General features: G+C 68.9%; 49 protein-coding genes and 1 pseudogene (1 of these 50 only partly in view). 32 read left to right on the top strand and 18 right to left on the bottom strand.

The window, feature by feature from the left end; genetic code table 11:
- The 9 genes and pseudogenes from AC1DEL_RS00250 to AC1DEL_RS00210 all read left to right on the top strand — a co-directional run.
- Positions 1–371 carry the 3' end of a polysaccharide biosynthesis tyrosine autokinase gene (locus AC1DEL_RS00250; RefSeq protein WP_092294236.1) on the top strand. 1,936 nt of this gene lie to the left of the window's left edge, so the window shows 371 of its 2,307 coding nt (coding positions 1,937–2,307); its start codon lies beyond the left edge, outside the window; its stop codon occupies positions 369–371.
- Positions 372–426: 55 nt separating this feature from the next.
- Positions 427–1,863, top strand: a complete 1,437-nt coding sequence (locus tag AC1DEL_RS00245; protein ID WP_477105222.1) for an O-antigen ligase family protein — start codon at positions 427–429, stop codon at positions 1,861–1,863.
- A gap of 47 nt (positions 1,864–1,910) precedes the next feature.
- Complete coding sequence (locus tag AC1DEL_RS00240; protein ID WP_092294394.1) at positions 1,911–3,092, top strand: glycosyltransferase family 4 protein; 1,182 nt, start codon at positions 1,911–1,913, stop codon at positions 3,090–3,092.
- 152 nt (positions 3,093–3,244) lie between these two features.
- Positions 3,245–4,369 carry a glycosyltransferase family 4 protein gene (locus AC1DEL_RS00235; RefSeq protein WP_477125148.1) on the top strand — a complete coding sequence of 375 codons (1,125 nt, stop codon included), beginning with the start codon at positions 3,245–3,247 and terminating at the stop codon, positions 4,367–4,369.
- Positions 4,350–5,495: pseudogene (locus tag AC1DEL_RS00230) on the top strand (glycosyltransferase family 4 protein); the annotation flags it as partial. The gene AC1DEL_RS00235 and the pseudogene AC1DEL_RS00230, both read left to right, overlap by 20 nt.
- A 97-nt stretch (positions 5,496–5,592) precedes the next feature.
- Positions 5,593–7,911 carry an NHL repeat-containing protein gene (locus AC1DEL_RS00225; RefSeq protein ID WP_477125131.1) on the top strand — a complete coding sequence of 773 codons (2,319 nt, stop codon included), beginning with the start codon at positions 5,593–5,595 and terminating at the stop codon, positions 7,909–7,911.
- Entirely contained in the window at positions 7,908–9,428 is a 1,521-nt protein-coding gene (locus AC1DEL_RS00220) for an oligosaccharide flippase family protein (RefSeq protein ID WP_441591181.1), read from the top strand. The genes AC1DEL_RS00225 and AC1DEL_RS00220 overlap by 4 nt, the downstream gene beginning before the upstream one ends.
- Complete coding sequence (locus AC1DEL_RS00215) at positions 9,425–10,582, top strand: glycosyltransferase (protein WP_477125132.1); 1,158 nt, start codon at positions 9,425–9,427, stop codon at positions 10,580–10,582. The genes AC1DEL_RS00220 and AC1DEL_RS00215 overlap by 4 nt, the downstream gene beginning before the upstream one ends.
- 16 nt (positions 10,583–10,598) lie before the next feature.
- Positions 10,599–11,837 carry a glycosyltransferase family 4 protein gene (locus AC1DEL_RS00210; protein ID WP_441644630.1) on the top strand — a complete coding sequence of 413 codons (1,239 nt, stop codon included), beginning with the start codon at positions 10,599–10,601 and terminating at the stop codon, positions 11,835–11,837.
- Positions 11,838–11,862: 25 nt separating this feature from the next.
- Here AC1DEL_RS00210 and AC1DEL_RS00205 read toward each other — a convergent pair whose 3' ends face one another.
- From AC1DEL_RS00205 to AC1DEL_RS00195, 3 genes are all read right to left on the bottom strand, one after another.
- On the bottom strand, positions 11,863–12,831 hold the full coding sequence (locus AC1DEL_RS00205; protein WP_441644631.1) for a glycosyltransferase family 2 protein: 969 nt from the start codon (positions 12,829–12,831) through the stop codon (positions 11,863–11,865).
- Between the two features lie 167 nt (positions 12,832–12,998).
- Complete coding sequence (locus tag AC1DEL_RS00200; protein ID WP_092294254.1) at positions 12,999–13,889, bottom strand: helix-turn-helix transcriptional regulator; 891 nt, start codon at positions 13,887–13,889, stop codon at positions 12,999–13,001.
- A gap of 822 nt (positions 13,890–14,711) precedes the next feature.
- A complete protein-coding gene (locus AC1DEL_RS00195) occupies positions 14,712–15,017 on the bottom strand; it encodes a YXWGXW repeat-containing protein (RefSeq protein ID WP_092294256.1) in 306 nt (101 codons plus the stop codon).
- Positions 15,018–15,733: 716 nt separating this feature from the next.
- Between AC1DEL_RS00195 and AC1DEL_RS00190 the strand changes: the two genes are divergently transcribed.
- The 3 genes from AC1DEL_RS00190 to AC1DEL_RS00180 all read left to right on the top strand — a co-directional run bounded on the left by AC1DEL_RS00190 (position 15,734) and on the right by AC1DEL_RS00180 (position 17,173).
- Complete coding sequence (locus tag AC1DEL_RS00190) at positions 15,734–15,871, top strand: hypothetical protein (protein WP_177219904.1); 138 nt, start codon at positions 15,734–15,736, stop codon at positions 15,869–15,871.
- 51 nt (positions 15,872–15,922) lie between these two features.
- On the top strand, positions 15,923–16,366 hold the full coding sequence (gene cynS / locus AC1DEL_RS00185) for a cyanase (protein ID WP_477125133.1): 444 nt from the start codon (positions 15,923–15,925) through the stop codon (positions 16,364–16,366).
- Between the two features lie 123 nt (positions 16,367–16,489).
- Complete coding sequence (locus AC1DEL_RS00180; RefSeq protein WP_454757495.1) at positions 16,490–17,173, top strand: class I SAM-dependent methyltransferase; 684 nt, start codon at positions 16,490–16,492, stop codon at positions 17,171–17,173.
- Positions 17,174–17,190: 17 nt separating this feature from the next.
- Here the strand turns inward: AC1DEL_RS00180 and AC1DEL_RS00175 are convergent, their stop codons facing one another.
- Positions 17,191–17,355 (bottom strand): hypothetical protein, encoded by a 165-nt coding sequence (locus AC1DEL_RS00175; RefSeq protein WP_177219905.1) that lies wholly within the window; start codon positions 17,353–17,355, stop codon positions 17,191–17,193.
- Positions 17,356–17,672: 317 nt separating this feature from the next.
- On the opposite strand from AC1DEL_RS00175, the gene AC1DEL_RS00170 reads away from it, so the two are divergent.
- Entirely contained in the window at positions 17,673–18,419 is a 747-nt protein-coding gene (locus tag AC1DEL_RS00170) for a phosphoribosyltransferase (RefSeq protein WP_092294259.1), read from the top strand.
- Here AC1DEL_RS00170 and AC1DEL_RS00165 read toward each other — a convergent pair.
- From AC1DEL_RS00165 to AC1DEL_RS00150, 4 genes are all read right to left on the bottom strand, one after another.
- Positions 18,354–18,878: a LeuD/DmdB family oxidoreductase small subunit gene (locus AC1DEL_RS00165; RefSeq protein WP_092294261.1), complete on the bottom strand. Its 525-nt coding sequence runs from the start codon at positions 18,876–18,878 to the stop codon at positions 18,354–18,356. The genes AC1DEL_RS00170 and AC1DEL_RS00165 overlap by 66 nt on opposite strands.
- 65 nt (positions 18,879–18,943) lie before the next feature.
- A complete protein-coding gene (locus AC1DEL_RS00160; protein WP_477125134.1) occupies positions 18,944–20,266 on the bottom strand; it encodes a 3-isopropylmalate dehydratase large subunit in 1,323 nt (440 codons plus the stop codon).
- Complete coding sequence (locus AC1DEL_RS00155; protein WP_369823416.1) at positions 20,263–21,336, bottom strand: tripartite tricarboxylate transporter substrate binding protein; 1,074 nt, start codon at positions 21,334–21,336, stop codon at positions 20,263–20,265. The genes AC1DEL_RS00160 and AC1DEL_RS00155 overlap by 4 nt, the downstream gene beginning before the upstream one ends.
- Positions 21,337–21,418: 82 nt before the next feature.
- Complete coding sequence (locus AC1DEL_RS00150) at positions 21,419–22,198, bottom strand: GntR family transcriptional regulator (RefSeq protein WP_092294266.1); 780 nt, start codon at positions 22,196–22,198, stop codon at positions 21,419–21,421.
- Between the two features lie 694 nt (positions 22,199–22,892).
- On the opposite strand from AC1DEL_RS00150, the gene AC1DEL_RS00145 reads away from it, so the two are divergent.
- The 8 genes from AC1DEL_RS00145 to AC1DEL_RS00110 all read left to right on the top strand — a co-directional run bounded on the left by AC1DEL_RS00145 (position 22,893) and on the right by AC1DEL_RS00110 (position 31,477).
- Entirely contained in the window at positions 22,893–24,440 is a 1,548-nt protein-coding gene (locus AC1DEL_RS00145) for a hypothetical protein (protein WP_092294267.1), read from the top strand.
- A gap of 170 nt (positions 24,441–24,610) precedes the next feature.
- Complete coding sequence (locus tag AC1DEL_RS00140) at positions 24,611–25,066, top strand: hypothetical protein (protein WP_092294269.1); 456 nt, start codon at positions 24,611–24,613, stop codon at positions 25,064–25,066.
- A complete protein-coding gene (locus AC1DEL_RS00135) occupies positions 25,063–25,761 on the top strand; it encodes a C39 family peptidase (protein ID WP_092294271.1) in 699 nt (232 codons plus the stop codon). The genes AC1DEL_RS00140 and AC1DEL_RS00135 overlap by 4 nt, the downstream gene beginning before the upstream one ends.
- A gap of 14 nt (positions 25,762–25,775) precedes the next feature.
- On the top strand, positions 25,776–26,936 hold the full coding sequence (locus AC1DEL_RS00130) for a hypothetical protein (RefSeq protein ID WP_092294273.1): 1,161 nt from the start codon (positions 25,776–25,778) through the stop codon (positions 26,934–26,936).
- Between the two features lie 78 nt (positions 26,937–27,014).
- Positions 27,015–28,466: an acetate kinase gene (locus AC1DEL_RS00125; protein ID WP_092294275.1), complete on the top strand. Its 1,452-nt coding sequence runs from the start codon at positions 27,015–27,017 to the stop codon at positions 28,464–28,466.
- A gap of 183 nt (positions 28,467–28,649) precedes the next feature.
- Positions 28,650–29,162 (top strand): DUF1269 domain-containing protein, encoded by a 513-nt coding sequence (locus tag AC1DEL_RS00120; protein ID WP_441644634.1) that lies wholly within the window; start codon positions 28,650–28,652, stop codon positions 29,160–29,162.
- Positions 29,163–29,473: 311 nt separating this feature from the next.
- On the top strand, positions 29,474–30,622 hold the full coding sequence (locus AC1DEL_RS00115) for an ABC transporter substrate-binding protein (protein WP_441593789.1): 1,149 nt from the start codon (positions 29,474–29,476) through the stop codon (positions 30,620–30,622).
- A gap of 69 nt (positions 30,623–30,691) precedes the next feature.
- A complete protein-coding gene (locus AC1DEL_RS00110) occupies positions 30,692–31,477 on the top strand; it encodes an SDR family oxidoreductase (protein WP_092294281.1) in 786 nt (261 codons plus the stop codon).
- Here the strand turns inward: AC1DEL_RS00110 and AC1DEL_RS00105 are convergent.
- Entirely contained in the window at positions 31,459–32,349 is an 891-nt protein-coding gene (locus AC1DEL_RS00105; protein ID WP_092294283.1) for a LysR family transcriptional regulator, read from the bottom strand. The genes AC1DEL_RS00110 and AC1DEL_RS00105 overlap by 19 nt on opposite strands.
- Before the next feature lie 113 nt (positions 32,350–32,462).
- Here AC1DEL_RS00105 and AC1DEL_RS00100 point away from each other — a divergent pair, with 113 nt between their 5' ends.
- From AC1DEL_RS00100 to AC1DEL_RS00090, 3 genes are read left to right on the top strand one after another with little or no spacing between them, the layout of a single operon-like run.
- Positions 32,463–33,824 carry an acyclic terpene utilization AtuA family protein gene (locus AC1DEL_RS00100; RefSeq protein ID WP_092294285.1) on the top strand — a complete coding sequence of 454 codons (1,362 nt, stop codon included), beginning with the start codon at positions 32,463–32,465 and terminating at the stop codon, positions 33,822–33,824.
- 12 nt (positions 33,825–33,836) lie between these two features.
- Positions 33,837–34,193, top strand: coding sequence for an AtuA-related protein (locus AC1DEL_RS00095; RefSeq protein WP_092294287.1), 357 nt, complete (start codon positions 33,837–33,839; stop codon positions 34,191–34,193).
- A 58-nt stretch (positions 34,194–34,251) separates the two neighbouring features.
- Positions 34,252–35,220, top strand: coding sequence for a Bug family tripartite tricarboxylate transporter substrate binding protein (locus tag AC1DEL_RS00090; protein ID WP_441593784.1), 969 nt, complete (start codon positions 34,252–34,254; stop codon positions 35,218–35,220).
- A 75-nt stretch (positions 35,221–35,295) separates the two neighbouring features.
- On the opposite strand, the gene AC1DEL_RS00085 is transcribed toward AC1DEL_RS00090, so the two are convergent.
- Positions 35,296–37,383 (bottom strand): ParB/Srx family N-terminal domain-containing protein, encoded by a 2,088-nt coding sequence (locus AC1DEL_RS00085; RefSeq protein ID WP_477125135.1) that lies wholly within the window; start codon positions 37,381–37,383, stop codon positions 35,296–35,298.
- Positions 37,384–37,588: 205 nt separating this feature from the next.
- Between AC1DEL_RS00085 and AC1DEL_RS00080 the strand changes: the two genes are divergently transcribed.
- Positions 37,589–38,260 (top strand): NADPH-dependent F420 reductase, encoded by a 672-nt coding sequence (locus AC1DEL_RS00080; protein ID WP_477125136.1) that lies wholly within the window; start codon positions 37,589–37,591, stop codon positions 38,258–38,260.
- Positions 38,261–38,301: 41 nt separating this feature from the next.
- Here AC1DEL_RS00080 and AC1DEL_RS00075 read toward each other — a convergent pair whose 3' ends face one another.
- Positions 38,302–38,691, bottom strand: coding sequence for a GNAT family N-acetyltransferase (locus AC1DEL_RS00075; RefSeq protein ID WP_092294295.1), 390 nt, complete (start codon positions 38,689–38,691; stop codon positions 38,302–38,304).
- A 223-nt stretch (positions 38,692–38,914) separates the two neighbouring features.
- Between AC1DEL_RS00075 and AC1DEL_RS00070 the strand changes: the two genes are divergently transcribed.
- Positions 38,915–40,405: an AMP nucleosidase gene (locus tag AC1DEL_RS00070; protein WP_092294397.1), complete on the top strand. Its 1,491-nt coding sequence runs from the start codon at positions 38,915–38,917 to the stop codon at positions 40,403–40,405.
- Between the two features lie 46 nt (positions 40,406–40,451).
- On the opposite strand, the gene AC1DEL_RS00065 is transcribed toward AC1DEL_RS00070, so the two are convergent.
- Together AC1DEL_RS00065 and leuA are read right to left on the bottom strand one after the other, a co-directional pair.
- Positions 40,452–41,096 carry an OmpW/AlkL family protein gene (locus AC1DEL_RS00065; RefSeq protein ID WP_092294399.1) on the bottom strand — a complete coding sequence of 215 codons (645 nt, stop codon included), beginning with the start codon at positions 41,094–41,096 and terminating at the stop codon, positions 40,452–40,454.
- A gap of 322 nt (positions 41,097–41,418) precedes the next feature.
- Positions 41,419–43,104 carry a 2-isopropylmalate synthase gene (gene leuA, locus AC1DEL_RS00060; protein ID WP_477159047.1) on the bottom strand — a complete coding sequence of 562 codons (1,686 nt, stop codon included), beginning with the start codon at positions 43,102–43,104 and terminating at the stop codon, positions 41,419–41,421.
- 459 nt (positions 43,105–43,563) lie between these two features.
- On the opposite strand from leuA, the gene AC1DEL_RS00055 reads away from it, so the two are divergent.
- Positions 43,564–44,961 (top strand): hypothetical protein, encoded by a 1,398-nt coding sequence (locus AC1DEL_RS00055; RefSeq protein ID WP_477125137.1) that lies wholly within the window; start codon positions 43,564–43,566, stop codon positions 44,959–44,961.
- A gap of 217 nt (positions 44,962–45,178) precedes the next feature.
- Here AC1DEL_RS00055 and AC1DEL_RS00050 read toward each other — a convergent pair whose 3' ends face one another.
- The 4 genes from AC1DEL_RS00050 to AC1DEL_RS00035 form a co-directional block, all read right to left on the bottom strand.
- Positions 45,179–45,499 (bottom strand): DUF6587 family protein, encoded by a 321-nt coding sequence (locus AC1DEL_RS00050; protein ID WP_092294303.1) that lies wholly within the window; start codon positions 45,497–45,499, stop codon positions 45,179–45,181.
- Between the two features lie 42 nt (positions 45,500–45,541).
- Positions 45,542–47,407, bottom strand: coding sequence for a ferrous iron transport protein B (gene feoB, locus AC1DEL_RS00045; RefSeq protein ID WP_477159046.1), 1,866 nt, complete (start codon positions 47,405–47,407; stop codon positions 45,542–45,544).
- 37 nt (positions 47,408–47,444) lie between these two features.
- Complete coding sequence (locus AC1DEL_RS00040; protein WP_092294307.1) at positions 47,445–47,747, bottom strand: FeoA family protein; 303 nt, start codon at positions 47,745–47,747, stop codon at positions 47,445–47,447.
- Positions 47,748–48,108: 361 nt separating this feature from the next.
- Positions 48,109–49,002, bottom strand: a complete 894-nt coding sequence (locus tag AC1DEL_RS00035) for a LysR family transcriptional regulator (RefSeq protein WP_092294309.1) — start codon at positions 49,000–49,002, stop codon at positions 48,109–48,111.
- 92 nt (positions 49,003–49,094) lie between these two features.
- Between AC1DEL_RS00035 and AC1DEL_RS00030 the strand changes: the two genes are divergently transcribed.
- The 3 genes from AC1DEL_RS00030 to AC1DEL_RS00020 are packed head-to-tail and all read left to right on the top strand — an operon-like array spanning position 49,095 to position 53,163.
- Positions 49,095–50,903 (top strand): acyl-CoA dehydrogenase family protein, encoded by a 1,809-nt coding sequence (locus AC1DEL_RS00030; RefSeq protein ID WP_477110383.1) that lies wholly within the window; start codon positions 49,095–49,097, stop codon positions 50,901–50,903.
- A 60-nt stretch (positions 50,904–50,963) separates the two neighbouring features.
- A complete protein-coding gene (locus AC1DEL_RS00025) occupies positions 50,964–51,971 on the top strand; it encodes a Bug family tripartite tricarboxylate transporter substrate binding protein (RefSeq protein ID WP_092294313.1) in 1,008 nt (335 codons plus the stop codon).
- Positions 51,972–52,017: 46 nt separating this feature from the next.
- Positions 52,018–53,163, top strand: a complete 1,146-nt coding sequence (locus tag AC1DEL_RS00020; protein WP_477125138.1) for a CaiB/BaiF CoA transferase family protein — start codon at positions 52,018–52,020, stop codon at positions 53,161–53,163.
- Positions 53,164–53,248: 85 nt separating this feature from the next.
- Here AC1DEL_RS00020 and AC1DEL_RS00015 read toward each other — a convergent pair whose 3' ends face one another.
- Positions 53,249–54,340 (bottom strand): AI-2E family transporter, encoded by a 1,092-nt coding sequence (locus tag AC1DEL_RS00015; protein WP_477125139.1) that lies wholly within the window; start codon positions 54,338–54,340, stop codon positions 53,249–53,251.
- A gap of 159 nt (positions 54,341–54,499) precedes the next feature.
- Between AC1DEL_RS00015 and AC1DEL_RS00010 the strand changes: the two genes are divergently transcribed.
- Together AC1DEL_RS00010 and eutC are read left to right on the top strand one after the other, a co-directional pair.
- Positions 54,500–55,882, top strand: a complete 1,383-nt coding sequence (locus AC1DEL_RS00010; RefSeq protein WP_477109022.1) for an ethanolamine ammonia-lyase subunit EutB — start codon at positions 54,500–54,502, stop codon at positions 55,880–55,882.
- Positions 55,883–55,900: 18 nt separating this feature from the next.
- Positions 55,901–56,668, top strand: a complete 768-nt coding sequence (gene eutC / locus AC1DEL_RS00005; protein ID WP_477125140.1) for an ethanolamine ammonia-lyase subunit EutC — start codon at positions 55,901–55,903, stop codon at positions 56,666–56,668.
- Positions 56,669–56,895 lie beyond the last annotated feature (227 nt).

The raw sequence follows: 56,895 nt of genomic DNA, 5'->3' as shown, positions 1-56,895 counted from the left end.
CGGGCGTGTCGAACCTCTGGATCGTGCCCGCCGGCAACTTCGGCGCCACGCCGGCCGAGCTGCTGATGAACACCCGCTTCCGCCAGGCGCTGGACACCTACTCGCGCACCTACGACCTCGTCATCATCGACACCCCGCCGGTGCTGGACCACAACGATGCGATGGCCGTCTCCGCGCTGGCTGGCGCCACCGTGATGGTGCTGCGCACGGGCGCCCATACCGAGGAACAGATCGTCGATGCGGTCAAGCGGCTCAAGCGCGCTGGCGGCAATGTGGTGGGGGGCATCCTCAACACCGTGGTCGGCGAGGCCGTGCCGCAGTCCGACAGCCTGAGCGACACGCTCGCGCGCGCGTCCGGGCAGCCCGCCTGATGCGCCGCCCCGCACGTCACGCACACCACGCACCCCTCCCGGGAGCCCGCCCGTGATGACCCTCGCCCTCGACGGCCCCCGCCGCGCCAACCGCCAGCTCCACCCGGCGCTGGTGCCGGGGCTGTTCTTCGCCTTCGTGCTGGTGCTGATCCTGCTCAGGCTGGGGCGCGTGGTGGAGCTGGCGTACCCGGTCGGCGCCGTGCTGGTGGGGCTGATGTGCTACCGGCGCAACCCGGCCGAGTACGTGTCCTTCATGTGCTGGCTCTACTTCCTCTCGCCCGAGGTGCGCCGCATCGCCGACTTCTTCAACGGCGCCTACAACCCGATCAGCCCGATCCAGATGGCGCCGGTGCTGGTGGCCATCCTCAGCGGCCTGACCGTGCTCACCCACTACCGCGTGGTGGCGACCAGGCGCGCCTTCCCGTCGCTGCTGATCGTGCTGGCGATGACGTACGCGCTGGTGGTGGGATGCATCCGCAACTCGGTGCCGTCCGCGCTGTTCTCGTTCGGCTACGCCATCATCCCGGTCTTCGTCGGCTTCCATGTGCTGGCCACCTGGAAGCACTTCCCGGTCTATTCGCGCGTGCTGGTCTCCACGTTCAGCTGGGGCATGTTCGTGATCGGCATCTACGGGGTGATCCAGTACGTGCTGATGCCGCCCTGGGACGCCATGTGGATGCTGAAATCGGGCATCGGCTCGGTGGGCGAGCCGCTGCCGTTCAGTTTCCGCGTGTTCAGCACGCTCAACTCGCCGGGGCCGCTCGCCACGGTGCTGATGGGCGGCCTGCTGTTCATGCTGGCCGGGCGCGGCAAGGTGGTCTGGGTGGGCGCGGTGTCCGGGCTGGTGGTGCTGATGCTCACCGCCGTGCGTTCGGCCTGGGGCGGGCTGATCATCGGCGGGATCTACGCGCTGGCCTGCATCGACGCCCGCACGCGTGCCCGGGTGATCCTCGCCATCCTGATCGTGTCTGCGCTGTCCGTGCCGATGTTCGCCGTCGAGGAGTTCGCCAAGCCGGTGCTGGACCGCATGGAGAGCGTCACCTCGATCAAGGACGACCGCAGCTTCCAGATCCGCATGCGCTTCTACGAGTCCTTCCTGGCCGCGGCGACCAGCGACATCGCCGGGGCGGGCATGGGTTCGGTCGGCATCGGCACCAAGCTCGATTCCGCCACCAGCCAGCTCGGCAAGTTCGGCGTGTTCGACAGCGGGCTGATGGAGATTCCGTTCGTGATGGGCTGGCCCGGCACGCTGCTCTACCTCACCGGGCTGCTGTGGATGATTGGCCGGGCGATGAAGCGCGGGCTGGCGATGAAGTCCAACCGGCTGCTTGCCGCCGCCGTGGGGACGTCGATCGCGCTGGTGTCGATGCTGGTGTTCAGCAACACGCTGAACGCGTTCGACGGCATCCTGTTCCAGCTCGGCGTGACGCTGCCCGTGATCGGCCATCGCTACGCGCGCATGCTGGCCGCATCGGGCGGGGCCACGCCATGATGCCGGCATCCGCCACAGGGGCCTCGGCAGTGTCGGCCGTGCCGCCGCTGCGTGTCGCCATCGTCACGCACGTGGTGGACCGCAACGACGGGCAGGGCCGCGTGAACCACGAGATCGTGGCGGCGGCGCTGGCGGCGGGCTGCGAGGTGACGCTCGTGGCCAGCCAGGTGGCGGCGATGTGGCGCGAGCATCCGCGCGTGCGCTGGCACGCCGTGCCCGAGGCGCGGCTGCCCACGGCGCTGCTGCGCTACCAGGCCTTCGCCGTGGCGAGTGGCTGGTGGCTGGCGCGGCACCGCCGGCAGTTCGACATCGTCCACGTGAACGGCTTCATCACCTGGGCCCATGCCGATGTGAACACGGCGCACTTCGTGCACCACGGCTGGCTCCATTCCGGCTACTACCCCTACCGCCTGCGCGACGGCGCGCGCGCCGCCTACCAATGGGCCTACACGCGGCTCAACGCCCGGCTGGAGCGCATGGCGTTCCGCCGCGCGCGGGCGGTGGTGGCGGTGTCGCCGCGCATCGTGGCGGAACTGCGGGCGACCGGCGTGCCGGTGGATGGCATCGAGGTCATCCCGAACGGCGTGGATACCGCCGAGTTCGCCCCGGGCAAGGTCTGCCGCGCGCGCTTCCGGCTGCCGGTGGGCGTGCCGCTGCTGCTGTTCGCGGGCGACCTGCGCACGCCGCGCAAGAACCTGGATACCGTGCTGGCGGCGCTCGCCCAGGTGCCGGAGCCCGTGGCGCTGGCCGTGGCCGGCAACGCCGAAGGCAGCCCCTATCCGCAGCGCGCCCGCGAACTCGGGCTGGCTGACCGCGTGCACTTCCTCGGCCATGTGGCCGACATGCCCACGCTGATGCGCAGCTGCGACGCGCTGGTGTTTCCGTCGCGGTACGAGCCGATGGGGCTTGTGGTGCTCGAGGCCATGGCCAGCGGCATGGCGGTGCTGACCGCGCGCTCCACGGGCGCGGCCGGACTGGTGCCGGATGGCGCCGGCATCGTGATCGACGACCCCGACGACGCCGTGGCGCTGGCCGCCGCGATCCGCCACTTCACGGCCGACCCCGGTGCGCTGCGGCGCATGGGGCAGGTCGGCCGCGCCGCGATGCTGGCGCAGGGCTGGGACGCGATGGGCCAGCACTACCTGCAGCTCTACCGCCGCCTGGCCGTGCGGCCCGTACCCATCCGATCGCAGGAATCCGACATGACGCTGAAGGGAGAGACCCGATGACCGCACGACTGGCGATTGGCGACCTGACTGCACCGCATCATCCCCCTGGCGCGCTGCGCGTGCAGCCGGGCGCGAACGACGCCGGCCCCGAGACGCTGGCGGCACAACTCGCGCAAGCCGCGCGCCCGCCGCTGTCCGCGTTCCAGATCGGCATGCACTGGTTTCCCGAGCGCGCGGGCGGGCTGGACCGCATGTACCACGCGCTGACCGGCGCGCTGCCGGCAGCCGGGGTGGAGGTGCGCGGCATGCTGGCCGGCTCCGGCGCGGCGGCGGCCGACACCCATGGCGCCATCAAGGCGTTCGCGCCGGCCGACGCGAGCGTGCCGATGCGGCTGCTGCGTGCGCGCCGGACGCTGCGCGCGATGCTGGCGCAGGAGACGCCCGATGTCATCGCCTCGCATTTCGCCCTCTACACCTTGCCCGGGCTGGACCTGATCCGCGACTACCCGACCGTGATGCATTTCCACGGCCCCTGGGCCGCCGAGAACCAGGCCGAGGGCGTGGCGGACGCGGCCAGCCGCATCCAGCATCGCGTGGAGGCTGCCGTCTATGCGCGCTGCCGGCTCCATATCGTGCTGTCGATGGCCTTCGGCCGCGTGCTGCAAACGCGCTACGGCGTGGACCCGGCGCGGATCCGCATCGTGCCGGGCTGTGTCGATGCGGCGCGCTTCAACGTGCCGATGGACCGCCGCGCCGCGCGCCAGGCGCTGAACCTGCCGACCGATCGCCCGATTGTGCTGACGCTGCGCCGGCTGGTGCGGCGCATGGGGCTGGAGGATCTGATCGATGCGATGGCGAGCGTGCGCCGGAGCGTGCCGGATGCGCTGCTGCTGATCGTCGGGCGCGGCACGCTCGATACCGAACTGCGCGAGCGCGTCGCCGCCATCGGCCTGCAGGATCACGTGCGGCTGCTTGGCGCGCTGCCGGATGCCCAGTTGCCGCTGATCTACCGCGCGGCGGACGTGAGCGTGGTGCCCACGCTCTCGCTGGAGGGATTCGGGCTGACCACGGTGGAATCGCTGGCGGCCGGCACGCCGGTGCTGGTAACGCCCGTGGGCGGGCTGCCCGAGGCCGTGCGCGACCTGTCCGAGGCGCTGGTGCTGCCGTCCAGCGGCATGAGCGCGCTGGCGGCCGGCCTGACCGATGCGCTGCGCGGCAACCTGCGGCTGCCGGACGCCTACGCGTGCCGCCGCTACGTGCGCGAGCGCTTCGACGTGCCGGTCATCGCGGCGAAGGTGGCCCAGGTGTACCGCGAGGCGGTCAATCAATGCGAATGAACAGGCCAGCAGGATCGAGGGAGTAAAGATGAAAGTTGCAGTGGTCCATGACTGGCTGGTGGCCTACGCCGGCGCCGAACGGGTGCTCGAGCAGATCCTGCGCTGCTATCCCGAGGCGGACGTGTTCAGCCTGATCGACTTCGCCGAGGAACGCGCCTTCCTGCAGGGGCGGCCCGTCACCACCTCGTTCATCCAGCGGCTGCCGTTCGCGCGCACGCGCTATCGCGGCTATCTGCCGCTGATGCCACTCGCCATCGAGCAGCTCGACGTGTCCGGCTACGACCTGGTGATCTCCAGCTCGCACGCGGTGGCCAAGGGCGTGCTGACCGGCCCCGACCAGCTCCATATCAGCTACGTCCACACGCCGATCCGCTATGCGTGGGACCTCCAGCATCAGTACCTGCGCGAGAGCAACCTGCAATACGGGCTGCGCTCGGTGCTGGCGCGCATGCTGCTGCACTACATCCGCAACTGGGATGCCCGCACGCGCGATGGCGTGGACCACTACATCGCCAACTCCGCGTTCGTGGCGCGGCGCATCCGCAAGATCTACGGCCGCCATGCCAGCGTGATCCATCCGCCCGTGGACGTGGAAGCCTTCGTTCCCGGCGGCCCGCGCGAGGACTACTACGTCACGGTGTCGCGGCTGGTGCCGTACAAGCGCGTGCCGCTGATCGCCGAGGCCTTCGCGAAGATGCCGGACCGCAAGCTGATCATCGTCGGCACCGGCCCGGAGCTGGACAAGGTGCGCCAGGCGGCTGGGCCCAATGTGCAGGTGATGGGCCACCTGCCGTTCGAGGCCATGCGCCGCACCATGCAGCACGCCCGGGCCTTCCTGTTCGCGGCCGAGGAGGACTTCGGCATCTCGGTGGTGGAGGCGCAGGCCTGCGGCACGCCGGTCATCGCCTATGGCCGGGGCGGCGCGCTGGAGACGGTGCGCGACGAGAAAAGCGCCATGCCCACCGGGCTGTTCTTTGCCGAACAGACCGTGCCGGCGATTATCGACGCCGTGGAGCGCTTCGAGCGCCAGCCCGAACTGTTCCGCCCCGAGTACTGCCGGCTCAACGCCGAGCAGTTCTCGGCCGACCAGTTCCGCGAGGCGCTGCTGGGCTTCGTGGCGCGGGCGCGGGCCATCGCCGCCGGGGGGAAGTCGTCCGGCGGGGGCGACGATGCCTCCCAGCCCGTGCGCGATGACCAGCTCGACGGCTTTGCGGGGTGGCGCGATGGCTGATGCGCACCGGGTGCCGCCCGCGTGCGTGCCCCGGCCAGGCCAGACGCGTTTCGGTCCCTGTCTCGGTTCCTTCCTCGCCACGCTGGGGCTGATCGTCCTCCTGCTGCTGTGCACACCAGTGGGCGCGGTGGGGCTCGACTACCGCACGTCCTGGGTCGGCAATACGCTGGGGTTCGGCAATGGCCGCTGGGTGCCCAACGCCGTGGAGGACATCGCCGTCACGCCGGAGGGTGTGGTGGTGACCAACACCGAGTGGGACGAGGCCGGCGGCGAGATCACGCTCATCCGCGACGGCAAGGTCGATGGCGTGGGCGACCACACCCACGGCTGGGGCAACTTCGGCGGCGACGCGATCGCCGTGGGCGACGGCTACGCCTTTACGGCGGCGCGCATCGAGAATGCCGGCGGCAAGCTGGCCAACCGGCCCGGCTATCCCGAGAAGAACACGGTCTGGTTCGGCCTGATGCGGCGCGAACTCGACCACCTGTCGCGCGGCGCGCCGTTCGAGGGCGGGGTGGGCAATGCCGACGACGTGAACCCGAGCCCGGTGCTGAACAGCTTCCTGCGTATCACCGCCGTGCGCGAGGGCGAGGACGCCGCCGTGCGCGGGCTGGCGGTGCAGAACAACGTGCTCTACGCGGCCACGCCGCTGCGCAACCGCATCGACCGCTTCGACACGCGCACCATGCGCCGGCTGGGCACCTGGGAGGCCGAGCAGCCGGGCAAGATGGCGCCGGACGGCGCCGGCAACCTGTGGGTGATCCTGCGCACGGCGGGCACGCAGGGCCGGCAGGTGGTGCGTTTCGACGCCGACGGCAAGCGCACCGCGCAGGTGCCGCTGCCGGCCGGCACCCTGCCGGTGGACATCGCCGTGGGCGTGGACGGCCGCCTGCTGATCGCCGACAACGGCCCGAACCAGAACCTGCTCTGGTTCCAGGTGGAGGGCAACACCGTGACCCCGGCGGGCGAGCTGGGCGAGCGCGGCGGCGCCTACAGCACCCGCAACGGCGCGCGCGCGGGCAGCGTGGGACCGCTGCGCTTCCAGGGCCTGACCAGCGTGGGCCTGGATCGCAAGGGCAATATCTACGTGGCGATGAGCGGCATGGGCCCGCGCCCGGTGGGCCATCGCCCCTACCATTTCGGCGCCGTGCTCGAAAGCTACACGCCGGACGCCAAGCCGCGCTGGCGGTTGGAGGGCCTGCTGTTCCTCGACACCGTGCATGTCGATCCGGGCGACCCCGGCTGGGCCTACACCGGCACCCGGCGCTTCCGGCTCGACTTCGACCACATGGACCCCGGCAGCGAGTGGCGCTACACCGGCATCACGCAGGACCCGTTCCGCTACCCGCAGGACGCCGCCTTCGCGGCGGGCCCCGAGGGGCGCGGCTTTCCGCTGATGCGGCGCATCCAGGGCCGGCTGTTCGGCTTCTTCACGGACCGCCACGCCAAGTACCTCAAGATCTATCGCTTCGATCCGGCCCGCTCGGAACTGGCCGTGCCGGCGGGGTTCATCTCGACCCGGCGCATCGAAGGCAACTGGCCGCCGTTCCAGCCGCCATCGGGCGAATGGATCTGGCACGACGACAACGGCGATTCCCGCTTCCAGGCCAACGAGTTCGAGCGCAACAGCGGCCGCGACGCCCCCGCCATGCAGGCCTGGTGGGTGGACGACCGGGGCGACGTCTGGGCCGGCTCCTACGACCAGGGCATCCGCCGCTTCCGCCTGCGCGGGCTGGACCGCCAGGGCAATCCCGACTACAGCTTCGACACCGTGGAGCGCGAGCCGATGCCGGCGCCGTTCACCAAGGTGCAGCGCCTGCAATATTTCCCGGAGACCGACACCATGTACCTGACCGGCGCCACGGCCGCCAAGCCCTATGACCCCGGCCAGTGGGACTCGATCGGGCGCGTGGTGGCGCGCTACGACAACTGGCGCGGCACCAGCCGCAACACCGTGCGCAAGCCGCGCTACGTGGTGGAGCTGGACAGCCTGCCGGGCCGCCGCCCGACGCAGGGCATCGAGGGCATCGCCGTGGCCGGCGACTACATGTTCCTGGTCGAGGCCGAAAAGGCCCATGTGCGGGTGCTGGAGAACCGCACCGGCCGGCATATCGGCGTGATGACGCCGGGCGGCGAGGTCGGCAACGAGAGCGGCTGGGTCGATGTGCCGATGGGCATCACCGCGCTGCGCCGCCCCAATGGCGAGTATGTGGTCTTCGTCGAGGAAGACGCGCGCGGCAAGAACCTGATGTACCGGTGGCGCCCGGCGGCGGCGGCCCCGGCATCGGCCGGGGAGGCGAAACGGCCATGATGGACGTCACCCTGCGGCGCAACCTGCTGATCAACCTGACCGGGCTCGCCCTGCCGACGCTGGTGTCGCTGGTCACCGTGCCGCTCTATATCAAGGTGCTGGGCGTGGACCGCTTCGGCGTGATGACGCTGGTCTGGGTGCTGGTGGGCTATTTCACGCTGTGCGACTTCGGCATCAGCCTGGCCGGCGAGAAGCGCATCGCCCGCGCGCTGGCCGTCGCCGACCGCACCGACATCGCCCTGACGTTCTGGAGCGCGCTCTGGACCAGCCTGGTCACCGGGCTGATCGGCGCGGTGATCCTGTGGGGCGTGGCCGGCGCCTATTTCCACTGGGCCACGCACGCGCCCGAGGCGCTGCTGAACGAGGTGACGCGGGCGCTGCCGTGGATCGCGCTGTCGATCCCGGTCGGCAACGTGGCGCTGGTGTTCGCCGGGGCCATCAGCGCGGCAGAGCGCTTCTCGGTCTTCAACATCAACCAGACCATCGGCACGGTGATGTTCCAGGTGCTGCCGGTGACGGCGGCCTTCGTGTTCGCGCCAACCCTGCAGGTGGCGCTGTGCACGGCGGTGATCGCCCGGGCCATCAGTGCGCTGATGCTGGGCGTGGCGGCGGTGCGGGTGCTGGAGATCGACACCGTCCAGCGGGCCCAGCGCGCCTGCGTGCGCGCGCTGTTCGGCTACGGCCGCTGGCTGCAGCTGACCGTGGCGGCCAACATGATCGGCGAGTCGCTGGACCGCGTGGTGGTCGGCGCGCTCCAGCCGCCGCGCTTCGTCACGTACTACGCGGTGCCGCAGAACCTGGTGTCCCGGCTGAACCTGCTCTCGGGTGCGCTCTCGCGCACGCTGTTCCCGCGCCTGGCCGCCGCCCCGCGCGAGGAGGCGGTGGAGATCGCCCATCACGCGCTCGGCTTTCTCCAGACGTTGCTCACGCCGGTGACGATTGGCGCGCTGTTCGTGCTGGAGCCGTTCCTGCGCTCGTGGGTGGGGCAGGAGCTGTCGTCCAGCTCGGGCGAGATCGGCCGGATCATGATCCTGGGTGTGTGGCTTGGCGGACAGACGACCGTGGCGCGCAACCTCATGCTGGCCCAAGGCAAGGAGGCGGGTGTGGCGCACGTGTCGCTGCTGCTGCTGCCGGCGTTTGCGCTGCTGCTGTGGGGCGGGGTCTACGTGTTCGGCATCCAGGGTGCGGTGATGGCGGTGCTGGTGCGCGGGGTGGCCGAGTATGCGGCGCTGCTGCGGCTCTGCGGCATGCGCGCAAGGCCGCTGGTGCATGAGATGGCGCCGCACCTGGTGTTCGTCTCGCTGGCGCTGCTGCTGGCATCGCACGTGGACGGCTGGCTCCCTTGCCTGGCGGCGGGCACGGCGCTCGCCCTTTGCAACATGGGATGGTCGCTGCACAGCTCGGCTACGTTCCGGGATGTGGCGAAGTCGGCCTGGCGGCGCGTGTCGCCGCGCCCCACGCCCGATGGCGCGGCACCGGATGTCGCCGCGCCCGCTAACCACGAAGGGAAGACATGAGGATCCTTCACCTGGCCAACCACGCCCGCGATGTCGGCAACGGCATCGTGAACGTCATGGTGGACCTGGCGGTGGCGCAGGCCGCGGCCGGGCACGCGGTCACCATCGCCTCCGCTGAATGCGGGTTTGGCGAACTGCTGGCCGGCTCGGGCGTGCGGCACGTGACGCTGGCGCAGCGCAAGCCGCTCGCGCTGCCGCTGGCGGTGCGCGAACTGCGCCGCCTGACGCGGGAGACCACGCCGGACATCGTCCACGCGCATATGGTGTCCGGGGCGCTGGTCGGCGCGCTGGCGCGCCGCGCGGGCGGCGGGCGCTACGCGCTGGTGACCACGGTCCATAACGAATTCCAGCGCAGCTCGGACCTGATGCGCCTGGGCGACCGCGTGGTGGCCGTCAGCGGCGCCGTGGCGGCGTCGATGATCGGGCGCGGCATTCCGGCGGACAAGATTCGCGTGGTGCGCAACGGCACCATCGGCTCGGCCCGGCTGGCGCGCCTGCCGGCGGCACGAAAGACGCTGGCGGGGCCGTCGATCGTCACGGTATCCGGCCTCTACGCGCGCAAGGGCGTGCTCGATCTGATCGATGCCTTCGCCGATGTGCACCGCGCCGTGCCGGGCGCGCAGCTCTATCTGGTCGGCAATGGCCCGGACCGCGCCGCCTGCGTGCAGCTGGCGGAGGATCTGGGCGTCAGCGACGCCGTGCACCTGCCCGGCTTCGCGCGCGACCCCCGGCCGTGGATGCGGGCCGCCGACGTATTCGTGCTGGCCTCGCACTCGGAGTCGTTCCCGCTGGTGCTGAGCGAAGCCCGCGAGGCGGGCTGCGCCATCGTCGCCACGGCGGTGGGTGGCGTGCCCGAGGCGCTCGGCTACGGCGCGGCGGGCCTGATCGTGCCGGCCCAGCGGCCCCGCCTGCTGGGCGAGGCGCTGTCGAGCCTGCTGCGCGACCGCGACACGCTCGACGGCTGGCGCGCGCGCGCCGCACAGGACATCGACTGGCTGCGCGTGGACCGCGTGGAGCGCGACTACGGCGCCATCTACACCGAATTGCTGGCCGAGCAGTTGGCGGGGGCGCGACCGCCCCAGCACGCCCCCCATGCCCCCCTTCCCGTCGCCGGCGTGACCGAGCCCGCCAAGGAGCTTGCGCGCCATGGCTGAACAGGACCCCCCACGTATGCTGCACGTAGACCTGCTGGCCCATGGCGCCAGGACGGGCAACCATCAGCCGTCGCCTGCACGGCGCGTGCTGTTCGTCGACCAGAGCGGCGAGATCGGCGGTGCGCAGCTCAGCCTGCTCGACATCGCGCGGCATCGCCGGCATGACAGCGAGGTGGTGCTGCTCGCCGACGGCCCGTTCCGCGAGCGCCTGGCCGCGCAGGGCGTGGTGGTGCGCGTGGAGGCGAGCGACGCCGTGGCGGCGCTGCGCCAGCGCGGATTCGGCGCGAGCGCGCTGCGCGGCCTGCTGGCGCTGCCCTCGCTGGTGCGGCGCGTGGCCCGGCGTGCGGCTGGCGCGGACGTGGTCTACGCCAACACGCAGCGCGCCATGGCGGTCTGCGTGCTCGGCAAGTGGCTGCATCGCCGCCCGGTGGTCTGGCACCTGCGCGATATCGTCGATGACAGCTTTTTCGGCGGCACGCAGTTACTGGCGATCCGCTGGCTGTCGCGCGGGCTCTCGCGCGTGGTGGCCAACTCGCAGGCCAGCGCGGACGCGTTCCGCAGGCTGGCCGGCGAAGGCGTGCCGGTGGACGTGGTGCATAACGGCATCGATCCCGCGCCGTTCGACGCCGCGCTGCAGCGCGACCGCATGGCGCTGCGCGTGGCGAACGGCCTGCCCGCCCGGGGCCTGGTGGTCGGCCTGTTCGGCCGGCTGACGTCCTGGAAGGGCCATCGCGTGCTGATGGATGCGGTGTCGCGCATGCCCGACACCACCATGGTCGTGGTGGGCGGGGCGCTGTTCGGCGAGCACGCCTACGAGGCGTCGCTGCGCGAGCGCGCGGCGCAGCCGGACCTGGCGGGGCGCGTCCATTTCACCGGCTTCCGGGCCGATGTGGCCGAACTCATGCACTGCATGGACGTGGTGGTGCATGCCTCGACCCGCGCCGAGCCATTCGGCCGTGTGGTGGTGGAGGGCATGCTGGCGGCGCGCCCGGTGGTAGCTACGGCGGCCGGTGGTGTCACCGAGATCGTCGACGATGGCGAGACCGGCATCCTGATCCCCTGCGACGATGCCCCGGCGCTCGCGGCGGCCCTGACCCGGCTGGCTGACGCCGCCGAGCGCGACCGGATGGGCGTCCGCGCCCGCGCGGCAGCGGTGGCGCGCTTCTCCCCCCAGGCCATGCTCACGGCCGTGGACCGCATCGTGGCCGACGTGGCACGCCGAGACGGCGTGGCGCAGGACGCGCCCGCCGTCTGACTTCCTTCCTGACTAATTAGATAGATCAGCGTGGCGTGATGGTTGCCGAACCGGTCGCCGAACCGGTCGCCGAGTCGGCGGTTATCGGCGTCACGCCGCCGGTGGTGCCCGCGCCGCGCGCGTGGCGGTGGATGTAGCCGCAGGCCAGCCGCGTGGTGCGCCACGCCTCAGCCACGCCGCGCAGCCCCTGCTGGCGCACGTTGTGGGCCAGGTTGTGGGACACGGCCGCCATCAGGAACACCGCGGCCTTGGCCGGGCGGCGTTCGCTCCAGCCATAGCGCTTGAACGTGGTGTAGATGCGCGAGGCGTGCAGGAACGGCCGGTAGTAGTCGCGGTTGGCTGGCGACGGGAAATGATGATTGGCCGCGCTGGCCAGCCATTCGATGCGGAAGTTGTGCTTGAACACCGCCCGGCTGGCCAGGTCGATCTCGTCGTAGCCATAGACCAGCTGCTCGTCGAAGGCCACGTGTTCGAACAGCTCGCGCGGAAACACGGTGCTGTTGATCACGATCGAGTACATGCGCTCGCCGCAGCGGTAGTTGTGCTGCTGGAAGCCGAGGAAGGCGCCCTTGTGCGGCCGGACGCGCTCGCCGTGGCAGACCTCGGTGCCGGTCAGGATCAGCCGGTTGGCGGGCCCGCCGGCGGCCACGTGGTGCACGTGGTCGTCGAGCAGCCGTTCGGCCATCTGCTGGAGGAAGGTCTCGCCCAGCGTGGCGTCATCGTCGATAAACAGCACGTGCGTGCCCGTGGCGGCAGCCAGGGCGCGGTTGCGGTTGGCGCAGAGGCCGCGGCGCGGCCCTTCGACGTAGGTGATGGCCGGGAACTCGCCCAGCATCATGTCGCGCGTGCGGTAATCCGTGCTGTCGTCGGAGACGATCAGCTGGTGCACGGGCGTCGTGGAGGTCTGGACCGATTGCAACGCGCGGCGCAGGTCGTCGGGCCGGTTTCGCGTGCAGATGCACAGCGAGAACGTCGGCAGGAAGCTGGCTGACATGGCGATTTCTCCCGTCGGGCTGGTGCCCGTATCGTCGTTTGCAGCCTGTGCGGCTGTCTTCGTCAGTCTGGGAGGCGCGGCCACCGGGGTCTGTACGCTCGCTCACTCACTCCCCGGCTCCCGCGCCTGCGCGCGGGGAGCCCCGGGGAGGGGGGAGCAAACGCGGCTCAGATGCCGGGCTGCGTGGGGAAGGACGCCTCGCGCCGTACCGCCGGCGCCGCGCGCGTGGCGCGCTCGTCGCCGCTGACCCAGTCCAGCGTGGCGCCGCGTTGCAGCGCGGCGTAGACCGCTTCGCCCTTGTTCTTGACCTTCAGGCGCTGGTACAGCGTGCAGGCGTGGCTCTTCACCGTGGCCACCGAGATATTGAGCATGCGGCTGACCGTCTTGATCGGATAGCCGCGTGCCAGCAGCACCAATACCTCGTACTGGCGCGGCGTGATCTTGAGCATCTCGGCTTCGTCGTAGCTCGGTTCGTCCTCGGTCAGCGGCTGGGCCGTGGCACGCAGGGCGCCCATTGCGGCGCGGGGCGTGGCGGCGCAGGCGGCCAGCGCGTGCGGATCGGTCTGCACCGTGGCGGTCAGCGGCAGCGGCGCAGCCGAAGCCAGCGACAGCGTGGCCGGCAGCGCCGAACGCGAGGCGGCCGGGGCGGTCGCCACGGCGGCCGGCAGGGCATCGCCCGCGAACATCAGGCCCTGCACGCTGGAGATGGCGAGCCGGATGGCGGCTTCGATCACGGCCAGCGAGGCCGATTTCGGCAGGCAGCCGCAGATACCCCGCGCGGCGTCAGCCGTGGGCGCATGCAGCGGCAGCTGGTCGGACAGCACCAGGATGCGTTGCGGCGCAAGCCGTTCGCGCGCCAGTTCCAGTTGTGTCCAGCCGGCGAACTCGTCGGCGGGCATACCGAAGACCAGCAGGTCGGCATTGCGGTGTGGGGTGTCCAGTTTGCCGATGTCGGCTGGCGCAAGCGCCAGTACATGTCCGGATTCCTGGATGGTTTCGAGCATCTGCAACAGCCCGAGGCGGAGCAGTGGATGCTCCTCGATCAGCAAGGCGTTCATTATTCTTCACTCCCCGTTGGCGGGTGAGCTGCGGGCGCTTTGCGTAAGGGAATATCACCGGCAGGGCGGCCACCCATGACAGATGCCGCGAAGACCGCTTGAACCCCGTGCTTCCGTGTCAGTCGATGTCCAGTTGTGAGATTGGACTTTGCCGCGCGACCGGAAGGTTGACCCGAACCCTAACCCGAAAAAAAATTTCGCTCCTAAATTCGGCTTAAATTCATCTTATGGGCTGGTTCATCCGAAAGCAAGCGGGTGGAATTCAGCGTCTGCTGAGGTGGAATGAAAACGAACTCATAATCCGTTGCTAAACCGAGCCACCCCTCATGCGTTTGGGCGGCGATGTTCGCCAAACGCCATCTGGCACAGGCTGGCCGCCCGGTTGCAGGCCTGATACAGGCGGTCCCGAATATGTTTCACCACTGCAACCATATTGAATAAAAGACACACGATAAATGGAAAAAGCTCACCCGACTGGGGGGTATGGCATTAACGAAAGTCTGCTTTATGCGCCAGTTTTGCAACCATTACAAAATGACTGGCGGATGGCGGCAGGAGCAGTTCTCCTTTTGTGGGGAGTCTCGTGGCCTAGTGCAAAAGGATGAGAGTGAAATCCCACCTCCGGAGGAAAGTAATCGAGGGTGTTAAGGGGGCGGCGCCCGGCTTGCCACCCACCTTCGTGGGGATACACCCCACCTCCCGGGGGAGGGCTGAAAGCCCAATGGACCGATTGCCGGAATAGGAAAAGGAAGGGAAACGAAAAGGAAACGGGCCGGACCACATGCCCATGGTCCGGCCCGTTTCCTTATTCAATGGCTACGCTTAGCGCGCCCAATACCCTGGACGCCTCACCCAGCCGCGGGGGCTCTGCACCCAGCGGTCCGGCACATAGCGGTAGCCGGGGCGCGCCGCCTGGTAATAGCCGCCGCGCCAGGCGTAGTTGCCCTGCACGCGGTCGTAGTGGCCGGGCACCCAGACCTTGCCGGGCCGCGGCGCCGGGCGCACTTCATGGCGCGGCGGCGGCGGGCGGTCGTCGTAGCCATTGCCATGGGCCTGGGCGGGCGACATCAGCCCGAAGGCACTCCCGGCGGCAAGGACAGCGGCGGCAAGCATCAGTTGGCGTTTCATGGTGGTTCTCCTTCTACCGGGTCATCCGGTCGGGCAAAGCAAGCTGCGGGATTGGGTTTGTTCGATGAAGTCCGACGCCGTGGCCGATCAATAGCGGCCGCGGTCGTGGTAGTGGTAATGGCCGCCGCGCGGCGGCACGACGATGCAGGCCGAAAGCAGGGCGCTCGTGGTGGCCAGCAAAAGGGTCAGGGCGATGGCGCGTTTCATGTGGGACTCCGTATGCGATTCGCTCGGTGGCGGTTCGCGTTGAACACGGCTTCACTGTAGCGACGCACCCCCGCCCCGCGCGGTTGCACTTGTAAGGCAGTCTTCGCGCCGGATGCGGCGAAAACGCCTCCCAATCGGCTTGGCCCATCGCCCGCCAGCCCTTGTCGGATAAGGCTTTGCGGCGAAGTGACGCCTACGCCCGCGGCGGGGCTGGCCGCAAGGCCCAGGGTAATGTGGCGTTACATCGGAAATGTCTGCTGCAAAGATTTGCCACGGGGGCAGCGCTGTCCTGATCCATTGACGTCGCCACGCTTCGCGCAGAAACGGGTACGCTTCAGCCTGTGCGCCCCGCACGGCGGGCTTCCCCGCAACGGTGCGCACCCCGCGCCGACGCCCTCGCCGGTCTCCGAAAACGCCCCACGGTGCGTCATCGGCAGCCGATTCCGGGGCCGCGCGCGTGGCACGAAGCTTGCGCCAGTCTGTTCGCCGTATTCCCGAGGGAGGACGTCATGCCGGTCATGTTCATCGTGCTGATCCTGCAGGCGCTCGAAGGCCTGAGCCCGCTGTCGGTGCCGCGTTTCGCGCGGATGCAGTTCGAAGACAGGGGCGATGCCGTCGCGGTCATGGAGCGCTCCAGCGTGCCGTGACCCCATCCGCCGTTCTCTCCCGGGCCAATGCCAAATACCAACGGAGGGAACATGAATCGCAGTGACGTGACCGATCTGATCATCGAAGCCAGGGTCAGGCGCGGGATTTCCTGGGCGCAGGTGGCCGAGCGCGTGGGCAAGAGCAAGGAATGGACGACGGCCGCGTGCCTGGGCCAGATGGTGTTCGACGAAGCCGGCGCGCGCGCCGTGATGGAGATCTTCGACCTCCCCGCGGAAGCCGAACCGTGGCTGCGCACCGTGCCCTACAAGGGCTCCCTGCCCACCCAGGTCCCCACCGACCCGCTGATCTACCGCTTCTACGAGCTGGTCAGCGTCTACGGCACCACTTTCAAGGCGCTGATCCATGAGGAATTTGGCGACGGCATCATGAGTGCCATCGACTTCCGCATGGACCTCCAGCGCGAAGCGGACCCCAACGGGGACCGCGTCCGGATCGAGATGTCCGGCAAGTTCCTGCCCTACAAGACGTATTGAAGGGCGCCGGGGCGGGCAGGCCGCCCCGGCATTTCCGTGTGTCGGATCGCACAGAGGCCGCGCGCCTCCCCTCGCCAGAATGCAGGAAACTGCCATGCGGCAACCCAGGGGGAGACACGGGCCATGCAGATCACTTACGACAAGCAGACCATCAACGCGTCCAACCCGCTGGCACGTTTTGCGCACCGGAGCCGGATCGCGCTGGGCCTCGGCATGGTGTCCGCCCGCTGCCCGCACGGCGGCACGGTGGTGGACTTCGGCGCGGGGCCGGGGTTGTTCCTGCACCGGCTTGGCCAGGCGCGGCCTGACCTGTCGCTGGCCGGACTCGACCCCTACAAGACCCCGGACTACCCCGAGATCCGCTATCTGGCCGAAATGGACGCCCAGCCCGCTGACTCGGTGGACATGCTGACCGCGTTCGAAGTCTGCGAGCACCTCTATGCGGACGAGGTCGACACCTTCCTCGACGACGCCCTGCGCATCCTGCGCCCCAGCGGCACGCTGATCATCTCGGTGCCGGTGATGTATGGCGTCGCCATCGTGCCGAAGCTGCTCAACGGCATGGTCAGCGAGCGCACGTTACGCATGGATCACACGCCGGGCGAGGCACTGCGGGCGCTGATGGGGTTGCCGGTCACGCGGCCGGACAATCCCCGCCATACCCACAAGGGTTTCGACTTCCGCAAGCTGCGCGCGCAGGTGAGCACGCGCTTCGACGTGGAAGCCGAATCCACCAGCCCGCTGCGTCAGCTGCCGTGGTGGCTCAGTTCGCAAGTCTTCATGATCTGCCGGCCACGCGAGGCCTAGGGCCCCGGAGGCTGGCTTCAGCCGAAGAACTCGTTGTAGTAGCGCGTGCAATGGCCCGATTGGCGGAAGGTGTAGGGCAGTTCCGCCATGGCGGCTGCGTCGAGCGAGCCGAAGGGGATGTCGAGGTCCAGGTCGTGCTGGGCGGTCTGGTCGTCGGTGCGGGAAGTCTGTTGCGGATTCACGGTAACGCTCGCTCAAGTCAATGGCGCGTTCTGGGCGCCGGGGTCTGGAAGTTCGACGGGCGGGATCGCCGCCACGGGTTGAATCCTACGCAAGCAATGCGTATCGATCATCGGGGCGCGCCTCAAAACACTATTTCACGATCGCCATCAATCGTCGGGACCTATCGGGCCGATAGGGTCCACCCTTCCCCCATCACTCGCCCCAGAAAGCGCCGCCGCCTTCCCGTGACGGGTCTATAGTGGGCTGGGGAGCCGCTCCCTCGCGGCGCCTGTCCCCCTGTCCTTCCAGTCACCGCCAACGCCTGCGGGAGCACGCCATGACACTACCGCCGTGCTATGCCGACCGCCGCGAGGCGGGCACCTATCTGGGCCGGGATCTCGCCGAACGCGGGATGGGCCATACCGATGATGGCCAGCCGGCGCTCGTGCTGGCGCTGCCGCGCGGTGGCGTACCCGTGGCTTTCGAGGTGGCGCGCGCGCTGGACGGCGCGCTGGACGTGCTGCTGGTGCGCAAGATCGGCGCCGCCGGCTACCCGGAACTGGCGCTGGGCGCGGTGGTGGAGGGCGATGCCAGCGGCGGCGAGCCGCATACCGTGGTCAATGACGATCCGTGGGCGCAGCGTTCGGTGGAGTCCGGCGCCTTCGATGCCGAGCGCGGCCGCCAGCTCAACGAGATCTGCCGGCGCCAGCAGCGTTATCGCGGCGGGCACGCCGTGACGGCGATGCAGGGGCGGCAGGTGATTGTCGTCGATGACGGCGTGGCCACCGGCGCCACCATGCGCGCGGCCCTGCACGCGGTGCGGGCCGCCGGCGCGGCGCGGGTCGTGGCGGCCACCCCGGTCGGGGCGGCGGACGGGCTCGATTCGCTGCGCGAAGTGGCCGACGAAGTGGTGTGCCTTAAGACCCCGGACAGTTTCGGCGCCGTGGGCGCCTTCTACCTCGACTTCACGCAGACCAGTGACGAAGAGGCGCTGACCCTGCTGCGTGAGGCGCAGTTGTCAGCGATCACCGCCGCGGGCAGCCAGCCGGGCCTTCAGGTGCGGCACCAGCCCACCCGCCCGTAGCAGCGCGCGCAGGAAGTCCGGCATCGGCTCGCACGCCAGGTGCGTGCCGTCTTCGAGCCGGATACGCGCGCCGTCCAGATCCAGCGTGGCGCGCGCGCCATCGGCCAGTAGCGCCGCCTCGGCGCACACCATCACCGGCAGGCCAAGATTGAGCGCGTTGCGATAGAACAGTCCCGCGAAGGATGGCGCGATGACGGCCGCCACGCCGAGGTGGCGCAGCGCCTGCGGGGCCTGCTCGCGCGACGACCCCATGCCGAAGTTGCTGCCGGCCACGACAAGGTCGCCGGGGCGCACCGAGGCCGGAAACTCCGGCCGCAGCGAGGCCAGGCAATGCTGGGCGAGCACGTCGATGCCGGCCTTCATATAGGTGCCGGGCGCCATGGCGTCAGTATCGACATCATCGCCAAAGCGCCAGATCCGGCCGGCTTGCGGCAGGGGGAATTCGGGGGCGGGGGGCATGTAACGCGTTGTCTGTCTCTTTCTGGTTTTTATGGGGATGCTACGGATGATGCGGGTGCAGCGAGTCAGGCGAGCAGCGTGCGGGGATCGGTAATGCGCCCGGTCACCGCGCTGGCAGCTACGGTCATCGGGGAGCCCAGCCAGACTTCGCTGCCGGCATCGCCCATGCGTCCCGCGAAGTTGCGCGCGGTGGAGGCGATGGCGTGGCTGCCGGCCGGGAAGCGGCTCGCGCCATAGCCGGCACAGGCGTTGCAGGCGTTGGGCAGCAGCGCGGCGCCGGCATCGGTCAACACTTGCAGCGTGCCTTCGCGCGCGGCCTGTTCCTGGTCACGCAGGGAGGCCGGGGCCACGCGCAGCGACACGCCGGGCGCCACCTTGCGCCCGCGCAGCACGCTGGCGGCCATGCGCAAGTCCTCGAGCTTGGCGCCGGTGCAAGCGCCCAGGTAGGCAATCTCCACCGGCTGGCCGGCGCTGACTTCCACCGGCGCGCTGTTGGCCGGCGAATGCGGCGCGGCCACCTGCGGCGCGAGCGTGCTGGCATCGAAACAATGGGTGGTCAGGACCGGCGCACCGGCGTCGCTGCGCCAGTGGCGGGTGTCGATGGCGGCCAGCGCGGTGGCATCCACGCCGGCTTCGGCCAGCCATGCGAGCGTGGTGGCGTCCGGCGCAACCAGCCCGGTCTGCGCGCCCAGTTCGGTACTCATATTGCACAGCGTCATGCGTTCCTGCATCGGCAGGGCGGTGACGGCGGCGCCGGTGTACTCGATGGCCTCGTAGTGGCCGCCGGCCATGCCGAGCTGCGCGCACAGGAACAGCATCATGTCCTTGGCGCAGACGCCGGTGCCCAGCGCGCCGCGCCAGTCGATGCGGATGGTCTGCGGCACGCGCAGCCAGATCTCGCCGGTGGCCAGCACGCCGGCCATCTCGGTGGCGCCGATGCCGAACATATAGGCGCCGAACGCGCCGCCGGTGGGCGTGTGGCTGTCGCCGCCGACGATGAAGCGGCCCGGCAGCACGTGGCCCTGCTCGGGCAGCACCACGTGGCAGATGCCCTGGCCATCGATAAAGTTCGAAATGCCGGCCTCGCGGACCCAGTCGCGCGTAAATTGGACGATGGCCTCGGCGTCGGGGTCGGCGGCCGGCACGTAGTGGTCGGTCACCACCACGAAGCGCGTGGGATCCCACACCTTGACGCCCAGCTCGCGCAGCAGCGGCGCCACGCGGCGCGGGCCGCTTGAGTCGTGCGCCATCGCCAGATCGACCTTGCACATCACCACCGTGCCGGGCGTGACGTGCGCCACGCCGGCGGCCCGGGCGACCAGCTTCTGCGCCAGCGTGGCCGGCGGGGCGGCGGGGGGCTCGGCGGCGTGGCCGCTCGGCAGCGTCATTCCGGCTGGGCTCCCGAGTACTTGACCACGGTGGCCCAGCGCTTCACGTCCTGCTTGACGAAGGTGGCGAAGGCGTCCGGCGCCATCGCGCTCGGCTGGGCGCCGTCGTTCTCGAGCCGCTTGCGCACCGCTGGCGATTCCAGCCCGTGGCGCGCGGCCTGATACAGCGCCTGGGTCACCTCCGGCGGCAGGTTGGCCGGCCCGAACAGGCCGAACCACGCGCTGGACTCGAAACCCTTCACCGTCGCGCCAATCGGCTGCGCGCCCGGGAACTGGGGCAGCGGCGCGGGGCTGGTCACGCCCAGCACCTTGAGCTTGCCCGCCTTCACGTGCTGGGCGACGTTGAGCGTGCTGGCGAACATCAGGTCCACCTGCCCGGCGAGCAGGTCCGTGATGGCCGGCGTGGTGCCCTTGTAGGGGATGTTGACGATATAGGTACCGGTCATCATCTTGAACATGTCACCGGCCAGATGCACCGACGAGCCAACCGAGCCGATGCCGAAATTGAGCTTGCCCGGCTCGGACTTGGCCAGCCGGATCAGTTCGGGGATGTTGTTGGCCGGCAGTTTCGGCGTGGCCACCAGCACGCTCGGCACCGTGGCCACCAGCGTGATCGGCGTGAAATCCTGGATCGGATCGAACGGCAGCTTCTTGTAGAGCGTGGCGTTGATGGTATGGCTGGTGAAGCTCATCAGCAGCGTGCTGCCATCGGCCGCGCTCTTGGCCACCATGTCCGCCGCGATGTTGCCGCCGGCGCCGGGACGGTTCTCCACCACCACCGGCTGGTCCAGCGACTGCGACATTTCCTGGGCGATGGTGCGCGCGAGGGTGTCCGTGGTGCCGCCGGCCGGCGCACCCACGAGGATGCGGATCGGCTTGCCGCCGGCTACCGCGGCGTGCGCGCCGGCGGGCAGCACGAGTGCCACGCACAGCGCCGCCGAGGCCGAAGCCATCAGCGCGGCGGGAAGGTGTTGGAACAGACGGTGGAAGGGGCGAAGAACAGCAGCGCGGGCGGGCGGACAGGCAGGCGGACAAGCGAGCTGGTGCGCGCGCGGGCGGACGACTGGCATGACGGTAGCTCCTCGACAGTGTGATCAGGAGTGCGCAGTATCGCCCGGAATCCGCCGCGCGCGGCAGTGGACAGGAGGGGGGTCAGTCGCGCAGGCCGGTGCGGGTCTCGTTTTCCACCCACACGTTGGCGCTGTCTCCGCCCATCGGCGACAGGTCCATGCGGTACTCATAGCGGTCGGGCCGGTACTGGCCCAGCAGCAGCTGCACCGGGCGGCCCGCCTTGTCGAGCACCACGCGGCGCACGGCCAGCAGCGCGCCGCCCACGGGGACGTCGAGCAGCGGGGCCACCACCACGTCGGCCAGGCGCGCGGTCAGCACCTGGCTGGCGCGGCCCAGTTCCACCCCGGCGGCCTCCAGCAGGCGCAGGATCGGCGTGCCTTCCAGATCCTTGCGTTGCAGCGGGCGGCCCAGGTCCACGGGCAGGTAGACGGTGATATGCGAGAGCGGACGGTCGCGGTAGTGGCGCACGCGCACGACCTTCACCACGGGGTCGCCCGGTTCGATCTTGAGCGCCTCGGCCACATCGGGGGTGGCGTGCACTTCGTCGATCGAGATCACCTTGACGGCGGTCTTCTCGCCCATGTCGATGATGTTGCCGAGCAGGCTGGTGGTGCGCTCTTCGGTGGCGGCCGGCTTCACCGGATGCGGGTTCACGAAGGTCCCCAGGCCACGATGACGCCGCACGAGACCTTCCTGCACCAGGCGGTCGAACACGCGGCGCATGGTCACGCGGGAGGCGTGAAACTGCTTGGCGAGGTCGATCTCGCCCGGCAGCGGGCCCTGCCCGAAACGGCCTTCCACGATCTGCTGGCGGAGGACTACGTAAATCTGGTGATACAGGGGAACGACGGCTTCACTCATGGTTTCCCTTGCGGATGCGCTGACAAGTCCTAGACGAGACTAATGTACGTTAAATCAGACATAGAGCCTAGCATGAAACAGGCTGGCGGCGCTCTGAGCACTCCGTACGCCCGCATTTGTTGCGGTCCCGCATCGCCGGCGCGGCGCGCGCAAGAAAGGCCCGCCGCCGGGCGGGATTCCCTCTGAAAGCCGGTGCTCACGTCGCACTGGCGCCGGAGCGCGGGGTAGGGTGCCTATCAGGGATTGCAATTCTTGACATATCAGGCACTTCGCACAGGCCATGTGATTGCGTAGCGGTCACCTCGGCCCGGCTGTTTCACCGCCGTAACGGGCCGCAGCGTTGCGGGGTTCCCCTAGGCGTCGCGCCAAGCCACTGAAAAATCACGGTTTTTTCGCAATTGCACGGGGCCCCCACGCAGCCATGCGGCTGGCGGTGTCTCAACGGTGTGACATGTCTACTGCGGTTCACAGCATCGCAGCATCGCCGGAGATGGGTGGCCGCTAGAAAAGTTCCCGGTCACCGGTTGGTAGCCCTTGTATTTCAACGGATTACACGGCGCGGGGCGCCCGCTGGCACTGTTTGTGCGCAAGGGGAGGCTGGTCTGGTCCCGTGCCGGACCTGAACCTCCAGCCGATGTTCTCGAGAGCGCCGGCCGGAGGCTGAGCCGCAGCACAAACTTCCTGGGAGCATCGTATGAAAAAGACATTACTGGCGTCGGCGATCACATTGGCCTTCTTTGGTAGCCAGGCCTATGCGAACCCGACAACCAACAACGACTCGGGCGAGGGCGACAACACGCAGACCGCCACCGCAACTTCCACCCAAGGCGATGGCGCCAACGCCAACGAAAATTCCACTGCGACTCAGGACAACAGCACCACTACCACCAACAGGACTTCGAACAGGACCGCCACGCTGACGCTCAACAAGACGTCCACCCGCGTCAGCACCCGCGTTCGCCAGAGCGTGGATGGCTACGGTAATGCCGCGGCGGCCAATGGCGGCACGGCCACGTCGTCGATCGCCAACTCCTTCAACTCGACCAAGGCCATCGCCGTCAGCCGACTCAGCGGCACGGTGTCCGGCAATACCATCAGCAACATCGGCAACTATGCCACCAACAGCGGCAATGCCAATGGCGCTACGGGTGGTGCAGGCGGCCGTGGGGTTGGCGGGACCGGCGAAGGCGGCAGCGGCGGCAATGGCGGCAACGGCGGCAATAGCGGCAATGGCGGCTCGGGCGGTTCGGGCGGCAGCGCCACCAACGGCAGCGCTACCAACGGCGCGGCTACCAATGGCAGCGCCACGGCAGGCAATGGCGGTCGTGGCGGCAACGCCAGCGGCAGCGCCGGTGATGGCGGCAACGCCCGCGCGAGCGGCGGCAGCTCCCTCAGCGCCAGCCTTGGCGTGGGTGGCCGTGGCGGCTCGGCCCTTGCGGGTGCTGGCGGCGGCTACAGCGGCGCGATTGGCGGCGACGGTGGCCGTGGCGGTGGCGCACTGGGCGCCGGCGGCAGCGCACTGGGCGCTGGCGGCGGGGCACTGGGCGCAGCCGCGGCACTGGGCGGCAGCAGCGGTGCCGGCAGCGCGGCCAGAGAGCGCGGCGATGGCGCTGGTGGCTCCAGCACGGCCACGGCCGGCGCAGGCGGCACGGGCACGACCGGTGCGGTATCGGCGAGCGGTGGTGCCGGTAGCGGCACGGGCGGCTCGGGTTCGGGCACGGGCGGCGCAGGCGCGGCCGGCGGCACGGGCACCTCGACGGCAGTGGGCGGCACGGCCACGGGCTCGGGCGGCGCCGGCGGCGCAGGCACGGGCGGTGCGGCAACGGCCACGGCTGGCGCGGCAACGGCCTCGGGCGGCGCAGGCGGCGCGCAAACCAGCACTGCCGGCAACGGCGGCACGGGCGGCGCGGCGGCCAATGGCAGCGCCACATCGTCGGCCTCGAACGGTAGCGCCACGGCCGGCAACGGCGCTGTGGGTGCCGCATCGGGCACGGGCGGTGCAGGCGGCGCCGGTGGCGTGGGCAATGGCGGCGCGGGCGGTACCGGCAACGGTGCAGTGGGCGGCGCTGGCGGCAACGGCGGCTACAACGTCGTCGATGCTGGCGCCTTCAACATGTCCAACACCATGACCAGCGTCGGGCAATCCGCCGCAGGCGTCATGATCGCCAGCCAGAACAGCGGCATGGCGTCGCTGGTGCAGCAAAGCGTCAACGTCCAGGCGAACGTGAATGCCGGTCGCTAAGTCCGAGTGAGTCCTCCGGCTTCGGCCGGAGGCTTGCACGGTTGGCATTCGAAATGACGGGTATCCCGGCGCCTGCAAGGGCCGGGATGCTTGTCTGTCGAGGTGCCTGGGAGGTCCGATACCGTGGCCCGGATGGGAGCCGCGAGGTCGGAACAAGAGGGAGACGCACCATGTGTTCGCATCGCTCCGCTGTCATGGCAGTCACGACAGCTCTCCTGGCCTGGCCGTTCGCCCAGGCTGTAGCAGGACCACCGACCGCCGAGGCATCGGCCGTGGCGGTGGCCAGCAGTGAATCGGGCGCAGCCACCGCGGTGGCCGGCGCAGCGGCAAGCGTCACGGCGGTCAAGCCGGACGCGGCACCCAGGAACAATCTGTTCGGCACCACGGCACGCGCGGTTGGCAGCGACAAGCTGGACGGCGTACGCGGCGGCTCCGAACTCGTCGTCAACGACATGCGCCTGCACGGCACCGTGGCGGACAACGCCGCCATCAACACGCTGTCTGGCAGCAACATCGTTTCCGATGGCGCGTTCTCGAACGCGGCGGGCTTGCCCACCGTGATCCAGAATTCGGGCAATAACGTGCTGATCCAGAACGCGACCATCCTCAACGTCCAGTTCAAATGATCATGCGCCGCCTGTTGCTGGCCGCCGCTACCGTGGCGGCGACGCTGGGGAGCTTCTCCGCTGCCCGCGCCGACTACATCAACGTGCCCGCCGACGGCGGCAAGAACTACTACGTGCCGGTCACCAGCCTCCGCGAGGCCCGGTATCGCACCACCATCCGCCAGCAGTTCGACTTCAGTTGCGGCTCGGCCGCCATCGCGACGCTGCTGACCTACCAATACGGCTACCCGGTCACGGAGCAGGTGGTCTTTGCCAACATGTACGTCAACGGCGACCAGGCCAAGATTCGGGCCGAAGGGTTCTCGCTGCTCGACATGAAGCGCTTTCTGGAGTCACGCGGGTTCCTGGCCGATGGCTACGAACTGCCGCTCTCCAAGCTGGAGGAAACGCAGGTACCGGCGATCGTGCTGATCGTCGAGAACGGCTATCACCACTTCGTCGTGGTGAAGGGCGTGAAGGGCAACCGCGTGCTGATCGGTGATCCGGCACGTGGCACGCGCGCGCTGGAGCGGGAGCATTTCGAGCGGATCTGGGACAGCCAGCTGCTGTTCGTGATCCACAACCGCACAGAAAACGCGCGCTTCAATCTGGTGTCCGACTGGCGCGTCGCGCCCTCGGGCCCCTACTCTTCGGGGATCAACCGCGACAGCCTGTATTTCACCGTCATGCCCAAGCATGGCGTGAACGATTTCTGAGTCGAGGAGCAGTCATGGTCCTGACAACCGCTTCACCCGCACTCCGGCGCAGAGCCGGCAGTGCGGCGGCGATGGCCCTGCTGGGCGCGGGTCTGGCCTGCGCCGGCAATGCCTACGCCGACATGGGTGCGCCCATGCCCGATACGGCAATCGACATCGCGCTGAGCGCGACCGCCGACGTCCCTACCGTGCCCGCAGCGCCGGAACTCCCGGCCGTGGCCGTGTCCCATGCCATCGATCTGCCAGCGATGCCCACGCAAGTGGAGCTGGCCGCCGATATCCCCGTGCCGCCGCCCGTTGAACGCGTGGCGGCACCTTCCGCTAACCCTGTTGTCCCTGTTGCCCAAGCGCCTGCGTCCGAGGGACCGGTGGCCAGGGCCCCCACGGCGAAGCACCGCGCAGCCGAGGATCCGCTGGCAAAGGCCATGACCGTTGCCACGCGCGACCCCGACGCGCCGGTGACCGATGCACGCGGCGGCATGGCCAAATGGAAACCGGTGGCGCAGGCGCGGCTCGACAAACAGCGTGGCGGGTTTGACGTGGCCGGCCTGCAGGTCAGCTTCGGCATCGACCGCGCGGTCTTCGTCAACGGCGCGCTGGCCGTGGCCACCAGCATCAACATTCCCGATGTAAGCCGCATCACGGCGGCGCAGGCGCAGCAGCTGCAAGCCACGCTGGGCGGCGTGGCGGCTGCCGTAGCCAACGCCAACAACGCCGCCACCGGCGCCGTGGCAGCCGCCAATGCCGCGGCCGCCAATGCACAGGGTGCGGCGGGCGCGGCGGGGCAGTCGGCCACCGCCACGGCCAATGGCGCGGCCGCCAGCGCCCAGGGCGCGGCAGGCACGGCCCAGGCAGCGGCCAACGCAGCCGCGCAGGGTGCCAATGCCACGGCGCAGGGCGCGGCGGGCATGGCCTCGCAGGCCGTGGCCACGGCCACCGGCACGGTGACCACCAATGGCCTGTCGAACGTCGTGCAGAACGGCGCAGGCAATACGGCCAACGTTGGTGCGATGGCGAACATGCCGAGCACGGTGATCCAGAATACGCTTAACAACCAGAGCATCCAGAGCCTGATGACAATCAACGCCAGCGTGAACACGCTGGCGGCGTTCCGCACGCAGATGGCAAATACTGCGCTGAACAGTGTCATCCAAAGGACAGCCAGCATGAGGTAAGTCGCGAATACGCGGACAAGCGGTACAGGTTGCGGGCTCCTGCGAGACAGCCCGCCGTCCCCGGGGGAGGAAGACGTCATGAAGAAGCGTTCGCTGCAGGGCATCCGTTTTGCCGGCTGCTCGACGATGCTGTTGCTGGGCGGCATGAGCCACGCCCAGACACCGCCGGACGCGGGGCCACCGGCCGCCGCCCGGCTGGAGACGCTGCAGAAGGAACTGACCGAACAGTCCCGGCAGCTCGAAGCCATGAAGCGCGCGCTGGCGGAGCAGGAAGCCACCATCCGCGAGCTGCGCAATACCATCAGCCCCGACTCCCTCGCGCGCAAGCGCGGCGGCCAGCGTACCGGCGCCGATGTGTCCACCAACTCGGCTGCTGCGGCCGCCGGCAGCAGCGCCACCCAGATCAACAACACGGTGCAGCAGGGCATGCAGCAGCAGGCCCAGCAGCAGCCTGCCGGTCCGGGCGATCCGCAGAACCAGGCCCCGCCAGACAACGTGGCGCAGGGCGCCCAGCAGGGCGAGTCCCTCGCCGGCGCCGAGGAGCCGGTGGGCCGCGCGCCGGTGTCGGACGGCCGTCCGCCCGAGATCGCCCCGATCTTCGACCAGCCTGGCGTGCTGACGGCCCAGGGCAGCCTGGTGGTGGAACCGAGCTTCCAGTACGGCTATTCGTCGAACAACCGCGTGGCGCTGGTCGGCTACACGGTGATCCCGGCCGTGCTGATCGGCCTGATCGATGTACGCGAGGTGAAGACCACCACCTACCTCAGCGCGGTGGCGTTCCGCTACGGCCTGACCAAGCGGCTCGAGATCGAAGCCAAGGTCCCCTACGTCAGCGCGAAGTCGCAGACCGTGAGCCGGGAAGTCTTCACCGGCAGCGCGTTCGACAACGTGTTCAACTCCAGCGGCAACGGCCTGGGCGACGTGGAGGCGACGCTGCGCTACCAGCTCAACTACGGCAACGAGAAGATGCCGTACTTCATCGGCTGGCTCCGCTACAAGTCGAATACCGGGAAAGATCCGTTCGAAGTGGTGACCGATTGCGTGACGCGCTGCGTCAGCAATACCACCGGCACCGGCCTGCCGCTGGGCATGCCGACGGGTACCGGCTTCCAGGCGATCCAGCCGGGCGTGACCTGGCTGCTGCCGACCGATCCGGCGGTGTTCTTCGGCACCTTCAGCTACCTGCACAACTTCGCGCGGGACAACGTCAGCCGCACCGTGCTGAACGGCCAGACCGAGTCGCTGGGCAAGATCGCCCCGGGGGACATCTTCCAGTTCAACTTCGGCATGGGCCTTTCGCTGAACGAGCATGCCTCGTTCAGTATCGGCTATGACCAGAGCATCATCTGGCCGACCAAGCAGAACGGGCAGACCATTCCGGGCTCGGTGCGCATCACGCAGGGCACGCTGCTGGTGGGCTACTCGTACCGCTTCAGCCCACGCTACACGCTGAACCTGTCGGTGGGTGCCGGCCTGACCCGCGACACGCCGGACCTGACTGTCACGCTGCGCCTGCCGATCACATTCTGACGCAGGCAGATAGCGCGAGGTGACGCGCGGCGCGCATGCGCGATGTTTCAAGCGCGCGTCACCACGGAGCGTGCCGCAGCGCGCCTTGCAACCGGTCTGCGAACGGAGTAGAACGAACCTATCCCGTCCCGCACCGACGGATACCCAAGCCGGGGCGGCCTGAGCCTGAAGAGGAGACTAGCCATGCGCAAACGCATCTTCTGGTTGTTGCCCGACCTGCCAAGCGCCCGCCGCACCATGGACGACTTGCTGCTGGCCCGCATCGAGAATAGCCACATCCATTTCGTGGCGCGCGATGGGTCAGACATGACCGGATTGCATGAGGCGAACCTGTTCCAGACCTCCGACATCGTCCACGCCGCCGAGATGGGGCTGATGGTGGGCGGTGGCGTGGGGATCGTGGCCGGTGTGGTGGTGGCGATGTTCCCTATCGTCAGCGACACGCCGCAGTGGGGCCTGGTCGGCGTGCTGGCCGTGCTGGGCGCGGTGTTCGGCGCCTGGGCCTCGAGCATGATCGGCAGTTCGGCCCCCAACAGCCGGCTGCGCGCCTTCGAGAAGGACATCGAGGACGGCAAGCTGCTGCTGATGGTGGACGTGCCGCGTGGCCGCATCGAGGAAATCGAGATGCTGCTCCAGCGCGCCCATCCGGAAGCCCGCTTCGCCGGGATGGACCCCGCAGTGCCGGCGTTCCCCTGAGCCCTTCCTGGGCCCTTGACGGAACGCTTCGCTGCATTGCAACGCTTAGCCTGCGCGCCCCCGTGGCGCGCCCCGGCGCACGGCTTGTCGTGCGCCACGCTGCGGCCACACCCGCGCCGCCACCCGGAGCTTTACAGGCAAACGGTGTGCTGCCGCAGCAACACCCCTCCCGACCCTCCCCATCTGGATGTTTGAACATTTACCCCCGTTGAGGTAAGTTGCGGGCATCGCACGGCCGTCCTCACGGGGCGCGCCGCGCGCCGCAGCGGCAAAAAATTACTAGTCAGCCAGCAGCTTTTGGAGGGGTCACAATGAACGCAAGGAGCTTTGCGTGCGGCATGCTTGCCGCCACGCTGGGGTTTGTCGCGCCCGTGGCGGTGCACACCGCGCACGCGGAACCGGGGATCAGCAAGGGCACCATCCGCATCGGCCAGTCGGCCGGCGTGACCGGCCCGGTAGCCGGCTCGGTCAAGGAGCAGATCGCCGGGGCGCAGGTCTACCTGAAGACCGTCAACGCCAACGGCGGCGTGGCCGGGCGCCGCATCGAGCTGGTGACCTACGACGATGGCTTCGACGCCAAGCGCACCCCCGACAACGTCCGCAAGCTGATTGCCGAGGACAAGGTCTTCGCGCTGTTCATGGTGCGCGGCACGCCGCAGAACGAGAGCATCCTGCCGATCATCGGCGCGGAGAAGGTGCCGCTGGTGGCCCCGCTGACCGGCGCCATCACGCTGCATCGCCCGGTCAACCGCTATGTGTTCAACGTGCGCGCCAAGTACCAGGACGAAGTGGCCCGCGCCATCAACCACCTCGCCACCTCCGGCATGAGCCGGATCGCCATCTTCTACGCCAACGACGGCTTCGGGCAGGACGTGTTCGAAGGCTTCACCACCGCGCTGCAGGCGCGCGGCGTGCAGCCGGCGGCGGCGGCCTCGTTCAACCGGCCAATGGGCGATATCGGCCAGGGCGTGGCCAACGTCCACAAGGCCAATCCGCAGGCCGTGATGGTGATCGGCTCGGGTTCGGAAGCCGCGCGCATCATCAAGGAACTGAAGCGCGCCGGCAGCGAGGCGCAGTTCGTCACGCTCTCCAACAACGCCGCCGACTCCTTCATCAAGGAACTGGGCGATGACGGGCGCGGGCTCATCATCACGCAGGTGGTGCCGGGCATGAACTCCAGCCAGATGAGCATCGCCAGCGAGTACCGCAGCATGGCCAAGGCCCAGAACGTGGAGCCGAGCAACGCGGGCATGGAAGGCTTCATGTCGGCGAAGGTGCTTGTGGAAGGGCTGCGACGCGCCGGCGCGGAGCCCACGCGCGAGAAGCTCGTGACCGCGCTGGAAGGCCTGCGCGACTACGACCTCGGCGGCATCCTGATCAGCTACAGCGCCACGCGCCACACCGGCTCGTCGTTCGTCGAGATGTCGATCGTCTCGTCGACGGGCAAGCTGATTCGCTGACGCATCAGGGAACCCCCGGCGCCATGCCGGGGTGTTTTTCCGGCTGCTGCGCTGCGGTATAGTCGCCGCATGCCGATTTCCACCGCAGTCTCCCCGTCCCCCTTTTCGCTCGATGGCCGCGTCGCGCTGGTCACCGGCGGCGCGCAGGGCCTTGGCCGCGCGATTGCCGCCGGCCTGGCCGCCGCGGGCGCCCACGTGCTGGTCTGCGCGCGCAGCGCCGACCGCGTGGCGGACACCGTGGCGCAGTTGCAGGCCAGTGGCGGCAGCGCCGAAGCCCTGCCGCTCGACATCACCGACGAAGCCGCGGTCGCCGCCACCTTCGCGGCGCTCGCCACCCGGCCGGGCCGGCTCGACATCCTGGTCAACAACGCGGGCACCCGCAACCGCGCTTCCATGGTCGATCTCGACGCTGGTGACCTGCGCGCCATGCTCGAGACCAATCTCGTCGCGCCCTACACGCTGTGTCGCCACGCTGCGCAACTGATGCAGCGCGGGCAGTACGGGCGCATCGTCAATGTCTCGTCGATCGCCGGGCAGGTGGCGCGCGCCAACGACGTGCTCTACCCGGCCACCAAGGGCGGGCTGGACGCCCTCACGCGCGCCATGGCGGCCGATCTGGGCCGCCACGGCATCACCGTCAACGCCATCGCGCCCGGCTACTTCGCCACCGAGCCGAACCAGTCGATGGTGGCGGACGGCACGGTCGCCGAATGGCTGCGCAACCGGACCTCGCTGGGCCGCTGGGGCCAGCCGGACGAAGTGGCCGGCGCGGCGGTCTTCCTCGCCTCACCGGCGGCATCGTACGTCAGCGGGCAGGTGCTGGCCGTCGATGGCGGCTACCTCGGCCACTTCTGACGCAGGCAGTCGATCATCGCCGCCGCGGCGGCCGAATCGCCCCGCTCCTTGAGCCGCACCAGGCAGATGTCGCGCACCAGCGACGGCATCTGCAACGGCCGCACCGCCAGCCCCTCGCGCCGGAACTGGAACAGCGCCAGCGCCGGCACCACCGAGACCCCCAGCCCCGCCTCCACCAGCGCCGCCACGGTGGCCAGGTGCTCCACCTCCATCACGCCATTGACCCGCAGCGGGTGCAGCGCCGCATCCAGGTGCTGGCGCACGCTGCTTGTGCGGGAGAGCTGGATGAAGGGCAGCCCGGCCAGCGCCTGCGGCGCGATGCGCCGCTTTGCCGCGAGCGGATGGTCTGCCGGGCAGACCAGATGGAAGTTGTCGTGGACCAGCGGCTCGATGCGCAGGTCGGCATCCTGGGCCGGCGCCGGGGCCAGCGCGAAGTCCGCCTGCCCGCGCCGCACGAGATCGATGCAGCCATCGGCCAGTTGATCGTGCAACTCCAGCGAGATGCCGGGGTAGCGGCGATGGAAGTCCGCGAGCAGCGGCGGCAGGTCGCCGCCCGCCAGCGAGGGCAGGGCGGCGATGGCCACGCGGCCCTTGCGGCGCTCGGCGTGGTCGCGCAGGTCCTCGAATGCCGTCTCGAAGTCGGCCAGCAGGCGGCGCGCCACTTCCTCGAAGCGGCGGCCGTCCGCGCTCAGCTCCACATGGCGCGTGGTGCGCTCGAACAGCCGGCTGCCGGCCTGCTCCTCCAGCGTCTGCACCAGCGTGCTGAAGGCCGACTGGGAGAGGTGGCACGCCTGCGCCGCGCGCGTGAAATTGCGGTGCGTGGCCAGCGCCACGAAGGCGCGCAGGTGCTTGACCGACAGGTTCGGGATCATGGCAGGCTGGATTTATCCACAGAACCGATAGATTAATCCAAATGATCTGTTTGATGGTGGGAGCGGCGAAGCCTAGAATCGGATCGCCTTCCCCCCCTCTTCCGCGAACGCCCATGACTGCTCCCCTGCTGATCGGCTCCGGCGCCGGCTTCTCCGGTGACCGTACCGATGCCGCCTTGCCCGTGGTGCGCACGCTGATCGCCGCCGGCGGCCCGGCGGCCCTGATTTTCGAGACGCTGGCCGAGCGCACGCTGGCGCTGGCGCAACTTGCGCGGCGCAGCGATCCCGAGCATGGCTACGAGCCGCTGCTCGACCAGCTCCTGACGCCCGTGCTCGGCCTGTGCCTGGCCAACGGCATCCCCATCGTCGGCAACTTCGGCGCGGCCAACCCGCGCGCGGCGGCGCGCCGTATCGGCACCCTGGCGGCGCAGCTTGGCCTCGCGGCACCGCGCGTGGCCGTGGTGGAGGGCGACGACCTCTCGCACGACGCCGGCCGCGCCGTGCTGCGCGGCATCGTGGGCCCGTCCTTCCCGGAAGCGCGCTTCGTCTGCGCCAACGCCTATATCGGCGCGCGCGGCATTGCCGATGCCCTGCGCGACGGCGCGCAGGTCGTGGTCTGCGGCCGCGTGGCCGACCCCGCCCTGGCCGTGGGGCCGGCCATGGCGCACTTCGGCTGGGCCTGGGACGACTGGGACCGCCTGGCCGCCGCCACCATGGCCGGCCACCTGCTCGAATGCGGCGCCCAGGTCAGCGGTGGCTACTTTGCCGATCCGGGCATGAAGGACGTGCCGGACGTGCACGCGGTGGGCTTCCCCATCGCCCAGCTCGACGCCGACGGCGGCATCGAGATCTTCAAGGCGGCCAACACTGGCGGCTGCGTGGACCTCCGCACGGTGAAGGAGCAGCTGCTGTACGAAGTCCACGATCCGAGCGCCTACTTGACGCCGGACGTTGTGGCCGACATCGGCGCCGTGACCGTGTCCCAGATCGGCCCGGACCGCGTGGCGGTGCGCAACATCCACGGCCACCCCCGGCCCGAGCAGCTCAAGGCCAACCTGTTCTATCAGGGCGGATGGTTCGCGGAGGGCGAGATTTCCTATGCGGGGCCCAACGCGGCGGCGCGCGCCCGGCTGGCGGCCGACATCCTGCGCAAGCGGATGCAGGGCCTCGGCCACGATGTGCCGATCCGCTTCGACCTGATTGGCGTGCTGAGCGTGTTTGCCGACGATGGCGGCGCCATGCTGGCGGCGCCCCAGCCGGGCGAGGCCGCCGCGCAGGATGTGCGCCTGCGCGCCGCGCTCGCCCACGAGGACAAGGCGGTGGCCCAGACGCTGCTGCGCGAGGTCAACGCGCTCTACACCTGCGGCCCGGCCGGCGGCGGCGGCGTGCGCACCGCGCTGCGCGCGCGGCTCAATGCGATGTCGTGCCTGGTGCCGCGCGATGCGGTGTCGCCCACCCACGTCCTCGTTGCCTGACCGGAGACCGCCATGACTGCCACCACCGCCGCCACCGCCCCGCTCTACCAGTTTGCCCACGGCCGCACCGGCGACAAGGGCGACCGCTCCAATATCAGCGTCATCGCCTACGACGCGCGCGACTTCGATCACCTCGTGACCCATGTGACCGAAGACGCCGTGCGGGCCCTGTTCGCCCACCGCCAGCCCACGGCGGTGAAGCGCTACGTCGTGCCGTCCATCCAGGCGATGAATTTCGTCATCGATGGCGTGCTCGACGGCGGCGTCAACGACGCCCTCAATCTCGACACGCACGGCAAGGCGCTCGCGTTCCTGCTGCTGGGCCTGCCGATTCCCGTGCCGCCGCGCCTTGCCGCCGGCACTTCCTGATCGATTCTTCGCTTTTTTCTGATTTAGCGACCTCTTACAACAAATCGAGGAGACAACGATGTACGGATTCCGCAGCCCGCTTACCCTGGTCGCGCTCGCCTGCCTGGCCCTGCCGGCCGGCAGCGCCTGGGCCGAATACCCCGACAAGCCGATCCGCTTCGTCGTGCCGTTCGCGGCCGGCAGCGCCACGGACCAGCTCGCGCGCGCCGTGGGCCAGGCCATTACCGTGGACAGCAAGGTCACCGTGGTGGTGGACAACAAGCCCGGCGCCAACGGCTTCATCGCCGCCAGCGACGTCGCCAAGGCCAGCCCGGACGGCTACACGGTGCTGATCACCACCAACACCACCCACGCGGCCAACGAGCACCTGTTCAAGAAGCTGCCCTACGACCCCGTGAAGGACTACGCGCCTGTGACGGCGCTGGGCCGGGGCGGCCAGATCATGGTGGTGAACCCGCAGGTGCCGGCCAAGACCGTGGGCGAGTTCATCGCGCTGGCCAAGAAGGAGCCGGGCAAGCTGAGCTTCGGCAGCGGCAGTTCGTCGTCGCGCATCGCGGGCGAGCTGTTCCAGCAGATGGCACACGTGCAGTTGCTGCACGTGCCCTACAAGAGTAATCCGCTGGCGATTACGGACCTGCTCGGCAACCAGATTCAGATGATGATCACGGACACCGCCACCGGCCTGCCGCAGGTGAAGTCGGGCAAGCTGCGCGCGCTGGGTGTGTCGGGCAAGGCGCGCTCGCCGCTGGCGCCGGACGTGCCGACCATCGACGAGGCAGGGGTGAAGGGCTACGAGATGAGCTACTGGTTCGCGGCCTACGCACCGGCCGGCACGCCGCCGGCGGTGGTGACCAAGCTCAACCAGCTGCTGGTGAAGGCGGCGAAGAGCGACACCGCGTCCACGTTCTATCAGTCAACCGGGACCGAGGTGTTCACGAGCACGCCGGCCGAGCTGGCCAAGTTCCAGGGTCAGGAATCGGCCAAATGGGGCCGGATCATCAAGTCGGCGAACATCCAGCCGGAGTAATCCGCCCACGCAGAAACGGGTACGCCCGCTGCTATGAAAAGACGCCCGCTATTGCAGCGGGCGTCTTTTTTTGCCTTACGGCTTCAGCCCGAGGCGGTAGGCCACTGCGTACGGCAGCTTGCCGGGCTTGGTCGAACCCACCGGCTGCGAGAGCGCCGTGAACTCGGTTTCGTTCAGCGTGGTCAGGCCGCCCAGTTGCGCGGCGGTCTTGCCGTTGCTGACCACGGCGTCCGGCGCCAGCGCCACCATGGCGGCCGAGGCGCGGTGCACGGCGTCGAGGTAGCTGGCGGTGTCGTCCAGGTTGACCGTCTTCAGGTCCACCACGCCGCGCAGCCAATCGCCCCAATAGAACTCCGTGAACTCGGTGGCATCGGTCGGCTGGCTGTAGCCGATGTCGCGCGTGAAGTAGACCAGCGCGCGGTACGGGTCGTTGCCGAGGCCGTTCTTCAGGCCCAGCGCGCGCGGCAGGTCAGCCGGGTAGGTCGGCTGGTTGGCGCCGTCGTTCGACCAGATCAGCTTGCGCTCGCGCAGCGTGCGGAAGAACGTGGCGCGGTTCAGCGTGGACAGGTTGTCCTGCACGCGGATCCACATCTTCGACTGCGCGCCGCCGGTGTCGGCGTCCCAGATCGACGTGAACGAGTGGTGTCCATCGGTCAGGAACGGCTCGCCGTAAGGCCCCACCACCAGCGTCTTCATGTCGGCCGGCTTGTTGCCGACCGCCTTGGTGCAGCTGAAGGAGGCGAGGTCGCTGAGGCGGGACGTGGCTGCATCCCAGGTGCTGGTCTTGTTCTGGCCGTTGGTCTCGCAGGCGTCGTCGAACTTCTTGATCGGGTCCGCGGCGTAGCGGCCGAGCTTGTAGTAGATCTGGTCGCGGCCGATGGCCGGCTGGGTGGGGCGCAGATCGGCCAGCGTGACGAGGATGTTCTGCCCTGCAGTGGCCGTCAGGTAGGTCGAGACCGGCGTCGGCGCGGCCATCGGGGCGCACACGGCGGGAAGCTGTCGCGTGCTGCCCGGCACCTGCCGGAGCTGGTACGCGAGGTTCTTGCTCACCGGCAGCCAGGTCAGGCCGAGCGATTGCGCCTGGCCGGCCACGGTGGCCTGCCACGTGCCCGAGACCAGCCCGTTGGCGGCGGCCCCGCCGGCGCGGTTGTAGGCCAGCGTCACGTCCACGGGGATGTTGTCCGCGGCGAGCGTGGTGCCCGCCACCGAGACGATGTTGCGGCGCGTACGGCCCGTGGCGGCGTTCTTGTCGTCGAGTTCCGGCTCGGCGCAGACCCAGTCGCCATCGATGCCGTTGGCGGCGACGGCCGTGGCCGTGCGCACGACCCAGCTACCGGTGGGCGCCGTGGCGCTGGCGCCGGTTTCGTCGACGAAGAGCGCCACCTGGCCCTGCTGGCGGCCTACGAACAGGCGGCCGACCGTGCTGCCGCCCAGCGTCAGCGCGAAGGCGCCCGGATAGCGCGACTGGTCGGCATCGGCCGCCAGCTTGCCCGACTGGCCGCCGGCGCAGTCGGCGCTGTAGCCCAGCCCGGCGCAGACGCGCACGTTGCCATCCGCGCCGATATTGAGCTGGCCCGCGCTGGCGGCGTCGCCGGCCTGGCGCAGGTAGCTGTAGGTGCCGGCGATGTCGGCCAGCTGCGCGCCACGGTTGCCGGCCGAGATATAGCCCTGGAGCAGGGCGCCGTTGCCGGCCTTGACGTTGGGCACCTGGCCCAGCGCGCCGGAGAGCACGCCGTCATCGAGCGTGAAGCGGAAGGTGATGGCGGCGGCGGCGGCAGCCAGTGCTGCCGGTACGTCGGTGCCGCTGGCGGCGAGGCCGGTCACGCGGTAGGTGCCGTCTTCCAGCACGTACTGGCCCACCAGCGCCCCGGCCAGGCCGAAGCGGGAATCGAGGAAGCGCAGGGTGAGCTGGCCAGCGGCGGGTTTGTCGAGTTCGACGGATACCGTGTCGCCAAAGCTGACGGCGCCGACGTACAGCGATCCGCCCGACAGCGGCTGCACCGATGCCGGCTGCGTGGTGCCGCCATTGCCGCCGTTGCCACCATTGCCACCGGTACCGCCATTCGCGGCGCTGCCGTTGTCATCGTCGCCGCCGCAGGCGCCGAGCGCGAGCGTGGCCGAGATCAGCGCGGCAAAGGCTGCCTGCCTGGTCCTCTTTCCCATAATTTCCCCAGTTCGTTGTTGTAATCGATAAGTGCCGAAGACGGCACGTGGTCGCGCGTCAGTCTAGGCAGCGGCGATGACACTCCCATGACAGCGCCGGTGGCGTGGATTTCGCCTAGAGTGGCTAGATCGGAACTGCTGGGGCGAGGCCATGGGGCACGAATCGACACACATGCACCGGGGCCGGCGCAGGGTGCTGAGGGCGATGGGGCTTGTGGTCGTGGCGGGCGCGCTGCCGGCCATGGCGCAGACGCCAGCCAAATCGAAGATCGGCGTGATCGGCTCGGGGCGCATCGGCGGCACCGTGGGCGGCCTGTTCGTGAAGGCTGGGCACCCCGTGATGTTCTCCTCGCGTCACCCGGAGTCCCTGAAGAGCCTGACGGATTCGCTCGGCCCGCTGGCACAGGCCGGCACGGTGGCGCAGGCGGTGGCCTTTGCCGATGTGCTGCTACTGGCCGTGCCCTACGGCGCCGTGCCCGAGGTGGGCCAGCAGAACAAATGGCAGGGCAAGATCGTGCTCGATGCCACCAATGCGGTCTCGCCGCGCGACGGGGCGATCGTGGAGGAGGTGAAAGCCAATGGCATCGGCGCCACCACGGCCAAGTACCTGGCCGGCGCGCGGATCGTGCGCGTGTTCAACTTCACGGGCGCGGCGGAGTTTGCCCGCGAGAGCCATCGCCAGGGCGCGCTGATGGCGGTGCCGATGGCTGGCGACGACGCGGCTGCGCTAGCCGTGGCCGCGCAACTGGTGCGTGAGGTGGGGTTCGAACCGGTGGTGGTAGGCGGCCTGTCGACGGCGGACCGCTTCGCGCCGGGTGGCAAGCTGTTCCGCCAGATGGGCTCGGCGGACGCTTTCCGGCGCGCGATGGCGGAGTAACAGTGGTGGAGTAACAGCGGCGGAGTAACAGCGCCGGAAAATCAGCGCCGCCGCCACTCCATGGCGACCATCGACGGCGCAAAGCCGAGTTGGCCGAAGAAGGCGGCTTCCGAGGAGCGTGCCGCGCGCAACACCCAGACGATGTCGGGATCGTTGCCCATGACCTGGCGCACCAGCGCCCGGCCGATGCCGCGCCGGCGATGCTGCGGCGCCACGGCCACCATCGAGATGTAGCCGTTGGCGATGTCGTCGCAGAGGGCGCGGGCGAAGCCGATCACCTCGCCCTTCTCCACGGCCACGGCTACGCGTTGGGAATTGGCGATCAGTTGCGCGAAGCGTTCCGCATTGCCGACCTGTTGCTCCCAACCGTTGGCGGCCAACAGACGCCTGGCCGCCTCGATCTCTGCGGGCAACGGGTTACGGATTTCCATCGACGGCTCCTCCTGCCAGATACCATGTCGCGTGCCACACCCCCAACCAAAGTGGGGAGCGCAGCGGCGTTTGCGCCACGAAGCTGCGATGTGCGGCGCGAATGGCGACAGAGTGTAGCGAAGCGGATATGGATGCGTCAAACAATGCACGGTGCAAAGCGCACAAGCGTTCGTATTCCCACGCAACGCCATCGATTGCCGCCACGGCGCGATGCCGCGCGGTATGATGGTCGCCATGAACGCCTCGATCTTCTCTTCCGCCCATCCGGCCGATCAGTTGGCCGAGTTCTCTGACGCGGACAGCGCGCTGGCGCGCATTCGCGAGATCTACGACGGCTCGGTCGCCGCCGTGCGCGCGCGCTTCGACGCCTTCGCGCAGGGCAAGCCCCTCCCATCGGCGGCGCACGCGTGCTACCCGTACCTCGGCATCTCGGTCAACCTCGAAACCATGGTGACCGACAGCCGCCCTTCGTGGGGTACGGTCGCCTACCCCGGCGTGTACGGCACCACGGTCACGCGACCGGACCTGCTGTGCGACTACTACCGCGACCAGATCGAGCGCCTGATGCGCTATCACCGCGTGCCGGTGGTCGTCGGCCTGTCGCGCCGGCCGATCCCGCTGCCGTTCGTCATCGAAGCTTCGACCACCGACATCAGCTACACCCAGGCGCGCGAGCTGGAGGCGTCGTTCGTGCTGCCCGAGCTGAGCCGCATCGACGACTCCATCGCCAATGGCACCTACGAGCCCACGCCCGGCGAAGCCTGGCCGCTCTCGCTGTTCTCGGCGGAGCGCGTGGACCTGGCCCTGCAGCGGCTCTACCACTACACCGGCACGGCGCCGCACCACTTCCAGCGTTTTGTCCTGTTCACGAACTATCAGCGTTATGTCGATGAGTTCGTCGCGCTGGGCCGCTCGCTGATGTCTGGGGATGGCGGCGACGGCTACGTGCGCTTCATCGAACCGGGGGACGTGACCCAGAACCTCGGCGAAAGCGAACCCGACGACGCCACCCGCCCGCGCGCGCTGCCGCAGATGCCGGCCTACCACCTTGTGCGCGAGGACAAGCTCGGCGTCACGCTGGTCAATATCGGCGTCGGGCCGTCGAACGCGAAGACGATGACCGATCACCTCGCCGTGCTGCGTCCGCATTGCTGGCTGATGGTGGGCCACTGCGGCGGCCTGCGCCGCTCGCAGCAGCTTGGCGACTACGTGCTGGCGCACGCCTATGTGCGGGACGACCACGTGCTCGATCACGACCTGCCGCCATGGGTGCCGGTGCCGCCGATCGCCGAGATCCAGGTGGCGCTGCAGGAGGCCGTCGCCCGCATCACCGGCCTGTCCGGCAACGAGATGAAGACGCGCATGCGGACCGGGACGGTGGTGTCCACCGATGACCGCAACTGGGAGTTGAAGTCGAAATCGCTCTATGCGCGCTTCAACCAGTCCCGCGCGATTGCCATCGACATGGAAAGTGCGACGGTCGCCGCCAATGGCTTCCGGCTGCGCGTGCCCTACGGCACGCTGCTATGCGTGTCCGACAAGCCCTTGCATGGGGAGTTGAAGCTGCGCGGCATGGCCAATACCTTCTATCGGCAGCGCGTGAGCCAGCATATGACGATCGGCCTCGAGGCGATCCGTATCCTGCGGGAGAACGGCGTGGAAGAACTCCACTCGCGGAAGTTGCGCAGCTTCGACGAGCCGGCCTTCCGCTGAGCATTGCCCCCGCTCCGGGCGGAGCGGGGCGTCCGACATCAACACATCAGAACCGGTAACCCACCCCGGCGCTGAACAGCCACGGATCGAGCTTGACCGTGGATACCTTCACACCGCCCGCATACACGTTGCTGGAGATCCAGACCTTCTTGGCGTCCACGTTCAGGAACCAGTTCTTGGTGAGCTTGTAGTCCATGCCGATCTGCAGGGCAGGCCCCACGCTCCAGCGGTCCAGGTTCAGCGTGTTGCCGGCGATGTCCGCGCCGTAGACGCGCGTCGCGTTCACGCCCGCGCCGATGTACGGCCGGAACGTGCCGTTCGGGATGAAGTGGTACTGGAGCAGCAGGCTGGGCGGCAGGTGCTTGAACGTGCCGATTTTCTGGCCATCGAGCGAGACGTCCTGCTTCTGCGGAATCGTCAGCACCAGTTCGGCAGCGATGTGCGGCACGATGAAATACGTGATGTCGACTTCCGGAATCCACTTGTTGTTGACGTGGATGCGGTCCGACGCGCCCACGCCGCCCACCGGATCGGACTTGTTGGACATGTCGAGGAAGGTGCCGCGCATGCGCACCATCCAGTTGCCCTGGGCTTCCTCGGCAGCCATGGCCGGGGCCGCGAACGCGGCGGAGGCCGCCAGCGCGGCCAGGGTGGAGCAGAGTGTCTTGCGAGTGAGAGAGATGTTGGTCATGTTGGTATGCACAGGCGAGGAATAACTGTGCGACCAGTGTGGCCTTTGCCTCTCATCCCCACCTTGACCCAGCGCAAGCCGCGCGGCCTCGCGTGGCGGCCGCGCGACAGCCGATGATTCCGGGCGTGCGCCCGCTCCCTTCTATTTACATGCGGATTTATTCGTGGCGCCCGCGCGATGCGGCCCGTACGCTGTGCGCACGTGGTGAATGCATCGCGCATGTCGTGGGCGTCCGCAAGGACGTCTTTCCGGGTGTGCCCCGTGGGGGCGGGGCACACCGGTTTTCTCCACGGCGGCGGGACTCAATCCGCCGTAATCCGCCTCAGGCCGCCTGTGCTTCCTGGCTGGCGCGCCCGATGTGCCGGTTCACGCCGCACACCACCGCGCGCAGGGACGCCGTGACGATGTTCGCATCCACGCCCGCGCCGAAGCCCGTCGGCGAATCGCCGACGCGCACTTCCACATAGCAGGCCGCACGCGCATCGGCGCCGGCGGTCAGCGCATGTTCGTGATAGTCCATCACCCGCACCGGCAGGCCCAGGCCGCGCACGAAGGCGTCGACCACGGCGTCGATCGGGCCATTGCCCGCGCCGCGCGCCCGCACCGGCTGGCCATCGCGTACCAGTTCCACCTCGATCTCCACGCTGGCCTCGCTCGTCGACACCATGCGATGCGAGACATAGCGCAGCGGCGCGTCCACGTCGAGGTACTCACGGCGGAACAGCGCGTAGAGGTCGTCGGCGCTCGCTTCCAGGCCCGTTTCGTCGGTCATCGCCTGCACCGCGCGGCTGAATTCGATCTGCAGGCGGCGCGGCATGAAGATGCCATGCGCCTGTTCGAGCAGGTAGGCCATGCCGCCCTTGCCGGACTGGCTGTTCACGCGGATCACGGCGTCGTAGCTGCGGCCGAGGTCGGCCGGGTCGATCGGCAGGTAGGGCACTTCCCAGATCGCGTCCGGCTTCTGCTGGGCGAAGCCCTTGCGGATGGCGTCCTGGTGCGAGCCGGAAAACGCCGTGAAGACGAGATCGCCGACGTATGGATGGCGCGGATGCACGGGCAGCTGGTTGCAGTGCTCCACGCACTGGCGCACCTCGTCGATATCCGAGAAATCGAGTTCCGGGGCCACGCCCTGGGTGTAGAGGTTCAGCGCCAGCGTGACGAGGTCGACGTTGCCGGTACGCTCGCCGTTGCCGAACAGGCAGCCTTCCACGCGGTCCGCGCCGGCCATCACGGCCAGCTCGGCGGCGGCCACGGCGGTGCCGCGGTCATTGTGCGGATGGACGGACAGCGCGATATGCTCGCGCCGCGCCAGATGGCGATGCATCCATTCCACCTGGTCCGCGAACACGTTAGGCGTGCTGCATTCCACGGTGGTCGGCAGGTTCAGCACCATCGGGCGGGTGGCGGACGGCTCCCATACAGCCGATACCGCATCGGAAACCTCAAGCGAGAAATCGAGTTCGGCCAGGCTGAAGGTCTCGGGCGAATACTCGTAGGTCCAGGCCGTTTCCGGCATCGCATCGGTCAGTTCGCGGATCAGGCGCGTGCCACTCACGGCCACCTCGCGGATTTCCTCGCGCGAGGCATTGAAGACGATGCGGCGCCACGCCGGCGCGATCGGGTTGTACAGGTGGATGGTGGCCTGGCGCGCGCCACGTACCGACTCCACGGTGCGCCGGATCAGGTCCTCGCGCRACTGGGTCAGCACCACGATGTTCACGTCGGCGGGAATCCGGTCTTCTTCGATCAGCATGCGGACGAAGTCGAAATCGGTCTGCGAGGCCGACGGGAAGGCCACCTCGATCTCCTTCAGCCCCACCTTCACCAACTGCTCGAAGAAGCGCAGCTTGCGCGCGGGGTTCATCGGCTCGATCAGGGCCTGGTTGCCGTCGCGCAGGTCGGTGCTCATCCAGCGCGGGGCGCGCGTGATCTGGCGCGACGGCCAGGTGCGGTCAGGCAGGTTGACGGTGGTGGCGGGGCGGTACTTGGCGGCGGGATTGCGCAACATGGGTGTTCTCCTTCCTCGCGGGAAGATGCGACAGGCAAAAATCAAAAATTCGGGGAAAAAACGGGAAAACGGTGGCGATAGACGGCTGCCGAACTGCCACGGGGCGCTAGGCCCGGCAACCGGTCGTTAGGTCTAGTAGTAGCGAGGAGGGGGATGCGGCCAGGCCGCCGCGCGACAGCCGGCCAGCCCGCGCCACGCACGCGCGCACGGCGGCATCGATGCGCGGGGCATCAACGGCGTGGCGGAGGAGGAGGGCGGAGGCGTGCATCGTGCGCGAAAGGGTTAAGCCGCCAGCGTAGTCGAAATCCGCACTTGGCGTCAACCGCTTGCCGTAGACCGGGGATGACCTCATCCCGATATGTGGGGTGGCGCTCAGTCCTCTGGCCAGTACATCGCCTGGCGGATCGCGCCTAGTCTCGTAGCACGGGAACGGGACATTACAACAGAAGGGGACAAACCATGACGACACGTCGATGGATATCCTGGCTCGCCTGCGCGGCGACCGTCGCGCTGATGGCAGCCTGCGGCGGCGGCGGCGGGTCCAGCGGGGGAGGTACCTCGCCGACGGGCAGCGCCGGCAATGGCGGGAGCGGTGGCAACGGCGGCAATGGCGGGAATGGCGCGACGGCTGCCAAGTCGTACACCGTGGTGATGAGCCAGACCTCCGGCCAGGTCTCCGTCGGCAGCTCGATTTCGCTGACTGCGTCAGTGGTGGACAACAACGGCAACGACGTCACCGGCAACACCAGCTTCGTCTGGACCTCTTCGAACAGTTCCGTAGCGGCCGTGGGCAATGGCACGGTGCCGGGCAGCGGCGTGGTGACCGGCGTCGGTACCGGCACCGCCACGATCAGCCTGCTGGCCACCGTCACCGGCGCCAGCAACGCCACCACGGCGTTGCCGCAGGTCTCGGCCGTCATCACGGTGGTGGCGCCCGGCACGCGTACCTACAGCCTTGCGCTGCCTTATCCGGTGTTGTCGATGACTGACGGCCAGGTGCTGCCCGTCACGGCGTCCCTGATCGACAGTGATGGCGCGGACCGCTCCACGGCCGGCAGCGGCTGGAACTGGAGCAGCAGCACGGCGGCCGTGCAGGTCACCGGCGCGGTCAACTTAGGCATGCTGCGCGGCGTGAATGCGTCCGACACGGTGGCCCAGTCGGTGGTCTCGGTCTCGGTCACGGCGCCAGACAACTCCGTGCTGACAGGCGCGTTCCTGGTGTCGGTGGTCAAGACGGGCGTGGCGAGCTTCCGGCTGGTGCTGTCGCAGAACGGCGCCCAGATCAATGCGCTGAACGTGCTGAACGGCTATCCGCAGGTCTATGCGTCGAAGGTGGTGCGTAATGACGAGAGCGATGTCACACCGGACTTCAACGGCCTTTGGACCTTCACCACGACCTCGCCGTCGCTGGCCGTGCTGCCGGATGGCGCCACGCGCCTGACCACGGTCAGCACCAGCCGGCCGAATGGCGCGTCACCGCTGCAAAGCGTGCTCGCCGAGTTCGCCAGCAGCCTGTCGCTGACCGCGACGCCGCGCGCCAACCTGCTCGTCACCGAGCAGCCGACCTGGGCGCTGGTCTACAACGGTCCGCAGCCGCTGGTGGTGCCGCCGGGTATCGGGGCGACGATCGCGGTGCATCTGCTCCATCGCGGCATCGACGAAGGCATCTCGCCGTGCTTTGGCAGCTGGGCGTGGTCTACTGCCAGCAGCAACATCATCCTGAACCAGGTAGTGATCGCGCCGAACTCGGCATCGATCACGCCGCTCGCCAACGGGCCGTTCACGGTGACCGCGCGCTGCACGGCCGGACCCGAGGCGATGCCCGTGTCGATCACGCTGGCCGGCGTGGTGCAGTAAATCGGCTGGACGATGAAACCCGCCGCGCTTCCCGCGCGGCGGGTTTTTCTTTGCTCGTTGCCGATGCAGGATGGCGGCGGGCGTACCCGTTTCTGCGGGCGTCGGGCGGGTCTGGCAGGACGAGCGTACCCGTTTCTGCGTGCAGCGATCCGGGGTCAGAATGCAAAAACGGCGGTCGCAAGGACCGCCGTTCTTTGTCGGGATGGGCTCTGCGCCGTCAGGATTTGCGCACGAACCGGATGATCTGCTCGTTCTCCGGCGGGGCCGAGGCGGAGGCCGCAGGGGACGTATTCGACCCGCACGTGCCGCAGCCGCTATTCGTCTCGCACCCGGAGGCGCAACCGGCGGCGGCCTGCGGCGCCAGACGCCGCGCCAGCCATGCGCGCCAGCCGGTGGCGCCGGCGCCACCCAGGCGCACGGCCAGGGACGCCTTCACGCGTTCCCGCGTGCGCGGCATGTAGCGGCCCGTCACGTGGACCGCGCAAGCCGCCACGATCAGCGCGACCACCAGGATTTCGAAGGCGTGATAGAGCGTCATGGCCGTTGGACCCAAGTCGGTGTCGCCAGTTTCAACCTCGTCTCAACCAAATGCCAGCGCCGCACGATACGTGATGAACGACGCGAGGTAGGCCAGCCCCGTCAGGTAGGCCGCCGAAGCCGCCATCACCGCCCAGGAGTTGGTCTCGCGCCGGATCACCGCCAGCGTGGAAATGCACTGCGGCGCAAACACGTACCACGCCAGCAGGGACAGCGCCGTGGCCAGCGACCACTGCGCGGCAATCATCGGCGCCAGTTGCACGGCCACCGCGTCGTCGCTGCCCGAGAGCGCATAGACCGTGGCGAGTGCGCCAACCGCCACTTCGCGTGCGGCCAGACCCGGCACCAGTGCGATACAGATCTGCCAGTTGAAGCCGATCGGCGCGAATACATGTTGCAGCGCCCGGCCGAGCATGCCGGCGAAGCTGTAGTCGATGGCCGGCAGCGTGGCGCCTTCCGGCGGCGACGGGAACGTGGCCAGGAACCACAGCAGCACGGTCAGCGTCAGGATCACCTTGCCCACGCGCGACAGGAAGATCCGGGCACGCTCCCACAGGCCGATGGCGATGTCGCGCGGATTCGGAATCCGGTACGACGGCAGTTCCATCAGCAGCGGATGGTCGGTACGGTCACGGCGGAAGAACTTGAGCACATAGGCCACCACCAGGGCGCTGACGATGCCGGCCACGTACAGCGCGAACAGCACCAGGCCCTGCAGGTTGAACAGGCCGGCCACGGTGCGTYCGGGGATGAACGCGCCGATCAGCAGCGCATACACCGGCAGCCGCGCCGAGCAGGTCATCAGCGGCGCCACCAGGATGGTGGTCAGCCGGTCGCGCGGGTCCTGGATGGTCCGCGTGGCCATGATCCCTGGAATCGCGCAGGCGAAGCTCGACAGCAGCGGGATGAACGAGCGCCCCGAGAGCCCCGCGCCCATCATCAGGCGGTCCAGCAGGAAGGCGGCGCGCGGCAGGTAGCCCGACTCCTCCAGCGTGAGAATGAAGAGGAACAGGATCAGGATCTGCGGCAGGAACACGATCACGCTGCCCAGGCCGGCGATCAGTCCATCGACGATCAGGCTGTGCAACAGGCCAGCGGGCAGCCAGCCGCCCACGACCTCGCCGGCCAGGTGCACGGCGCCTTCGATGCCGTCCATGAGCGGCTCGGCCCACGAGAACACGGCCTGGAACATGAAGAACAGCAGCACGGCCAGGATGACCAGGCCGAACACCGGGTGCAGGATCACGCGGTCGAGCGCGTCATCGAGCCTTGCGGTGCGCGTCGGCATGGTCACGGCGGTGTCCAGCAGGCGCTTGACCTCGGCGTGCGTGTCCAGCTCGGACATCGCCTCAACGGACTGCGGCGGCACCGGCGGGGCTGGCGGCAGCACGCCGTCGAGCAGGTCGATCAGCGCCGCGGCGCCATCGCGCTTGACCGCCACGGTCTGCACCACGGGTACGCCGAGCGCCTGCGACAGCGCGTCGCGGTCGATCAGGATGCCGCGTTTTGCCGCGGCATCGCTCATATTGAGCACCACCACCATCGGCACGCCCAGCCGGCGCAGTTCCAGCACGAAGCGCAGGTGCAGGCGCAGGTTGGTGGCATCGACCACCGAGACGATGAGGTCCGGACGCGGCTCGCCGGGGCGCTGGCCCATGCAGACCTCGCGCGTGATCGCCTCGTCCAGGCTGGCCGCGTGCAGGCTGTACGCGCCCGGCAGGTCCAGGATGCGCACGCTGCGGCCGGCTGGCGAGACGAACTGGCCTTCCTTGCGCTCGACGGTCACGCCGGCGTAGTTGGCCACCTTCTGGCGGCTGCCGGTCAGGCGGTTGAACAGTGCGGTCTTGCCGCAATTGGGATTGCCCACCAGCGCAATGCGCAGGGCGGATGGAGGTTGTGCGACGGACATGTTGGCAGGGGGTCCTGATCGGCCTGTGGCAACGCCCTCAGGCGATGCGCTGGGCGGCGGAGGCGTCGGGCTGGGTAGCCGGGGCGATGCTGGAAACGGTGGCGCTTACCACTTCCACGGTGATGCGGGCCGCTTCGGCGCGGCGCAGCGCAAAGCGCGTGAAGCCGACCTGCGCCACCAGCGGGTCTTTGCCGAAGGGGCCGAACGCGATGATCTGCACCGCTTCGCCCGGCACAAAACCGAGATCGCGCAGGCGGCGCGAGATGGGATCGTTCGCGGTGGCATCGTCCACCGATTTCACAACGGCGGCCGTGCGCCGGGGCAGTTCAGACAACCGCATAGGTTTCCAGTGCGCAGGCAGGATCGCCGCCCCGCGAAGGTAAATAAAAATCGTTCTCGATTGTATAGCATTCGTGCGGCTTCGGCGCCGAAGCCATACCGGATCGCGGCAGAAGCCGTCCGTTTTCGTACGCGGGGGCGTTTCCTCCACGTCCGCGCGCGGGCTAGGGATTACGCCAGTATTCGCACTAATCTGGGGCCCGGGCGCCGGTATTCCATCGAATACCGCATTTGTGGTATTGGTCCGCCGGGAGGGGGGCGCTATGCTCCAGACACGCTGAACACCCCGTTCCACGCGTACTTCAGAGCCACTGGTCCTTGGACCGGTGGCTTTTTCTTTGGCGCACATTGCGCACCGGATTCTAAACGCCGGCCTGCGCGGCGGCCAGCCGGATGGTGTCGACGAAGTGGTCGCGCGCCGGATGATCAGGCGCCCGCTTCCACACGCAATAGACCTCGGACGGCACCGTGGCATCGGCCAGCGGCCGGAAGGTCGCCCCCGCCATGCCCGAGCGCGCAAGTGCCGCCGGCACCACAGCCACGCCCATCCCCTGCGACACCAGCGACACCACGGACAGCCAGTGCCGCATCTCGTGCCGCACCTGCGGATAGAAGCCCTGCGCGGCGCACATCTCGAAGATCCGGTTGTAATAGTCGGGCGACGCCTTGCGCGAAAACAGCACGAAGGGCTCGCCGCGCAGGTCGGTCAGCGCCACCTCGGCCCGTGGGGCCAGCGGGTGGCCTGCCGGCATGCAGCAGACAAAGGGCTCGCGATGGGCCAGCTCGGTGGCCAGTTCATCGGGCACCCGGCTGGTGTGGATGAAGCCCGCGTCGAGTTCGCCGTGTAGCAGGGCGTCGATCTGCTCCTGCGAGTTGAGTTCCGTCAACGCCACCTGGATGCCGGGGTAGCGGTGCTGGAACTCGTGCAGGCGCTGGGGCAGGCCCCGGTACAGCATCGAGCCGACAAAGCCGACGCGCAGCCGGCCCACCGCGCCCGCCTCGATCTCCCGGGCCAGCTGGCGCGCCGACTCGGCCTGCGCCAGCAGCGCCGTGGCCGACTCCTTGAACGCGCGCCCCGCCGCCGTCAGCCGCACGCCGCGGCTGTCGCGCTCGAACAGCCGCGCCCCCACCGATGCCTCCAGTTGCTGGATGTTGAGCGAAAGCGGAGGCTGGGAGATCGACAGCCGCCGCGCGGCGCGGCCGAAGTGCAGTTCCTCGGCCAGCACGAGGAAATAGCGCAGATGACGGAATTCCATGGCGATATAAATTTTGTATGGATCAAGCCAATTTTAGAATTAGACACGAATCGTTGGCGTTCGAATAATGAATCCCAAACAAGGAGACAGCCATGCCGACCAGCGCCGCCCGGATTCCGTCCGCTTCTTTGACCGATTCGCGAGATTCGTCTCAAGATATCGCCCATCCGGTACCGGACCGGCACGGCACGAGCCTGTTCACGGCCGACCCGGACCTGCGCGCGCTGCTGCCGCTCTACCTGCCGGCCGACCTGTTCAATCACATGCTGCCGCATCTTGAGCGCATGGGCGCGCTGGCGGGTGGCGTACTCGATACCCTCGCCAATGTGGCGGATCATGCACCACCCACGCTCTCCCATCGCACTCGCACCGGCCTCGACGCGCAGGCCATCCACAAGGATCCTGCCTATATAGAACTGGAGAAAGTGGCGTTCGCCGAATTCGGCCTCGCCGCGGCCTCCCATCGCGGCGGCGTGCTCGGCTGGGACAAGCCCATGCCGCCTGCGGCGAAGTACGCACTGACTTATCTGTTCGTCCAGGCCGAGTTCGGGCTGTGCTGCCCGCTGTCGATGACGGACTCGCTGACCCGCACGCTGCGCAAGTTCGGCGACCCGGCGCTGGTGGAACGCTATCTGCCCAACCTGACCACGCAGGTCTTCGACGACCTGTACCAGGGCGCGATGTTCATGACCGAGCAGGGCGCCGGCTCCGACGTGGCGGCCACCGCCACGCGCGCGATTCGGGACGACAGCGTGGAAGGCGGCTGGCGGCTGGTAGGCGACAAGTGGTTCTGCTCCAACCCGGACGCCGCCCTGGCCATGGTGCTGGCCCGCATGGAGGAGCCGGACGGCACGGCCACACCGGGCATCAAGGGTGTCTCGCTGTTCCTGCTGCCGCGCACGCTGGCCGATGGCAGCGCCAACCACTATCGGATCATCCGTCTCAAGGACAAGCTCGGCACGCGCTCGATGGCCAGCGGCGAGATCCGGCTCGAAGGCGCGCACGCGTGGCTGGTGGGCGAGCCGGGCCGGGGCTTCGTGCAGATGGCGGACATGATCAACAACTCGCGGCTCTCCAACGGCGTGCGGGCGGCCGGGCTGATGCGCCGCGCGCTGACCGAGGGGCAGTTCATCGCCCGGGAACGGCGCGCGTTCGGCAAGCGGCTGGTGGACATGCCGCTGATGCGTCGGCAGCTGCTCAAGCTCACGCTGCCCACCGAGCAGGCCCGCACGATGGTGTTCCAGACCGCCGAGGCGCTGCGCCGCGCCGACGCGGGCGAGGCCGATGCCTACCCGCTGATGCGCGTGCTGACGCCGCTGATCAAGTTCCGCGCCTGCCGTGACGCACGCAAGGTCACCGGCGACGCTATGGAGATCCGCGGCGGCTGCGGCTATATCGAGGAATGGAGCGACCCGCGCCTCGTCCGCGATGCGCACCTGGGGTCGATCTGGGAGGGTACGAGCAATATCGTCGCGCTGGATGTGCTGCGCGCCATCCGCCGCGAGGGCTCGCTGCCCGTGCTCCAGACGTATCTGGCTGGCCTGCTGGCCGATACGCCGATGCATGCCACGGCTCGGGCCACCTTCGCGCAGGCCATCGCCAACGCCGCCGCGCTGGCTGCACGCGCCGCCGAGGCCGGTGCCGAAGGCGATGTGCTGGCCCGCCAGGCCGCCTCCGCGCTGTACCACGTGACCAGCGCCGTGGCGATGGCGTGGGAAGCGGGCCGCATCGGCTCGGTCCGTCGCATGCGGCTGGCGCAACTGGTGCTGGTGTACCGCGTGCTGCCGCAGGACCCGCTGGCCGGCGGCGCCGAGCCGGCATGGCTGGCCGAGACTGTCGCGCCGCCCGAGGACGGCGCGCTGCGCCCCGCCGGCCAACTCGACGAGATCAACGTGTTTTGACCTGTTTTGACGTGTTCCTGCGTTCCAAATAGACAAAAAAGCCTCACCCGGAGACAAACCATGCCCCCCAAGCTTCATTGGCACCGCCGCGCGGCCCTGGCGGCCTTCACCGCGCTCGCCGCCGCCACGCTCGGCCTTGCCGCCGCGCCCGCCTTCGCCCAGAAGGACTTTCCGACCAAGCCGATCATGATGGTGGTGACCTACCCGCCGGGCGGCCCCACCGATGCGATGGCCCGCACACTGGCCGCCGCGCTCAAGAGCAGCCTGGGCCAGCCCGTGGTGGTGGAGAACCGCGCCGGCGCCGGCGGCAATATCGGCGCGGAGGCGGTGGCGCGCGCCGAGCCGGACGGCTACACGCTGATGTTCGGCACCTCGGCGCCGCTGGCCATCAACGTGAGCCTGTATCGGAAGATCAACTACGACCCGGTGAAGAGCTTCGCGCCGGTGATCCAGATCGGCCATCTGCCGAACGTGCTGGTGGTGAACGCCAACGTGCCGGCCAAGAACGTGCAGGAGCTGATTGCCTACGGCAAGGCGCATCCGGGCAAGCTGACCTATGCGTCGTCGGGCAACGGCGCGTCGTCGCATCTGGCCGGCGTGCTGTTCAACAACCTCGCCGGCACCGACTTCCAGCACATTCCGTACAAGGGCACCGGCCCGGCGCTCAATGACCTGCTGGGCGGGCAGGTCAGCATGACGTTCACCGACGTGCTGACCGCGCTGCCATTCATCAAGAGCGGCAAGGTGCGCGCGCTGGGCGTGACCACGCGCGGCCGCTCGCAAGCGCTGCCTGACGTGCCGACCGTGGCCGAGCAGGGCGTGCCCGGCTTCGACGTGTCCGTATTCTTCGGCGTGGTGGCGCCCGCCGGCACGCCGCCGGAGGTGATCCGCAAGCTCAACGGCGCCTTCGCCGAGGCGCTCAAGCAGCCCGAAGTCCGTCAGACGCTGGTGGCGCAGGGGCTGGAGTTCGCGCCGTCCACCTCGCCCGAGCAGCTCGGCGGCTTTGTGAAGTCGGAAGTCACCAAGTGGCGCGCCGTGGTACAAAAGTCGGGTGCGCAGCTCGACTGACGCGCGCAAGCCATCCAAAAAGAACGATAGCGAGGTAGACACCATCATGACGACGCCCCCCACTCCCGGCGCGCTGGCCGGCATCCGCGTGGTTGATTTGTCGCGCATCCTGGGCGGGCCGTTCTGCGGCCAGATCCTGGGCGACCACGGCGCCGACGTGCTCAAGATCGAGCCACCGCAGGGCGACGACACGCGCACCTGGGGCCCGCCGTTCCGCGACGGCGTGGCGTCGTACTACTTCGGCCTGAACCGCAACAAGCGGGTGATGCGGCTGGACCTCACCGCCGATGCGGACCGCGAGGTGCTGCTGTCGCTGCTGGCCGAGGCCGATGTGATGGTCGAGAACTTCAAGACCGGCACGCTCGAGAAATGGGGGCTGGGCTACGACGTGCTGTCGCAGCGCTTTCCGCGCCTGGTGCACTGCCGGGTGTCCGGGTTTGGCGCCGATGGCCCGCTGGGCGGGCTGCCCGGCTACGACGCGGCGATCCAGGCCATGGCCGGCATCATGAGCATCAATGGCGAGGCCGATGGTGACCCGCTGCGCGCCGGCCTGCCCGTGGTGGACATGGTCACCGGCCTGAACGCGGCGCTGGGCGTGCTGCTGGCGCTGCAGGAGCGCGCGCGCAGCGGGCGCGGCCAGTTCGTCGAGGCGGCGCTGTACGACTCGGGGCTCTCGCTGCTGCATCCGCACGCGGCCAACTGGTTCATGAGTGGCAAGACACCGACACGCACCGGTAACGCCCATCCCAATATCTATCCGTACGACACGGTGGCCACGGCCACGGACCCGATCTTCCTGGCCGTGGGCAACGATCGCCAGTTCCGTATCCTGTGCGAGCACCTCGGCGTGCCCGCGCTGGCCGATGACGAACGCTACGCCACCGCCGGCGCGCGCTCGGTCAATCGCGATTCGCTGAAAGTGGAACTGGAAGCGCGCATGGGCACGCATGATGGCAAGGCGCTGGCCGATGCCCTGGCGGCGGCCGGGGTGCCGTGCGCGCCGGTGCTGTCGGTGCCGGACGCCCTCCAGCATCCGCACACCGCGCACCGCGAGATGGTGGTGGAGATGCCCGGCGGCTACAAGGGCCTCGGCGCGCCGGTCAAGCTGAGCCGCACGCCGGCCACGTACCGCTACGCGCCCTTGGCGGAGGGCAACCAGTTCCTGCCGCGCGAGGCCGCGAAAGAGGGCTGATCCGTCGCAATCTCATCGCGCGGCAACGGGAGCGTACCCGTTGCTGCGCATTGAATGCCAATGCATTCAACGAGTTAACAATCGCCTACACCAGCGCCGCCGTGGACAGTTCGCGCTTCACGTAGGCATAGAAGATCGGTCCCGCAATCACGCCGGGTATACCGTAGAGCGTTTCCATCACCAGCATCACCGTCAGCAGCTCCCACGCGGCCGCCTGTATACGCGCGCCGATGATGCGCGCGTTCAGGAAGTACTCGAGCTTGTGGATCACCACGAGGTATACCAGCGACACCACGGCAATCGGCAGGGACACCGACAGCGACGCCACGAAGATCGCCGTGTTCGAGATCAGGTTGCCGAGCACCGGCAGCAGCCCCGCGATGAAGGTGATGGCCACGAGCGTCTTCGAGAGCGGCAGGTGCTGGCCGAACAACGGCATCACCACCAGCAGGTAGATCGCCGTCAGGATGGTGTTGATCAGCGAGATCTGCACCTGCGCGAAGATGAACTGCGAGAAGGCCACTTGCAGCGTGCTCGCATGGGCGATCAGTGCGCTGGCCAACGGACGGCGATTGGGGCGCGAGATGGCGCGGTACAGCGCTACCATCGCCCCGATCACGAAGCCGATCAGGATATGCAGCAGCGTGCGCAGGATGTCCGCGCCGAGCCGCTGCGCCATCTGGGCGTGCTCGCGCAGGGTGGTGATCAGCGTGGTGGCGAGTTCTTCCACGCCGCGCGGCAGGGAGTCGCTCACCCAGGGCGGCATCTGGTTGCGGGAGCGGTCGATGATGTCGGCGGCGTGGTCCATCAGCCGTTCGAGCGTGTTGCCGTCGCCGCTGATAAAGCGCACGAGCGCCCAGATGCCGCCGCTCAGGGCGAAGAGGATGATCGCGGACAGGATCAGCACGGCCAGCGCGTCCCGCCGGGAATGCCGTGTGAGGCGCGGGGCCAGCACTTCGACCAGCGAATACAGCAGCAGCCCGGACAGCAGGGCCGCCACGAGGTTGGCCTGCATCACCAGCAGGAGCGCGCCGGCGGTCAGCGCATATGACGCCGCCGTGACACTGAACCAGCTGCCCGGCGTCAGGCGCCGGACGGGGTGGAGCGGATCGGGGTTGGGCGTGCCGTCTCCGGTCTGGGGGCGGCCTGGCGTGCGGTCTTGTTCCACCTGCGGCATGTCTCGGCTGTCGCGTTCGCGTTGGGTTGAAGGGTTGGGCGCATCGATTGTCGGCGCGCGGCGCGCCAATAGCAAGTCACATCGGGCGTGAAACTTGCGTGCCAGCTCGCGTATATTGAAGTCACGCAGCGCACGCTTTCCTCCCGGAGATCTGACGCCATGCCCTTCACCCATACCGTCGGCACGCGCCGGCATGTCTTTGCCGACTTGCGCACGCTGCTGGCCCGGGCCAGCCCGGCGCGCTCGGGCGACGCGCTGGCCGGCATCGCCGCCGGGGACGAGGAGGAGCGCATGGCCGCGCGCATGGCGCTGGCGGATGTGCCGCTCGGACACTTCCTCTCCGAAGCGCTGATTCCCTATGAGGACGACGAGGTCACGCGGTTGATCGTCGATCGCCACGATGCCGCCGCCTTCGCCGAGATCGGCGCGCTGACCGTGGGCGGTTTCCGGGACTGGCTGCTGCGCCACGAGACCGACGAGGCCACGCTGCGCCGCGTGGCGCCCGGCATCACGCCCGAGATGGCGGCGGCGGTCAGCAAGCTCATGCGCAATCAGGATTTGATCGCCGTGGCGCGCAAGTGCCGCGTGGTCACGCGGCTGCGCAGCACCATCGGCCTGCCAGGCAGGCTGGCCGTGCGCCTGCAGCCCAATCATCCCACCGACGACCCGCGCGGCATCGCCGCGTCCATCATCGACGGCCTGCTCTACGGCTGCGGGGACGCCACCATCGGCGTGAACCCGGCTGGCGATAACCTCGCCGCCATCGTCAAGCTGCTACGGCTGATCGACGATGCGCGCACGCGCTACGACGTGCCGACTCAGTCCTGCGTGCTGACCCACGTCACCAACACACTGCGGGCGATGGAACTGGGCGCGCCGGTGGACCTCGTGTTCCAGTCCGTGGCCGGCAGCCAGCGCGCCAACGAGGCGTTCGGCATCTCGCTGGCCCTGCTCGACGAAGCCCGGCAGGCGGCGCTGGCGCTGCAGCGCGGCACGGTGGGGGACAACGTCATGTACTTCGAGACCGGCCAGGGCAGCGCGCTGTCCGCCAACGCGCACCATGGCGTGGACCAGCAGACCATGGAGGCGCGCGCCTACGCCGTGGCGCGTGCGTTCGAGCCGCTGCTGGTGAATACCGTGGTCGGCTTCATCGGCCCCGAGTACCTGTACGACGGGAAGCAGATCATCCGCGCCGGGCTCGAAGACCATTTTTGCGGGAAGCTGCTGGGCGTGCCGATGGGCTGCGACGTCTGCTACACCAACCACGCCGAGGCCGACCAGGACGACATGGACACGCTGCTGACGCTGTTCGGCGTGGCCGGCATCAACTTCATCATGGGCGTGCCGGGCGCGGACGACATCATGCTCAACTACCAGAGCACGTCGTTCCACGATGCGCTGTACCTGCGCGAGGTGCTCGGCCTGCGCCCCGCGCCGGAGTTCGAAGCGTGGCTGCAACGGATGGGCATCCTCGACGATGCCGGCCGGGTGCTGGAGCCGGCCGCGCGCGCGCCCCTGCTGGACCTGGCGCGCACGCTGTAACGCACGATGGAGCCGATCATGCCCAAGCCGCCCGCCGACATCGATCCCTGGACCCAGTTGCGCCAGTACACCCGGGCGCGCGTGGCGCTGGGCCGCACCGGCCACGCGCAGAAGACGGGGGATGTGCTCGCCTTCGGCCTCGCCCACGCGCAGGCGCGTGACGCGGTGCACCTGCCGCTCGACGTCACGGCCATCGACATGGCCTTGCAGGAGGCGGGACTTACCGCGCAGCACGTCCACAGCGCGGCACCGGACCGCGACCAATACCTCCGCCGCCCCGACCTCGGCCGCCGGCTGGACGCCGAAAGCTACGAAGCGCTGGCCAACGAGCGGCCCGCCCAGACCCCCGACGCCGTGTTCGTGATTGCTGACGGCCTCTCCGCGCTGGCCGCGCAACGCCACGCCGTGCCGCTGCTGCGCGCCGTGCTGGCGCGGCTGGCCGACTGGCACATCGGCCCGGTCGTGGTGGCCCGCCAGTCCCGCGTGGCCCTCGGCGACGAAATCGGAGATCTCCTAGGCGCCCGCCAGATCGTGATGTTGATCGGCGAACGGCCCGGCCTCAGTTCGCCGGATAGTCTTGGGATTTATCTGACCTACGACCCGAAGCCCGGACGGACCGACGCGCAGCGGAACTGCATCTCGAATGTCAGGCCGGAGGGATTGCCATACGCGACAGCGGCGGAAAGGCTGGTGTTTTTGATGCGCGGCGCGGTGGCGCTGGGAAGGTCGGGGGTGGAGTTGAAGGAGGATAGTGAGGGGGGCGACCCCGTCGGGCTGCCGGGCTAGCGGGAAAACGCCCTGCCGGCGTATTTCAGGGTTTTACGATTGTAGTGGTTCGCTCGTCGCTTTTAGTATGCCGCATGTGCAGTGCCAGACACTGCGGCGGCTACGGAGCGATGACTGATGGCAGAGGGTTTCGACGCGCTCGGCGCAACGTTGAGCGGGCAGCAGCAGTACTTCCTTAAGGTTCCCGGCGCGGCCAGCGCCGGGGCATTGTCGGTGGTGTCGTTCGA

Source organism: Cupriavidus sp. 10L43_2, assembly GCF_056395265.1.
This window is presented reverse-complemented; position numbering and strand designations above follow the sequence as displayed.

Coding starts and splice junctions, on each gene's coding strand:
- AC1DEL_RS00245 (WP_477105222.1), top strand. CDS start 427: ATGACCCTCGCCCTCGACGGCCCCCGCCGCGCCAACCGCCAGCTCCAC.
- AC1DEL_RS00235 (WP_477125148.1), top strand. CDS start 3,245: ATGCACTGGTTTCCCGAGCGCGCGGGCGGGCTGGACCGCATGTACCAC.
- AC1DEL_RS00225 (WP_477125131.1), top strand. CDS start 5,593: ATGGCTGATGCGCACCGGGTGCCGCCCGCGTGCGTGCCCCGGCCAGGC.
- AC1DEL_RS00220 (WP_441591181.1), top strand. CDS start 7,908: ATGATGGACGTCACCCTGCGGCGCAACCTGCTGATCAACCTGACCGGG.
- AC1DEL_RS00215 (WP_477125132.1), top strand. CDS start 9,425: ATGAGGATCCTTCACCTGGCCAACCACGCCCGCGATGTCGGCAACGGC.
- AC1DEL_RS00210 (WP_441644630.1), top strand. CDS start 10,599: ATGCTGCACGTAGACCTGCTGGCCCATGGCGCCAGGACGGGCAACCAT.
- AC1DEL_RS00205 (WP_441644631.1), bottom strand. CDS start 12,831: ATGTCAGCCAGCTTCCTGCCGACGTTCTCGCTGTGCATCTGCACGCGA.
- AC1DEL_RS00200 (WP_092294254.1), bottom strand. CDS start 13,889: ATGAACGCCTTGCTGATCGAGGAGCATCCACTGCTCCGCCTCGGGCTG.
- AC1DEL_RS00195 (WP_092294256.1), bottom strand. CDS start 15,017: ATGAAACGCCAACTGATGCTTGCCGCCGCTGTCCTTGCCGCCGGGAGT.
- AC1DEL_RS00190 (WP_177219904.1), top strand. CDS start 15,734: ATGCCGGTCATGTTCATCGTGCTGATCCTGCAGGCGCTCGAAGGCCTG.
- cynS (WP_477125133.1), top strand. CDS start 15,923: ATGAATCGCAGTGACGTGACCGATCTGATCATCGAAGCCAGGGTCAGG.
- AC1DEL_RS00180 (WP_454757495.1), top strand. CDS start 16,490: ATGCAGATCACTTACGACAAGCAGACCATCAACGCGTCCAACCCGCTG.
- AC1DEL_RS00170 (WP_092294259.1), top strand. CDS start 17,673: ATGACACTACCGCCGTGCTATGCCGACCGCCGCGAGGCGGGCACCTAT.
- AC1DEL_RS00165 (WP_092294261.1), bottom strand. CDS start 18,878: ATGCCCCCCGCCCCCGAATTCCCCCTGCCGCAAGCCGGCCGGATCTGG.
- AC1DEL_RS00160 (WP_477125134.1), bottom strand. CDS start 20,266: ATGACGCTGCCGAGCGGCCACGCCGCCGAGCCCCCCGCCGCCCCGCCG.
- AC1DEL_RS00155 (WP_369823416.1), bottom strand. CDS start 21,336: ATGCCAGTCGTCCGCCCGCGCGCGCACCAGCTCGCTTGTCCGCCTGCC.
- AC1DEL_RS00150 (WP_092294266.1), bottom strand. CDS start 22,198: ATGAGTGAAGCCGTCGTTCCCCTGTATCACCAGATTTACGTAGTCCTC.
- AC1DEL_RS00145 (WP_092294267.1), top strand. CDS start 22,893: ATGAAAAAGACATTACTGGCGTCGGCGATCACATTGGCCTTCTTTGGT.
- AC1DEL_RS00140 (WP_092294269.1), top strand. CDS start 24,611: ATGTGTTCGCATCGCTCCGCTGTCATGGCAGTCACGACAGCTCTCCTG.
- AC1DEL_RS00135 (WP_092294271.1), top strand. CDS start 25,063: ATGATCATGCGCCGCCTGTTGCTGGCCGCCGCTACCGTGGCGGCGACG.
- AC1DEL_RS00130 (WP_092294273.1), top strand. CDS start 25,776: ATGGTCCTGACAACCGCTTCACCCGCACTCCGGCGCAGAGCCGGCAGT.
- AC1DEL_RS00125 (WP_092294275.1), top strand. CDS start 27,015: ATGAAGAAGCGTTCGCTGCAGGGCATCCGTTTTGCCGGCTGCTCGACG.
- AC1DEL_RS00120 (WP_441644634.1), top strand. CDS start 28,650: ATGCGCAAACGCATCTTCTGGTTGTTGCCCGACCTGCCAAGCGCCCGC.
- AC1DEL_RS00115 (WP_441593789.1), top strand. CDS start 29,474: ATGAACGCAAGGAGCTTTGCGTGCGGCATGCTTGCCGCCACGCTGGGG.
- AC1DEL_RS00110 (WP_092294281.1), top strand. CDS start 30,692: ATGCCGATTTCCACCGCAGTCTCCCCGTCCCCCTTTTCGCTCGATGGC.
- AC1DEL_RS00105 (WP_092294283.1), bottom strand. CDS start 32,349: ATGATCCCGAACCTGTCGGTCAAGCACCTGCGCGCCTTCGTGGCGCTG.
- AC1DEL_RS00100 (WP_092294285.1), top strand. CDS start 32,463: ATGACTGCTCCCCTGCTGATCGGCTCCGGCGCCGGCTTCTCCGGTGAC.
- AC1DEL_RS00095 (WP_092294287.1), top strand. CDS start 33,837: ATGACTGCCACCACCGCCGCCACCGCCCCGCTCTACCAGTTTGCCCAC.
- AC1DEL_RS00090 (WP_441593784.1), top strand. CDS start 34,252: ATGTACGGATTCCGCAGCCCGCTTACCCTGGTCGCGCTCGCCTGCCTG.
- AC1DEL_RS00085 (WP_477125135.1), bottom strand. CDS start 37,383: ATGGGAAAGAGGACCAGGCAGGCAGCCTTTGCCGCGCTGATCTCGGCC.
- AC1DEL_RS00080 (WP_477125136.1), top strand. CDS start 37,589: ATGGGGCTTGTGGTCGTGGCGGGCGCGCTGCCGGCCATGGCGCAGACG.
- AC1DEL_RS00075 (WP_092294295.1), bottom strand. CDS start 38,691: ATGGAAATCCGTAACCCGTTGCCCGCAGAGATCGAGGCGGCCAGGCGT.
- AC1DEL_RS00070 (WP_092294397.1), top strand. CDS start 38,915: ATGATGGTCGCCATGAACGCCTCGATCTTCTCTTCCGCCCATCCGGCC.
- AC1DEL_RS00065 (WP_092294399.1), bottom strand. CDS start 41,096: ATGACCAACATCTCTCTCACTCGCAAGACACTCTGCTCCACCCTGGCC.
- AC1DEL_RS00055 (WP_477125137.1), top strand. CDS start 43,564: ATGACGACACGTCGATGGATATCCTGGCTCGCCTGCGCGGCGACCGTC.
- AC1DEL_RS00050 (WP_092294303.1), bottom strand. CDS start 45,499: ATGACGCTCTATCACGCCTTCGAAATCCTGGTGGTCGCGCTGATCGTG.
- AC1DEL_RS00040 (WP_092294307.1), bottom strand. CDS start 47,747: ATGCGGTTGTCTGAACTGCCCCGGCGCACGGCCGCCGTTGTGAAATCG.
- AC1DEL_RS00035 (WP_092294309.1), bottom strand. CDS start 49,002: ATGGAATTCCGTCATCTGCGCTATTTCCTCGTGCTGGCCGAGGAACTG.
- AC1DEL_RS00030 (WP_477110383.1), top strand. CDS start 49,095: ATGCCGACCAGCGCCGCCCGGATTCCGTCCGCTTCTTTGACCGATTCG.
- AC1DEL_RS00025 (WP_092294313.1), top strand. CDS start 50,964: ATGCCCCCCAAGCTTCATTGGCACCGCCGCGCGGCCCTGGCGGCCTTC.
- AC1DEL_RS00020 (WP_477125138.1), top strand. CDS start 52,018: ATGACGACGCCCCCCACTCCCGGCGCGCTGGCCGGCATCCGCGTGGTT.
- AC1DEL_RS00015 (WP_477125139.1), bottom strand. CDS start 54,340: ATGCCGCAGGTGGAACAAGACCGCACGCCAGGCCGCCCCCAGACCGGA.
- AC1DEL_RS00010 (WP_477109022.1), top strand. CDS start 54,500: ATGCCCTTCACCCATACCGTCGGCACGCGCCGGCATGTCTTTGCCGAC.
- eutC (WP_477125140.1), top strand. CDS start 55,901: ATGCCCAAGCCGCCCGCCGACATCGATCCCTGGACCCAGTTGCGCCAG.